Source organism: Pseudomonas sp. HMSC063H08, from assembly GCF_001813645.1.
Classification (GTDB): domain Bacteria; phylum Pseudomonadota; class Gammaproteobacteria; order Pseudomonadales; family Pseudomonadaceae; genus Pseudomonas; species Pseudomonas aeruginosa.
This window is the reverse complement of record NZ_KV813626.1, coordinates 99,267-154,168: the sequence shown is the minus strand read 5'-3', so window position 1 is coordinate 154,168 and position 54,902 is coordinate 99,267. Positions and strand designations below refer to the sequence as shown.

The window sequence follows — 54,902 nt, the reverse complement described above, 5'->3', positions numbered from 1 at the left end:
GCCGAGGGCTTTCGGCGCGGCCTGGCCGACGCGCCGCGCCAGCGCGTGGTGCAGATGGGCGCGGGCGGCGCCGGCGCGGCAGTGGCCCATGCCCTGCTCGCCGAGGGCGTCGAGCGGCTGGCCCTGTTCGACGTCGACCCGGCGCGGGCCCAGGCCCTCGCGGACAACCTCAACCAGCACTTCGGCGCGCCACGAGCGCTCGCCGGCAGCGACCTGGCCGGCGCCCTGGGCGACGCCCAGGGATTGGTCAACACCACCCCGGTGGGCATGGCCAAGCTCCCCGGCATGCCGGTGCCGGCGGAACTGTTGCGCGCCGACCTGTGGGTCGCCGAGGTGATCTACTTTCCGCTGGAAACCGAGCTGCTGCGCCAGGCCCGCGCCCTCGGCTGCCGCACACTGGACGGCGGCACCATGGCGGTGTTCCAGGCGGTGAAGGCATTCGAACTGTTCAGCGGGGTGGCGGCCGACGCCGCGCGCATGCAGGCGCACTTCGCCAGCCTGGGCGACTGAATGGCACCTCTCTCCCGCCAAGGGGAGAGGGGACGGCAGTCAGGCACGGATGTAGCGCAATACCGCCTTGCCGATCATCCGCCGATGCCGCTGGCGAACCTCGGCGTCGTGCAGGTCGGTGCGGAAGATCCGCGACACGGTGTAGCGATTGGACACCCGGTAGAAGCAGAACGAACTGATCAGCATGTGCACGTCGAGCGCCTCCAGCCCGGCGCGGAACACCCCTTCCGCTTCGCCGCGGCGGAGAATCTCGGCGATGCTCTGGACGATCGAGCTGTTGACGCTCTGCACCAGCTCGCTGCTGGCGATGTGCTCGCCCTTGTGGATGTTCTCGATGCTGATGATGCGCACGAAATCCACGTGCCGGTCGTGGTAGTCGAAGCTGAACTCCACCAGCTTCTCCATCGCCTTGGCCGGCGGCAGCGCGCCCAGCCGCAGGGTGCCCTCGATACCGCGGATGTCGCTGTAGAGCTTCTCCAGCACGGCCTGGTAAAGCTGCTCCTTGCTGCCGAAGTAGTAATAGATCATCCGCTTCGAGGTATGCGTGCGCTCGGCGATGGCGTCCACCCGCGCACCCGAGAGGCCCTGGGCGACGAACTCGTCGATGGCGGCGCGGAGGATGTCCTGGCGGGTCTTCTCGGGATTGTTCTTGCGTCCCTTGCCGCGCGGAGCGGATTCCTCCACGAGGGCGGGATCAGGCTTGGACATCGGTGACTCACTCGTGGCCGGCGGGAATTGCGGCCGATTATGCGGGGCCCGCCCGGCTGTAGGAAGAGCACCTGCCGGAGCCCCGACAATTCTCACAGCTTGACCCGGCGCACACCCCGCCGCGCTTGCGCCATCGCCGCCAGGCGCACCGGCACGTTGGCCGCGCCGTAGCCGGCGTAGCCGTGGCGGCGCTGGAGGATCTCGAAGAAGAAGCGTTCCTCGAACGGCTCGGTGAACACATGGAACAGCTCGCTGCCCTGGGCGTCGCGGTCGTAGAGAACGTTGTAGTAGGCCAGTTCGCTGAGGAACTCGTCGTCGAAGTCGAAGCGCGCGGCGAGGTCGTCGTAATAGTTCAGCGGGATTTCCAGCAGCGCGACCCCGGCCTCCTTGGCCTGGGCCACGGCGGCGAAGATGTCGGCGCAATCGAAGGCGATGTGGTGCACGCCGGAACCGCGATAGCTGGACAGCGATCGGGCGATGGCGGTGTTGCGGTCCTCGGAAATGTTCAGCGGCAGGCGCACGCTGCCGCAGGGGCTACGCACGGCACGGCTGGTGACCAGGCCATAGGGGTCGGGCAGCACCACCTCGTCATCGGCGCCGAAGTCGAACAGGCTCTTGTAGAACAGCACCCAGCTGTCCAGGCCTTCGGCGGGCAGCGCCAGGGCCACGTGGTCGACGCGTCGCAGGCCGAGGCCGGAGGTGTCGGCGTCGTTCGTCACGAAGTCGCTGTCGTAGATGCTGCGGCCCTCGGTGTGCCGCTCGACCAGATACAGCAGGCTGCCGTCGAGGGCGCGCACCGCCGGGATTTCCCGCTCGTTGGGGCCGAGCAGTCCGCGGTACGGCTGGCCTCCGTACGCACGAGCGCGCTCCAGCGCCTGGCCGGCGTCACGCACGCGCAGCGCGGTGGCGCACAAGGACGGTCCGTGGGCCTCGAAGAAACCGTGGGCGAAGGAATAGGGTTCGGCGTTCAGTACCAGGTTGATGCCGCCCTGGCGCAGCAGGCTGACGTTCTTCGAACGGTGCTCGCCGGCCCTGGCGAAGCCCAGTCGCTGCAACCACTGGCCAAGGCGCGCGCCGAGCGTCTCGTCGACGGCGAACTCGAGGAACTCGATGCCGTCGCAGAGGCTCGCCGGCGGAGGCGCGAACAGCTCGTCCACCGCCACGTGCGGCGTCTGGCGTTGCAGGCGCTCGCGGGTCTTCTCCTCGAGGTAGAGCAGCGAGCGCAGGCCGTCGACGGCGTTGGCGCGGGTCGGCGCGGCGCGGAAGCCGTCGTTGAAGACCTCCAGCGACAGCGGACCGCGATAGCCGGACGCGACGACCGGCGCGAGGAAGCCTGCCAGGTCGAAGCCGCCCTGACCCGGGAAGCAGCGGAAGTGCCGGCTCCATTCCAGCACGTCCATTGCCAGCAAGGGCGCGTCGGCCATCTGCACGAAGAAGATCTTTTCCCCCGGAAGATCGGCGATGCCGCGCGGATCGCCGTCCAGCGAAAGGGTATGGAAGCTGTCGAGGATCAGCCCGAGGTTAGCCTGGTCGGCCCGCCGCACCAGGTCCCAGGCCTGCTCCCAGGTGTTCACCTGGCGCCCCCAGGCCAGCGCCTCGTAGCCGATGCGCAGGCCGCGGACGGCGGCGCGCTCGGCCAGCTGCCGGAGGTCATCGGCCAGCAGCGCCGGTTCGCCGAGGGCATCGGCAGCGACGTTGCTGCACACCAGCATTAGGTCGGTGCCGAGTTCCTGCATCAGGTCGAACTTGCGTTCGGCGCGCTCCAGGTTTCGCCCCAGGCGTTCCCGGCGGCAGCCCTCGAAGTCGCGGAACGGCTGGAACAGCAGGATCTCCAGGCCCAGGTCGGCACACAGCCGGCGTACGTCGCGCGGGCTGCCGTCGTAATGAAGCAGGTCGTTCTCGAAGATTTCCACCCCGTCGAAACCGGCGGCGGCGATGGCCTCGAGCTTTTCCGGCAGGGTGCCGCTCAGGGATACGGTGGCGATCGAACGCTGCATGCTTCGACTCCTCAATGCGCCCTACGGCGCCTGGCGCCGCGCGAGGGCCGGCGGCGGAACGGCGGAGGCGCGGATAGCCCGCGCGGGATGCGCCGGGAAGCCACTTCGGGTCGCTGAGACCGCTCGCCCGGCAAGCCGATTATTGGTTTGCGCCAACTGACGGGCAACGCAAAATGTACGAACTAGTTAGTATTCCGTTCGAATATCGAACGGAAGCACGATTATCGAATTGACGCTTTTTCGACCAATCGCGCACCATCGCAGCCACCCGTGCAGGCCGTCCCGATCTGCCGGAAGCGCTCCGCGCTTCTTCCCCGGGCACCTGCGCAACCCACGCGACATAACAATTTCAAGAATCGGGTACCCGCTCATGTCCATCGCCGACCTCTCCGTCCGCCCTCCATCCCGTCCGCTCGCCGCTCGCCCGGCCCGACCGCCCCTGGCCCGCTGACACCGGCGCGGCCCCTGGCCCGCCTGCGTGCAACCCAGAACGACAAATCCAGGCCGGGCGCCCAGGCGCCGGCCGCCGAAAGGATGGCCCCGTCAATGATCCACTCTTCCAGCTCTCGACTGCTCGCCGCCGACGCCCCGCGGGAATCCCGCGGCGGCAGGATCCGCAACGCCTTCGCCGTCGGCCGGACGCGCTGGGGCATGCTCGCCCTGGTGTTCTTCGCCACCACCCTGAACTACATCGATCGCGCCGCCCTCGGCGTGATGCAGCCGATCCTGGCCGAGAAGATGAGCTGGACGGCGATGGACTACGCCAACATCAACTTCTGGTTCCAGGTCGGCTACGCCATCGGCTTCATCCTCCAGGGCCGCTTCATCGACAAGGTCGGGGTCAAGCGCGCGTTCTTCCTCGCCGTGCTGCTCTGGAGCCTGGCCACCGGCGCCCACGGCCTGGCGACCTCGGCGGCGGGCTTCATGGTCTGCCGCTTCATCCTCGGCCTGACCGAGGCGGCCAACTACCCGGCCTGCGTGAAGACCACCCGCCTGTGGTTCCCCGCCGGGGAACGGGCGGTGGCCACCGGCATCTTCAACGCCGGCACCAATGTCGGCGCGATGGTCACCCCGGCCCTGTTGCCGCTGATCCTCGGCGTCTGGGGCTGGCAGGCGGCGTTCCTCTGCATGTCGGCGCTGGGCCTGGTCTGGCTGGTGTTCTGGTGGCGCAACTACTACAACCCCGAGGAGCATCCGCGGGTGAAGCAGAGCGAACTGGAATACATCCAGCAGCAGGAGGAGCCGCCCGCCACCCGCGTGCCCTTCTCGCAGATTCTCCGCCGCCGCGGCACCTGGGCCTTCGCCCTGGCCTACTCGATCACCGCGCCGGTGTTCTGGTTCTACCTCTACTGGCTGCCGCCGTTCCTCAACCAGCAGTACGGCCTGGGCATCAGCGTGACGCAGATGGGCATCCCGCTGATCCTGATCTGGTTGACCGCCGACTTCGGCAGCGTCGGCGGCGGCATCCTTTCGTCCTGGCTGATCGGCCGCGGCATGCCGGCGATCCGCGCGCGCCTGCTGTCGATGCTGCTGTTCGCCTGCACCATCGTCGGCGTGGTGTTCGCCGCCAACGCCAGCGGCCTGTGGATCGCCGTGCTGGCCATCGCCCTGGCGGTCGGCGCACACCAGGCGTGGACGGCGAACATCTGGAGCCTGGTGATGGACTACACGCCCAAGCACCTGATGAGCACGGTGTTCGGCTTCGGCGGCATGTGCGCGGCGCTGGGCGGGATGTTCATGACCCAGATCGTCGGCGGCGTACTGACCGCGACGAACAACAACTACGCGGTGCTTTTCACCATGATCCCGGCGATGTACTTCATCGCCCTGACCTGGCTGTACTTCATGGCCCCGCGCCGGATCGAAGCCTGAGTCCAAGCGCCCGGCGCCCGCCGGGCGCCTCCCTGCCTAGAGAACAAGAACGAAGGGACACTCCCATGTCGCACCCGAGCCACGTCCGCGCGCTCTGCGCTTCCCTCTGCCTGGGCGCCGGCCTGCCAGTCCATGCCGGGCACGTCCATGCCGGGCAAGGTTTCCTCGAAGATGCCAAGGCCAGCCTCACCGCGCGCAATTTCCACCTGCACCGCAACTTCGTCGGCGATGCCAGCCAGGGCAAGGCCGAGGAGTGGACGCAGAGCTTCATCCTCGACGCCCGCTCCGGCTTCACCCAGGGCAGCGTCGGCTTCGGCCTCGATGTCCTCGGTCTCTACAGCCTGAAGCTGGATGGCGGCAAGGGAACGGCCGGCACCCAACTGCTGCCAACCCACGACGACGGCCGCCCGGCCGACGACTTCGGACGCCTGGCGGTGGCCGGCAAGCTGCGCGTGTCGAACAGCGAACTGAAGATCGGCGAATGGATGCCGGTGCTGCCGATCCTCCGCTCCGACGATGGCCGCTCGCTGCCGCAGACCTTCCGCGGCGGCCAGCTCAGCGCCAACGAGATCGCCGGCCTGACCCTCTACGCCGGCCAGTTCCGCGGCAACAGCCCGCGCAACGACGCAAGCATGCAGGACATGTCGCTGTTCGGCCGGCCAACCGCCACTTCCGACCGCTTCGATTTCGCCGGCGGCGAATATCGCTTCAATGGCGAACGCAGCCTGCTCGGCCTGTGGAACGCCGAGCTGAAGGACATCTACCGCCAACAGTACCTGCAACTGCAACACAGCCAGCCGCTCGGCGATTGGCTGCTGGGCGCCAACCTCGGCGGCTTCCGTGGCCGCGACGCTGGCAGCGCGCGCGCCGGCAAGCTCGATAACCGCACCGTTTCCGCGCTGTTCTCCGCGCGCTACGGGCTGCATACCCTCTATCTCGGCCTGCAGAAGGTCAGTGGCGACGATGGCTGGATGCGGGTCAACGGCACCAGCGGCGGAACCCTGGCCAACGACAGCTACAACGCCAGCTACGACAATCCCGGCGAGCGCTCCTGGCAACTGCGCTACGACTTCGACTTCGTTGGCCTCGGCCTACCCGGCCTGACCTTCATGACCCGCTACCTGCATGGCGACCATGTGCGCCTGGCCGGAGTCACCGACGACGGCAGCGAATGGGGACGCGAGAGCGAGCTGGGCTACACGCTGCAGAGCGGCGCCTTCAAGCGTCTCAACGTCCGCTGGCGCAACTCCAGCCAGCGCCGCGACTGGGGCAGCAATACCCGCTTCGACGAGAACCGGCTGATCGTCAGCTATCCGCTGAGCCTGTTGTGAAGCCTACGCGCCGACCCCGTTGCGTTCAGCGGCCACGGCGCCAGGCGACCACCAGGCCGCTGGCGCAGATGACGAGGATGCCGAGCAGCGCCCAGGCGTCCGGCACGTGGCCGAACACCAGCAGGCCGAGCAGGCCGGCGAAGATGATCTGGCCATAGCTGAACGGCGCCAGGGTCGCCGGCGGCGCATGGCGGAAGGCCTGGGTCAGCAGCAGGTGGCCGCCCATGCCGCAACCGCCCAGGGCGATCATCATCAGGCCGTGGAGAAGACTTGGGGTCTGCCAGAAGAACGGCACCAGCAGGCTCATGATGAGCGTGTTGAAGATGCCGGCGAGGAAGTTGCTGGTGGTCGGGCTGTCGCTGTTGGCGAGCATCCGCGTGAGCAGCTGGTAGAGCCCGAAGCACAGCGCCGAGCCGAGCGGGAACAACGCCGCCGGGGTGAACAGCGCGCCACCGGGACGCACGATGAAGAGCACGCCGATGAAGCCGGTGAGCACCGCCAGCCATTGACCGAGGCTGACCTTCTCCTTCAGCAACGGCACGGATAACGCGGTCACCAGCAGCGGCGCCAGGAAGTTCACCGCGGTCGCCTCGGCCAAGGGCAGGTAGCGCAGGCCGGTGGTGAAGAACAGGCTGGTGCCGATCAGGCACAGCGCCCGCGCCAACTGCATGAGCGGACGGCGGGTGCGGATCACCGCGAGGCCGTTGCGCGGCACGAACACGGCGACCATCAGCAGGGTGTGCACCAGGTAGCGGGCCCAGACCACCATGACGATCGGGTAGAAACCGGAAAGGAACTTGGACAACCCGTCGTGGCTGGCGAACAGGAACACCGCGGCACAGATCAGCAGGATGCCGCGCAGGGTCTGGTCGCTGGCGGGCAGCGGAGAGGTGGATGCGTTCATCGGAGGGTCCGGGCACCAGGGCAAATCGATAGCAGGCTATTTATTCTGACGGTACCCGCCATCGAGGAAAGAAACGATCGGCTTCAACGTTTGGAAACTATAGAACCCCGTTCCATTATGCAAACGGGCAACCTGCCTGCGCGGTGGCGCTACAGGCGGGCGAGCAGCGCCCGGGTCCGCTCGATCGCCAGCCGCGCCCGCGCCGTGCCATCCACGCCGCGCGCGAGCAAATCCAGCGCGGGCACCTCCAGGCTCAGCGGCAGGTTCTCCGGCAGGGCGCGCAGCAGCGCCAGCAGATCGAGCCCGCCATCGCCAGGGAAACGCCGTTCCTCGCGGGCCTGGCGAAGGATTTCGTCCATCGACGTCGGACGCGGCCCGACGACATCGCAGAGTTGCGCGTAGCCCAGGCGCGCAGGCGGGATCGCCCGCAGGTCTTCCAGGCTGCTGGCCGAGCGGTCGAAATGGAAGGCGTCCAGCAACAGGCCGGCGTTGTCCCGCGCCGCCGCCTCGACCACCCGCGCGGCCTGCCGCAGGTCGCGGATCCCGGTCCAGGGCATGAACTCCAGGTGCGGGTCGAGGCCGAGCGGCCGCGCCAGGTCGCACAACGCGGCGAAATTGTCCGCGCTGCGCCGCTCGTCGTCATCGTTGCCGGCCACCAGCACATAGCGCGCGCCGAACTCGGCGCCGACCTCCAGCACCGCGGCGAACTCGCCGACGCGGGTGTCCGGACGCAGGCGCAGGATCTCCACGTCCAGCGTGCGCACTCCGCTGTCGCGCAGCCGCGCCAGGGTCCGCCGGCGCAGGCCGGCATCGGCCAGCAGCGGATAGTGGTGCTCTTCCACGGTGGCCGGCACCAGGCGCAGGCCGACATGACTGTAGCCGGCGCGGGCGGCAGCCTCGACCATGTCCGGGGGCGACAGCTCGAGCACGGTGAGCGCCGCCAGGGAAAGAATCCTCGATTCCATGCACTACCTCATCGTCAGCGGTTCAGAAACTGGCCGGCGCGCAGGCCCGGCCACTGCGCGCGGCCTCGCGAACCGCCTCGACCAGCGCCAGGGTGCGAGCGGCGTCGGTGGCATCCATCAATGGCGCTTCCTCGCCCCGCGCGACCCGGACGAAGTGCTCTAGCTGGCGTTGCAGGGGGTCGCCTGCCGCCACGGCCTCCACGCTGACCGCCAGCGGGTCGTGCCAGCCCTGCCGGGCCTCGGCGTAGCGCCAGCGGCGGAGCTGGGGCAGGCTCAGGGCACCCTCGGTGCCGGCCAGCAGGTAGCAGGGTTGCTCGGCCTGGCGCGGATAGACCGGGTTCTCCCCGGCGGCCAGCTCCCAGCTCCAGGGCGCCGCCGCAGCGTCGCAACCGGTCAGGCTGCCCAGGGCGCCATTGGCGAAGCGCAGGAGCAGCGCGATGTTGTCTTCGTTGGGCAGGCCACGGATAGCGTTGCCGGCCAACGCATGCACCTCCCGTACTTCCCCGCACAGGTGGCGGAGCAGGTCGAGGTCATGGATCAGGTTGGTCAGCAACATTCCCGCGCCGGGCTCGCGGCGCCAGGCCACCTCGAAATAACTGTCGGGCTTCTTCAACTGCCAGAGCGCGGTGACCGACAGCAACCGACCGAGCGCGCCCTCGGCGATCAATTGGCGCGCCCGCACGACCAGCGGATTGTGCCGACGATGGTGACCGACCAGCAGCGGAACGCCAGATCGCCGGGCGACGGCCACCAACTCGCTCACTTCGTCGAGCTGCACGCCGACCGGTTTTTCCAGCAGCAGCGGCACCCCGGCGGCGAGGCAGTCGAGGGCGGTGGCGACATGCAGGTTGTTCGGATTGGCGACGATCGCCGCTTGCGGCCGGGCTTCTTCCAGCAACCTCCGATGATCGCCGAACCAGGGCACGCCGGCGTCCGCGGCGAACGCCTGGCCCTGAGGATCGGCCACCGCACACAGGCGCGCGCCGGCGATTCGCTGCAAGCGATGGTAATGCTGGCGGCCCATGTTGCCGGCGCCGATGAGGGCGATGCGAAGCGGTGCGTCCAAGGCGGTCCCCAATCGTTGTTTTCTTGTTCGTCTCAGGATTCCAGAACGTCGTTCCAGATTTAACGAAGGAGATTATTTGAACGAGGAGTTGGCCCCGCGCAAGAGCGCTTCGAGACGGCAGCGCCGCCAGGACCTCCATGGAAGTGCGGAAAGGCCCGCTGCATGCGGGCTCCGTGGCAGGCAAGAAAGCGTTCGCTATTCGAACGCCGATGTCGGGAAAGGACTGGGGCCGGGCCGGATGGCTCAGCGGAACAGCTCGGACGCCTGGCTGGCGTGGGAGAGGTCCTGCGCCGCGGCCAGGAGCAGGGGCGCCAGTTCGTGCATGCGCGCCTCGCCGAAGCGTGCGCTCGGCCCGGCCACGCTGAGCACGCCGAGAGCCCGTCCGTCCTCGGGGTGGCGCACCAGTGCGGCCATCGCCGCCATGCCCGGCGCCGAGCATTCGATCTGCCAGGCATAGCCGTGCTCGCGGGCGCGCTTCAGGTAACGCAGCAGCTCGCTCCTGGAGCGCGGCGCGTTGGGACCGAAGTCCCGCGCCGCCCCTACGCCCTGGCGCTCCACCAGCGCCAGCGCCGCCTTGTCGCTCAGGCTGGCCAGCCAGGCGTGCCCGGACGCGGTGTAGAACAGCGGCGCCTCGCGCCCCATGTCGGGGTCGTAGCGTAGCCCGGAGGTGGCGCCCTGGGACTTGGCGATCCAGGTCTGGCGATCGCCTTCGATCACCCCCAGGCGCACCAGTTCGCCGGTCTCCCGGGCGAGCCCGTCGAGCACCGGCTGGACCAGATCGACCACCCCGCTGGACGCGAGGAAGCGGAAGCCCAGCGCGGCCAGGCGGGTGCTGAGGCGGTAGCGGCTGGTGTCGTCGTCCTGGCGCACGTAGCCGAGCCGGATCAGCTCGGCGAGCATGCGGTGCGCGGCGCTCTTGGGGATATCCAGGCGGTCCGCCAGTTGTTGCAGGGGCAGGCCGCGGGCATCGCTGGCGAGGAGTTCGAGCAAGCCGAGGGCGCGTTCGATGAGGCTACCGGCCATGGAAGGACGTTCCTGAGTCGAGGGAAGGCAGGATTCTAGAATCTGGTTCCGGATTTTCACAGCCTGGCGAAGGTCGAGATTTCACAGGGTTCCGTTCGATCAGCGAACCGATAAACGATTATCGGATTGCCACTCCCCATGGCCCTCCGTAATGTGTCTGCACCCCGGCAGGCCGAGCGCCTCCGCTACAAAAACAACAGGGGAATCCCGACATGCCGCAGCACGCCTTGCCTTCCGCCGCCTGCACCTGAGCCACGCGTCCGACCCTCGTCCCACGCCCTCACTCTCGCCGCGGAATCCGTCCCATGAACAGCCCCAGCCTGCCCGCCGTCGAACGACTCGACGTGCAAGCCTTCATCAATGCCCAGCCGCTTTCGCCGTACCAATGGCGGATCGTCCTGCTGTGCTTCCTGATCGTCTTCCTCGATGGCCTCGACACCGCCGCGATGGGTTTCATCGCGCCGGCGCTGACCCAGGACTGGGGCATCGACCGCGCCAGCCTCGGTCCGGTAATGAGCGCCGCGCTGATCGGCATGGTCTTCGGCGCCCTCGGTTCCGGACCGCTGGCCGACCGCTACGGACGCAAGCTGGTATTGGTCGCGGCGGTCTTCCTCTTCGGCCTGTTCAGCCTGGCCTCGGCCTACAGCACCAACGTCGAGCAACTGCTGGCGCTGCGCTTCCTCACCGGCCTCGGCCTCGGCGCGGCGATGCCCAACGCCACCACCCTGCTTTCCGAATACACCCCCGAGCGCCTCAAGTCGCTGCTGGTGACCAGCATGTTCTGCGGCTTCAACCTGGGCATGGCCTGCGGCGGATTCGTCTCGGCGAAGCTGATCCCGCTGTTCGGCTGGCACAGCCTGCTGCTGCTCGGCGGCCTGCTGCCGCTGGTCCTGGCGGTAGTCCTGCTGTTCCGCCTGCCGGAATCGGCGCGCTACCTGGTGGTCCGCAACCGCGGCAGCGAGCGGGTACGCCAGGTGCTGGCCCCCATCGCCCCGGCGCAGGTGGCGCTGGCACGGAGTTTCCACGTCCCCGAGCAGCAGACGGTGCAGGCCCGCAACGTGTTCGCGGTGATCTTTTCCGGTACCTACAGCGCCGGCACCCTGCTGCTCTGGCTGACCTACTTCATGGGCCTGGTGATCGTCTACCTGCTCACCAGCTGGCTGCCGACCCTGATGCGCGATAGCGGGGCGAGCCTGGAGCAGGCGGCGTTCATCGGCGCGCTGTTCCAGTTCGGCGGGGTGCTCAGCGCCGTAGCGGTGGGCTGGGCGATGGATCGCTTCAACCCGCACAAGGTGATCGGCCTGTTCTACCTGCTGGCGGGGGTGTTCGCCTGGTGCGTCGGCCAGAGCCTCGGCCAGGTCACCCTGCTGGCGACCCTGGTGCTGCTGGCCGGCATGTGCATCAACGGCGCGCAGTCGGCGATGCCGTCGCTGGCGGCGCGCTTCTATCCGACCCAGGGGCGGGCCACGGGGGTCTCCTGGATGCTCGGTATCGGCCGCTTCGGCGCCATCCTCGGCGCCTGGATCGGCGCCACCCTGCTGGGCCTGGGCTGGAACTTCGAACAGGTGCTGACCGCCCTGGTGCTGCCGGCTGCACTGGCCACCGCCGCGGTGCTGCTGAAGGGGTTGGTCAGTCACGCGGATGCGGGGTGAAACTGCCCCATCGCGTAGGACGCATAACCGCTTGCGGTTATCCGCCGCCGGGCGTCGGTGTATCGGCGGATAACGCCGATGGCGTTATTCGCCCCACCCCAGGGGTCGGCATCGCGTAGGACGCATAACCGCTCGCGGTTATCCGCCGTCCGGTGTCGGTGTATCGGCGGATAACGCCGGTGGCGTTATTCGCCCCACCCCAGGGCTGCGACATCGCGTAGGGCGCATAACCGCTTGCGGTTATCCGCCGCCGGGCGTCGGTGTATCGGCGGATAACGCCGGTGGCGTTATCCGCCCCACCCCAGGGTTGGCGGCATTGCGTAGGGCGGCGGCGCATCGCCTCAGAAGGTGAATTCCATGTTCAACGTCGGCGTCGAGGTTCGGCTGCCGGTGCCGCCGTCGACGCCGAACTTGTTGTGCCAATACTCGTAGCCGACGCCGAGCCACAGGTTCGGCTGGCGCTTGTCGCCTGGCAGGGCGGCGACCATCAGGGCGGTGCGGACCAGGGTTTCCGCCGCGGTGTCCTTGTCGTTGTAGTCCTCGCCCTTCTCTCCCACGTAGTTGACGAAGCCCTGGAACTTCGCCGCACGGTTGCCGACCTTGAACGGCCGCATCCAGGTCAGGTTGAGCATGTAGGTGGTGTCGAAGGTGTGGTCGGGATGGCGCGCGCCGGGCACGCCGAAGTGGTTCTTCTCGCGGTAGTAGAGCAGGCTCAGGTCGAGCACGCCGGGACCGTTGAACTTGAGGGTCGGGCCGAACACCAGGGCGCGCTTCTTGGCCGAAGCCAGGTTGTTGTTGCGGCTGGCGTCGAAGCCCAGGGTGAAGGCGTAGTCCTTGACCAGGCCGGTGCCCAGCGGCCGGTCGAACACCCGCGAAGCGTAGAGCTGGTGGCGGTAGACCGCATAGACCTCGCTGCCACCGTGGTCGGTGCCCTTGCGCGGGTCGCGGCTGTCGGAAAGGAACACATCGAGATTGAAGAAATTGCTGCCGTAGCGATAGCCGTCGGCGTGGGTGAAGCTGTAGATGCGCTTGGCGAACTTGTCCGGGTTGTTCGGGTTGGTGAATTGCTGGCCGTAGCGGAAACCGACGCTGTTGCTCATCCATTCCAGCGCCATGCTCTCCCCGGCGCCGACGAGCGCGATCAGGGCGGCGGCGCCCTGCATCATCTTCTTCATGCTGTGTGTCCTGCTGGTTGCTTGTTGTTCTTGTGGCGACTCAGCCCCCGGTTTCGCGCCGGGGTCGCGGGGCAGTATCGGCACTTCGCCGCGCTGACCAAAGAACAGAATATCGAACATACCGATGCCGAAACGGCATCAGCGAACGAGCAAGCTCGGGCAAGCCGTCTGGCATCGGCGCGAGCGCCGCTCAGGCCTCGTTCAGGCGCGCTTCCTCGCGCTCGCGCAGGCGCACTTCCTCGGCGATCTGCCGGGCCAGGGCGTCCACCGCCACCGGCAGGTAGCGGCCGGTGCGCACGTAGAGGCCGAGGTCGCTGTGGATGCCGCCATTGTCTTTCAGCGGCAGGAAGCGCAGCTCGCCCTGGGCGATGTCGGCCTCGATCCCCAGGCGGGTCTGGAAGGCGACGCCGAGCCCGCGCCGCGCCAGTTGTCGCGACAGCTCCAGGGAGCTGCTCTCCAGCACCGCCCGGCGCGGTTCGCGCAAACGGCGCTGGAGCGGCGCCAGCAGGTGATGGATGGACAGCTCGCTCTTGGCCATGATCAGGCCATGTTCGACGCAATCGGCGAAGGCGATGGCCTGGTGTCGCGCCAACGGGTGCTGCGGGGAGACGATGGCACCGAGGCGGAAATGGCCGACGCTGACCTGTTGCAGGTCGGCGCTGCGCGGCAGGGCGAAGGCCAGGCCGAGGTCGACCGCGCCGCTGCTCACCGCCTCGGGTATCGCCTGGGAACCGAGCAGGGTGACGCCGACGGTGATGTCCGGGTAGCGTTCGCGCATCGCCTTGAGCACGCAGGGCAGCAGGTCGCTGGTCACCGCCTCGATGGTGGCGATCTCCACATGGCCGGTGCGCAGGCCTTGCAGCGCGTCCAGTTCGGAACGCACGCGCTCCATGTCCTGCAGGACCACGGTGACGTGGCGCGCGAAGATCTCCCCGGCTCCGGTCAGGCGCAGGCCGCCGGGCAGGCGGTCGAACAGCGGCGCGCCGATCTCGTCCTCCAGCTTGAGGATCTGCCGGTTCACCGCCGACGAGGCGACGTTCAGGCGTCGCGCGGCTTCGCGGATCGAATGGCAGCGGCGCACCATGTCGAAGTAGTGGATCGCGGGCGCGTGGATATGCAGCTTGCGGCTCATGGCGGACCGAAGGGATGACGGAGCTGTCGACCTTCCGGGAAACGCCGGCGAATGGCAAGGGGAAGCGCCGCCTCGGCGGATAACGCCTGCGACGCCATTCGCCCTACCGATAGCCCCGCCCGGCGGCCTACCGGGACGCCTGCTGCGACTCCACGCCAAGCTCGTCCCACACCGATTCGGCCAGGTGGAAGGTCGCGTTGGCCGCGGGAATGCCGCAGTAGATGGCGCTCTGCATGATCACTTCCTTGATCTCGTCGCGGCTCACCCCGTTGTTCTTCGCCGCGCGCAGATGCAGCTTGAGTTCCTCGTTGCGGTTCATGCCGATCAGCATGGCGATGGTGACCAGGCTGCGGGTGTGTCGCGGCAGCCCCGGACGGGTCCAGATGTCGCCCCAGGCGTGGCGGGTGATCATCTCCTGGAACTCTTCGTTGAACGGCGTCAGGTTGGCCAGGCTGCGCTCGACGTGGGCGTCGCCGAGCACCGCGCGGCGCACTTGCATGCCGGCTTCGTAGCGTTGTTTCTCGTCCATCGGCGGTTCCTCAGGCGGACAGCAGGAAATCGACCAGGCGGCAGCTGAAGGCGTCGCCCGCTTCGACGTTGGACAGGTGCGCGGCGACGAACTCGACCAACTGCGCGTCGGCGATGCGCGCCTGCATGAAGCGGGCGTTGTCCGGAGTGGTCACGGCATCGTGGCTGCCGGCGACGATCAGCGTCGGCGCCTGGACCAGCCCGAGCTGCTCGCGGAAATCGGCGTCGCGTACCGCAGCGCAGTTGGCCGCGTAGCCCTGCGGCGAGGTGGCCGCGAGCATCGCGACGATGCGCTCGACCTGCGCCGGTTCGCGCTCGGCGAAGCCCGCGGTGAACCAGCGCGCCACCGAGGCGTCGCGCAGGTCGCGCATGGCCTGCTCACCGCCTTTCAGGACGGTATCAATGCGGGTGTTCCAGACCTCGTCGCTGGCAATCTTCGCCGCGGTGTTGCACAGCACCAGCCGGCCGAGCCGCTCGCCGGCGTGGATGCCCAGCCACTGGCCGATCAGGCCGCCCATGGACAGCCCGCAGAAATGCACGCGCGGCAGCTCGAGGGCATCGAGCAGGGCAAGCACGTCGGCGCCGAGCTGGCCGATGGCGTACGGTCCGGGGGTGACCAGCGAGGCGCCGTGGCCGCGGGTGTCGTAGCGCAGCACGCGGAAGTGGGCGGTGAGTGCGGGGATCTGCGTGTCCCACATGCCCAGGTCGGTGCCCAGCGAGTTTGACAACAGCAGGACCGGCGCGCCGGCCGGTCCTTCCAGGGAGTAGTTCAGGTCGCCGTCGGCGAGGCGTACGGTTGGCACGAAGGGATCTCCAGTCAGGCGGGATGGGGTTCGAAGCCCAGGGCATGGTGTTCGGCGAGCGCGCGCTCGACCCAGGCGCGGGCCTGGCCGAGGTAATGGGCGGGATCGAGCAGGCGGTCCAGTTCGTCGCCGGACAGCTCGGCGCTCACCCGCGCCTCTTCGCCGAGCACCGCGCGCAACTCGCGGCGCTGCTCGACGGCGCGGCGGCAGCATTGCTCCACCAGGTGGTGCGCGGCTTCGCGGCCGATACGGCGGGCCAGGGCGATGCTCACCGCCTCGGCGAGCACCAGGCCGTGGGTCAGGCCAAGGTTGCGGCGCATCCGCTGGGCGTCCACCTCCAGGCCTTCGAGCAGGCCGATCGCCTGTTGCAGCGCGCCGGAAACCAGGCAACAGAGTTCCGGCAGGGTTTCCCACTCGGCGTGCCAGAGACCGAGACTGCGCTCGTGTTCCTGCGGCATCGCCGCGAACAGGGTCGAGACCAGCCCCGGCGCACGGGTGGCGGCGGCGATCAGCACCGCGCTGCTCACCGGGTTGCGCTTGTGCGGCATGGTCGAGGAACCGCCGCGCCCGGCGCCGGCCGGCTCGAAGACCTCGCCGGCCTCGGTCTGCATCAGCAGGCTGACATCGCGACCGAACTTGCCGAGGCTACCGGCCACCAGGCCGAGCACGCTGGCGAACTCCACCAGGCGGTCACGCTGGGTGTGCCAGGGTTGTTCGGGCAAAGCCAGGCCCAGCTCCTCGGCCAGCGCCGCGGCCACCGGCAGGGCCTGTTCGCCGAGCGCGGCGAGCGTCCCCGAGGCGCCGCCGAATTGCAGCACCAGCAGGCGCGGGCGCAACTCGCGCAGGCGCTGGCGGTGCCGGGTCAAGGCGCCGAGCAGGCCGGCGAGCTTCATGCCCAGGGTCACCGGGGTGGCGTGCTGCAACCAGGTGCGCCCGGCCAGCGGCGTGTCGGCATGCCGTTCGGCCTGGTCCGCCAGGACCTCGGCAAGACGTTGCAGATCCTGCTCGAGCAAGGCCAGCGCACGGCGCAGTTGCAGCACCAGGCCGCTGTCCATGGTGTCCTGGCTGGTGGCGCCGAGATGCACGTAGCGCTCGGCCTCGGCGTCGCCAGCCGCCACCTGGCGGCCCAGCGCCTTGACCAGCGGGATCGCCGAGTTGCCGGCAGTGGCGACCGCCTCGGCCAGCGCCAGCGGGTCGTACAGTTCGGCGCGGCAGGCCGCCTCGATCGGCGCCACCGCCGTCGCGGGAACCACCCCGGTGCGCGCCTCGGCGCGGGCCAGGGCGGCCTCGAAGTCGAGCATGCCTTGCAGGCGGCCGCGGTCGGAGAACACCGCGCGCATCGGCGCCGCCGTGAAATAGGCATCGAACAACTGGTTGGCGGGTACGTCGCTCATCGGTTTTCCTTTTCCCGGCCCGTCAGGGCTCGTCGTTCAGGTAGCTGACCTTGCGCAGGTCCGGCAGGCTCACGCAGACCAGCAGCGCCAGCAGGCACATGGCTGAAACATACCAGTAGAAGACGTTCTCCATCCCTACCGACTTCAGCCCCAGGGCGACGTACTCGGCCGAGCCGCCGAAGATCGCGTTGCCCACCGCATAGGACACTCCGACGCCGAGGGCGCGCACCTCCGGCGGGAACATCTCGGCCTTGATCAGGCCGCTGATGGAGGTGTACAGGCTGACGATGGCCAGCGCCAGGATGATCAGGAAGAAGGCCATGTAGGGACTGCTCACGGTCTTCAGCGCGAGCAGGATCGGCAAGGTGCAGAGTGTGCCCAGGGTGCCGAACCAGAGCATCGAGGTCTTGCGCCCGATGCGATCGGAAAGCATGCCGAACAGCGGTTGCATCAGCATGTACGCGAACAGGGCGAAGGTCATCACCGCGCTGGCGGTCTTGGCGCTCATCCCGGCGGTGTTGACCAGGTACTTCTGCATGTAGGTGGTGAAGGTGTAGAAGATCAGCGAGCCGCCGGCGGTGAAGCCGAGCACGGTGAAGAAGGCCCGCTTGTGCTTGAACAGCTCGGCGAAGGTGCCAGACTCCTTGCGCTCCAGGGTCGACTTCGAAGCGGTCTCGTTCAGCGAGCGCCGCAGCCAGAGGGCGATCACCGCGGTGATCGCGCCGATCACGAAGGGAATCCGCCAGCCCCAGGCGCGCAGTTCGTCTTCGCTCAGCAACTGCTGCAGGATCACCACCACCAGCACCGCCAGCAACTGTCCGCCGATCAGGGTGACGTACTGGAACGAGGCGAAGAAGCCGCGCTGGCCCTTGAGCGCCACCTCGCTCATGTAGGTCGCGCTGGTGCCGTACTCGCCGCCCACCGACAGGCCCTGGAACATCCGCGCCAGCAACAGCAGCGCCGGCGCCAGGGTGCCGATGCTGGCGTAGGTGGGCATGCAGGCGATCGCCAGGGAGCCGGCGCACATCATCACCACCGAGATCAGCATGGCGGTCTTGCGCCCGTGCTTGTCGGCGATGCGGCCGAACATCCAGCCGCCGATGGGGCGCATGAGGAAGCCGGCGGCGAAGACCCCGGCGGTGTTCAGCAACTGCACCGTGGGGTTGTCGGAGGGGAAGAAGGCCGGTGCGAAGTAGATCGCGCAGAAGGCGTAGACGTAGAAGTCGAACCATTCCACGAGGTTGCCGGAGGAGGCGCCGACGATGGCGAAGATGCGCTTGCGGCGTTCTTCGTTGCTGTACTGGTGAACAGGGGCAGTCATGCTGTTGTTCTCTCGACAGGGTCCGTTTCATCCTGACCGTGCGACGGAGCGTCCTGTTCCGCTGCACACGCGCCGCGCCGCCGCCGAACCATGGGCAGCGCCGCGCGGCGCGCGCTCTTGATACCGGGCGGGCGACCCGGTTGTGCCAGTCAGACCCGCTCGATGGCCAGCGCCAGGCCTTGGCCGACGCCTACGCACATGGTCGCCAGGCCGCGCCGGCCGCCGCTCTTCTCAAGTTGATGGAGCGCGGTGAGGACCAGCCGCGCACCGCTCATCCCCAGCGGGTGGCCGAGGGCGATGGCACCGCCGTTCGGGTTGACCTTCTCACTGTCGTCGGCCACGCCCAGTTCGCGCAGGCAGGCCAGGCCCTGGCTGGCGAAGGCTTCGTTGAGTTCGATCACGTCGAAGGCGTCGATCGCCAGGTCCAGGCGCCGCAGCAGCTTGCGCACCGCCGGCACCGGGCCGATGCCCATGATCCGTGGGGCGACGCCGGCGCTGGCCATGCCCAGCACCCGCGCGCGCGGAGTCAGGCCGTGCTTCTCCACTGCCTCGGCGGAGGCCAGGACCAGCGCGGCGGCGCCGTCGTTGACCCCGGACGCGTTGCCGGCGGTGACGGTCTTCTCCGGCCCGTTGACCGGCTTGAGCCGGGCCAGCGCCTCCAGGGTGGTGTCGGGACGCGGATGCTCGTCGTACTCGACCAGGGTGTCGCCCTTGCGCCCGCGAATCGTCACCGGGACGATTTCCTCGGCGAAGAAACCGGCCGCCTGCGCCCTGCCGGCGCGCTGCTGGCTGCGCAGGGCGAAGGCATCCTGGTCGGCACGCGACACGCGATAGTCGTCGGCGACGTTGTCGGCGGTCTGCGGCATCGGGTCGATGCCGTACTGCTCCTTCATCAGCGGATTGACGAAGCGCCAGCCGATGGTGGTGTCCTCGATCTTCTGGCCGCGCCCGAAGGCGCTATCGGCCTTGCCCATCACGTACGGCGCGCGCGACATCGACTCGACGCCGCCGGCGATGGCCAGCTCCATCTCGCCGCAGGCGATGGCGCGGAACGCCGTGCCGATGGCGTCCATCCCCGAGGCGCAGAGGCGGTTGAGGGTGACGCCGGGCACGCTCTCCGGCAAACCGGCCAGCAGCAGCGCCATGCGCGCCACGTTACGGTTGTCCTCGCCGGCCTGGTTGGCGCAGCCGAGGAACACCTCGTCCAGCGCCGACCAGTCGACCCCCGGGTTGCGCTCGACCAGGGCCTTCAGCGGCACCGCCGCGAGGTCGTCGGCGCGCACCGCGGAAAGACTGCCGCCGAAACGGCCGATCGGCGTGCGCACGGCATCGCAGATGAATACCTCGCGGCTCATTCGTCGCTCCCCTTCTGTCCATGGGCGGCCGCGGTGCGCGCCTCGAGGTCGCGCAGCGCGGCGAGTTCGACCTCGCTCGGCGCGGGCGTCTCGGCGACCCGCTCGGCGAAGCGGATCGCCCAGCCGGTGGCCTCGACCACCTGCTCGCGGGTCACGCCCGGATGCAGCGAAGTGACCACGAACTCGTTGCTGCCGGCTTCCGGCTCCATGATGCACAGGTCGGTGATGATCGCCACCGGCCCCTTGCCCGGCAGGCCCAGGCGCTGGCGCGAGTCGCCACCCTCGCCATGGCCGACCGAGGTGACGAAGGCCAGCTTGTCGACGAAGGTGCGGTGCGACTGCTTGAGGATGATCAGCACTTCCTTGGCGCTGCCGGCGATTTCCGGCGCGCCGCCGGCTCCCGGCAGGCGCACCTTGGGCTGGCGGTAGTCGCCGATCACGGTGGTGTTGATGTTGCCGAAGCGGTCGACCTGGGCCGCGCCGAGGAAGCCGACGTCGATCCGTCCGCCCTGCAGCCAGTAGCGGAAGATCTCGCCGGTGGGGACCACGGTATCGGCGGTCTCGGCCAACTCGCCGTCGCCGATGGACAGTGGCAGGACGCTGGGCTTGGCGCCGATCGGCCCGGACTCGTAGATCAGCACGACGTCCGGCGAGAAAGTCAGGCGCGCCAGGTTGGCGGCCTTCGACGGCAGGCCGATGCCGACGAAGCACACCGCGCCGTTGTGCAGGCGGCGGGCGGCGGCCACGGTCATCATCTCGTTGGTGCTGTAGCTGCTCATCGCTTGCCCTCCGCGAGCTTGGCCTGGAAGGCGCCGAAATCCTCGGTCCCCCGGATGTATTCGTCGATCCACGCGGTAAAGCTTTCGCGGTCGCGGGCGATCGGGTCCCAGTCCTGGTAGAAGCGGTTGTCGCGTTCGTAGTAGCCGTGGGCATAGGACGGATGCGCGCCGCCGGGCACCAGGCACACGGCGCTGAGCGCCCAGCTCGGCAGGACGCAGGCGTTCATCGGGGCGTCCAGTTCGTCGACGATCTCCTCGACGGTGACGATGCAGCGCTTCGCCGCCAGGGCCGCTTCCTTCTGCACGCCGAGGATGCCCCAGAGCAGCACGTTGCCCTTGCGGTCGGCCTTCTGCGCGTGGATCACGCTGACGTCCGGGCGCACCGAGGGCACCGCCGCCAGCACTTCGCCGGTGAACGGGCAGGTGACGCTGCGGATCAGCGGGTTGACCTTCGGCAGGTCGGAGCCGGCGTAGGCGCGCAGCACCGCGAAGGGCAGCCCGGAGGCGCCGGCGACATAGGCGTTGGCGAGGTCGGCGTGGCTGTGTTCCTCGATCTCCAGCGGGTGCGGCCAGCCCTTCTCCACCGCGTCGCGCAGGCGGTGCAGCGAACCGACGCCGGGGTTGCCGCCCCAGGAGAACACCAGCTTCTTCGCGCAGCCTGCACCGATCAGCAGGTCGTAGACCAGGTCGGGAGTCATGCGGATCAGCGTCAGGTCTTTCCTGCCCTGGCGGATCAGCTCGTGGCCGGCGGCCGTCGGGATCAGGTGAGTGAAGCCTTCGAGGGCGACGCTGTCGCCATCGTGGACGAAGCGTCGCACCGCTTCGCGCAGGGAGAGGATTTCAGCCATCGGTCGGGTCTCGTCTTGTTGTGCGCTGCCTGGACGGCACGTGACGAGAACCTTACGCCGGGGTCCGAGGGCTCACAATCCGATAATCGATTAATAGTTCGATAATCGAACAGAGCGTTAGCAAGCATCCGATCGGCCGAAGCCGTCGCCTCATTCGTCGCTGTGGATCACCACCAGCAACTCCGCCTGGGTCTCCCCCAGGGAGCGGATGCGGTGCGGCTTCTGTGCGTTGAAATGCAGGGCGTCGCCGCGCTCGAGGATGATCCGCTGGTTCATGAAGTCGACCTCGACCTGGCCCTCATGGACGAAGATGAACTCTTCGCCGAGGTGCTCCTTGAACGTCGAGTGACTGAAATCGCGCGGCGGGTGGACGATGAACGGCAACAGCGCGCGGGCGCCGATCTGCTGCGCGAGGGAGGCGTAGGCCGGGCCGTCGCCGCCGCTGGACAGCGACTTGCGCTGGTCGCGACGAACGATGCTGTAGCCGTCGACACCGTCGCTTTCCTCGGAGAACAGCTCCTCCACCTGCACGTTCAACGCCTTCGCCAGCTTCAGCGCGGCGGCAATGGACGGCGTGTTCAGCCCGCGCTCGACCTTGGACAGGTAGCTCTTGGTCAGGCCGGTCTTGTCGGCCAGGGTCTCCAGCGTGACCCCGAGTTTTTTTCTCAGCAATTTCAAGCGCATGGACATTGAGGACAGCCTTCTCCCGATGGCGATGAAACTTTTCTCTTGCTAATGACACTTTGTGTCATATAACTTGATCCGTGTCATTTACAGCCGGGTCGTTGCGTGGCGCGCAACTGCCTGGCGTTTCCCCCGACTCGCTCCGTCAAAGGAACCTCGCATGGCTACGACACTGGAATTACCCAAGGATCAACTGATCCAGCACGCGCTGAAGCAGATGAAAAGCAGCCTCGGCGATAATACGTGGACTGACCGGCAAAAGCTGGCCCTGACCTGCCGGATTCTCTTCGAGGCCGGCCACGACTCCGGGCTCGCCGGGCAGATCACCTCGCGCGGCCCGGAGGCGGGGACCTACTACACCCAGCAACTGGGCCTGGGCTTCGACGAGATCAGCGCCGGCAACCTGCTGCTGGTCGACGAAGACCTCAACGTCCTCCACGGGCACGGCATGGCGAATCCGGCCAATCGCTTCCACAGCTGGGTCTATCGCGCCCGCCCGGACGTCAACTGCATCATCCACACCCACCCGCTGCACATCGCCGCGCTGTCGACCCTGGAAGTACCGCTGCAGGTCTCGCACATGGACCTTTGCCCGCTATACGACGACTGCGCCTTCCTCAAGGACTGGCCGGGCGTGCCGGTAGGCAACGAGGAAGGCGAGATCATCTCCGCCGCCCTCGGCGACAAGCGCGCCATCCTGCTCTCCCACCACGGCCTGCTGGCCACCGGTGCGAGCATCGAGGAGGCCTGCGTGATCGCGGTGCTGCTCGAGCGCGCGGCGAAGATGCAGTTGCTGGCGATGGCCGCCGGGGAGATCAAGCCGATCCCGCCGGCCCTGGCGCGCGAGGCCCACGACTGGATCTCCACCCCGAAGCGCCACGGCGCCGCATTCAACTACTACGCCCGGCGCTGCCTGCCGCGCAACAGCGACTGCCTGAGCTGAACGACCTTTCCCACCAGGTCCGTCCTGGCATTTCCCACTCAATGTCACGGGTACATCCAATGTCCGCATCCATCCACGGCATCATCGGCTACACCATCACCCCCTTCGCCGCCGACGGCGGTCTCGACCTGCCGGCCCTCGGCCGCTCCATCGAGCGTCTGATCGACGGCGGCGTGCACGCCATCGCCCCGCTCGGCAGCACCGGCGAAGGCGCCTACCTGAGCGACCCGGAATGGGACGAGGTGGTCGACTTCACCCTGAAGACCGTCGCCCATCGCGTGCCGACCATCGTCAGCGTCTCCGACCTGACCACCGCCAAGACCGTGCGCCGCGCGCAGTTCGCCGAATCCCTCGGCGCCGAGGCGGTGATGGTCCTGCCGATCTCCTACTGGAAGCTCAACGAGGCGGAGGTGTTCCAGCACTACCGCGCGGTGGGCGAAGCCATCGGCGTGCCGGTGATGCTCTACAACAACCCGGGCACCAGCGGCATCGACATGTCGGTGGAACTGATCCTGCGCATCGTCCGCGAAGTGGACAACGTGACCATGGTCAAGGAGAGCACCGGCGACATCCAGCGCATGCACAAGCTGCGCCTGCTCGGCGAAGGCCGGGTGCCCTTCTACAACGGCTGCAACCCGCTGGCGCTGGAGGCCTTCGTGGCCGGCGCGAAAGGCTGGTGCAGCGCCGCGCCGAACCTGATCCCGACGCTCAACGGCCAGCTCTACCAGGCGGTGCTCGACGGCGACCTGGAGAAGGCCCGCACGCTGTTCTACCGGCAGTTGCCGCTGCTCGACTTCATCCTCCGCCGGGGCCTGCCGACCACCATCAAGGCCGGCCTGGGCCTCTCCGGCCTGGAGGTGGGGGCGCCGCGCCTTCCGGTGCAGGCGCTGGATACCGAGGGCTGTCGGTATCTGCAGGGGTTGTTGGAAGAGCTGCGCTGATCACCCCGTCAGCGCTTTGACCCGACGGGCCCGGACGACTTGGGGCCCGTCGTTTTTTTTGCCGACGCGCAGCGCGTTCAGCGCGCCGCCCAGGCATTGAAACGCTGTTCCAGCTCCTCGCCGTGGTCCACCCAGAACTCGGCATCCACCGCCCGCGCGCCTTCGAGGTTGGCCGGCGCGGTCGGCAGCGCCTCCTGCACCGTCTTCGGCAGCAACGCCAGGGTGCCCTTGTGTACCGGCCCGTAGGGGATCTGCTCGGAGAACACCTTCTGCGTCTGCGGCTGGCTGGCGAAGGCGATGAATTTCTCCGCCAGCGCCTTGTTCGGCGTGCCCTTCACCACCGCCCAGTACTCCGGATCGTAGAGACTGCCGGGCCAGACGATGGCCAGTTTCACCCCCTCCTTCTGCGCAGCGGCGATGCGCCCGTTGTAGGCCGCGCTCATCACCACGTCGCCGGCCGCCAGCCATTGCGGCGGCTGGGCGCCGGCCTCCCACCACTGGATGTTCGGCTTGAGCTGGTCGAGCTTGGCGAAGGCGCGGCTGACCCCCTCCGGGGTGGCGAGTACCTTGTAGAGGTCCTCCGCCTTCACCCCGTCGGCCAGCAACGCCACTTCCAGGGTGTACTTGGCGCCCTTGCGCAGGCCACGCTTGCCGGGGAACTCGCGGACGTTCCAGAAATCCGCCCAGGACTGCGGCGCCCTGGCCAGCTTCGTCGAGTCGTAGGCCATCACCATCGACCAGACGTAGGTGGCCACCCCGCACTCGCTGAAAGTGCCGGGGACGAACTGCGCGGGGTCGCCGAAACGCGCCGGGTCGAGGCGTTCGAACAGCCCCTCGTCGCAGCCGCGGAGCAGTTCGGGGCTCTCCACCTCGACCACGTCCCAGCTGACCTTGCCGACGTCGACCATGGCCTTCACCTTGGCCATTTCGCCGTTGTATTCGCCGGCGACCACCTGCCCGCCGCCGCTTCGCTCGAAGGGTTTGAAATAGGCCTGTTCCTGGGCGGCCTTGGTCGCGCCGCCGAAGGAGATCACCGTCAGGCTCTGGCTCTGCGCCTGGGCCGCCGCGGCGAACGCCAGGCCGAACAGGGACAACCGGGAAAACACGTGTGCGTACTGGTGCAAGGACTTGTACATGGAACACTCCCACAGCCGATTGGCATTGTTGTGATGTTGCTGAGGCAGTTGCCGGCCAGAGGCCGAAACGGTTCCGCGCGCGGTCGCCAGGCGCCGCATCGTCGTTATGGGGGGACGCTCCGTGTCGCCGGCGACCCGGCCGAGGCCGGGCCGCCGGGGCGCGTCAGAGCACGCCGATCTCGCGCGCGGTGCGATCCACCGCGATACGGGTCTTGTCGATCAGTTCGTCGATCTCGGCACGCCCGGCCACCAGCGCCGGGGCCATGATCATGCGGCCGAGGGTGGAGCGGATGATCACGCCCTCCTCGAAGCCGATGGTGCGGCAGCGCCAGGCCAGGTCGTTCTCGTTGGCGAAGCGCTTGCGGGTCGCCTTGTCCTCGGCGAACTGCAGCGCGGCGACGAAGCCGGCGCCCTGGACCTCGCCGACCAGCGGATGGTCGCCGAAGACCTCGCGCAGGCAGCGTTGCAGGTAGGGACCGGTCTCCTCCCTGACCCGCGTGACCACGCCCTCGTCGCGCAGCGCCTTGAGGTTGGCGATGGCCACCGCCGCCGCCACCGGGTGGCCGGAATAGGTCAGGCCGTGGGCGAACACCCCGCCCTGCTCCACCAGCACCTCGGCGATGCGCTTGCCGAGAACCAGGCCGCCCATGGGGATGTAGCCGGACGTCAGGCCCTTGGCGATGGACAGGGTGTCCGGCTGGAAGCCGAAGTGTTCGTGGGCGAACCATTCGCCGGTGCGGCCGAAGCCGCCGATCACTTCGTCGGCGCACAGCAGCACGTCGTACTGCCGGCAGATGCGCTGGATCTCCGGCCAATAGCTTTGCGGCGGGAAGATCATGCCGCCGGCGCCCTGGAAGGGCTCGGCGACGAAGGCGGCGACGTTCTCCGCGCCCAGTTCGAGGATCTTCTCCTCCAGTTGCAGCGCCGCGCGGCGACCGAACTCGGCCGGGCTCAGCTCGCCGCCGTTGGCGTACCAGTAGGGTTCGTCGATGTGGGCGAAGTCCGGCAGCATGCCGCCCATCTCGTGCATGAACTTCATCCCGCCGAGCGCGGTGCTGCCCAGGGTCGAGCCGTGGTAGCCGTTCCAGCGGCCGATCATGATCTTCTTCTGCGGCTTGCCGAGGATCTGCCAGTAGCGCCGTACGGTACGGATCAGCACCTCGTTGGCCTCGGAGCCGGAGTTGGTGTAGATCGCGTGGCTGTAGTGGTCCGGCAGCAGGCTGAAGAGCATCTCGGAAAGCTCCACCACCGCCGGGTGGGTGGTGTGGAAGAACATGTTGTAGTACGGCAGTTGTTCCAGCTGGCGGCTGGCGGCGGCGGCGAGGTCCTGGCGGCCGTAGCCGAGGTTGGTGCACCAGAGGCCGGACATGCCGTCCAGGTAGCGCTTGCCGTCGTTGTCCCAGAGCTGCAGGCCATCGCCGCGGACCATCACCCGCGGGCCTTCGCGGTTCAGCGCCTTCTGGTCGAGGAAGGCGTGGATGTGGTGCGCGGCGTCCAGTTGCTGGTAGTCGCGGGTGTCGCGCTGCGGGTTGAGCTGAGCGGTCATCGTCTGTGTTCTCCTTGTTCCCTTGGCGCGTCAGGCCGAAGGGGATTGCAGGGGATCGAGGGCGACGGACTTGCCCTGGGCAGTCTCACCGGCCGTCTCGAGCGGTTCGGGTACGAAGAGAGGCTTGCGCATCACGCCCTTGATCCACACCACCGCCACCAGCGAGACCACGCCCAGCACCACGCCGGCGCTGGCGAAGATCCGTCCGGTCATTTCCGGGGTCGGCGAGACGTGGACCACCGCGTAGATCATCCCGGCGATGCCGAACAGTTGCGGCAGCGGGTAGAACGGCGTGCGGAACGGACGGGCGATGTGCGGATAGCGACGGCGCAGGGCCAGCACGTCGACGTGGGCGATGATGTAGGCCAGCAGCCAGGCCAGCGCGGCGGCGAGCAGCAGCAGGTTGATCGAGTCCGGGTCCTGGCCGAGGATCAGGATCGGCAGGCCGGTGATCGCGGCGACGAACAGCACCGCCACCCAGGGCGTGCGCGCCCGCCGGCTGAGCTGCTTGAATTGCGGGAAGGCCTGGCCGTTCTGCGCCATCCCGTAGAGCATCCGCGGGATCGCCGCCAGCGACGAGTTGAGGGTGCTGCAGGTGGCGGTGATCGCGGCGATCACCAGGAACATCTGGCCGTACTCGCCGAACACGCGGTTGGCGAAGAGGAAGTGTGGCAGCGGGTCGCCGGCCAGTTCCGCCTGCGGGATGCACAGCAGCGCACCGAAGCAGTAGAGGGCGATGGTCAGGAAGATGATGCTCAGGCCGAGGATCATCGAACGCGGGATGTTGCGCTCCGGACGCCGCGTCTCCTCCACCAGCGGGCAGACGAACTCGGCGCCGACGAAGCCCCACACGGCCATCGCGGTGAGCGCCAGGGCGCTTACCCCGAGCGGGTTCCAGCCGCTCGCCAGGGCGGTCTGCACGGAGGCGTGCTCGCTGCTCACCGCACCCAGGCCGAGTACCAGCAGGACGATCATCATCAGCAGCGCCAGGGCGCTCTGCAGGCGCGCGAAGATGTCGATGCCGAGCAGGTTGAGCAGGGTGAACAGGCCGAGCACGCCGTAGGCCACCAGCATCGGCGGCAGCGCGCCGGGGTAGACCTTGCCGATGATCAGGTCGAGCAGCAGCAGTTCCGCCGAGAGGGCGAACATCGCCACCACCACGTAGCCGGAAAAGGTCGCCAGGATCGCCGGGAAATGCCCGATGGCCACCTCGGTGTAGCTGCTCAGGCTACCGGCGCGGGGAATCATCAGTGCCAGCTCGGAAAAGGAAAAGGCGTAGCTCAGCGCCAGCAGGTAGGCCACTCCCAGCGGCACGATGAAGCCCAGGCCGGCCGTCCCGGCGCCTTGCAGCATCAGCACCATCACGCCCTGGGAAACCACCAGGCCGATGGCCACCGCCAGCAGCGGTCCCAGCCCGAGCACGCGGCGCAGGGCCGGCTCACGCACGTTCGGCGTGTCGTTCATTCGATCGTCCTCTTGTTGTCGTTATCGGCATCGAGTCGTGTCGCGTCCGTCGCGTCTTCAGCGCAACTGGAACCAGGTCGTCTTCAACTGGGTGTACTTGTCGAAGGAATGCAGCGACAGGTCGCGACCGAAGCCGGACTGCTTGCCGCCGCCGAAAGGCACCGCGACGTCCAGCGCGTCCACGGTATTCACCGACACCGTTCCGGCATTCAAGCGCCGCGCCACCCGGTGCGCACGGTGCAGGTCGTCGCTCCACAGCGAGGCGGCGAGGCCGTAGCGGCTGTCGTTGGCCAGGCGGATGGCCTCGTCCTCGGAGTCGAAGGCGCTGATCGCCAGCACCGGACCGAAGATTTCCTCGCGGGCCAGCTGCATATCCGGGCGTACGTCGCCGAACAGGGTCGGTTCGATGAAGTTGTCCGAACCGTTGATCGTCAACTGGCGACCACCGCCGAGCAGGGTCGCGCCCTCGCCTTGCGCCCGCTCGATGGCGGCAAGGATCCCGGCGGTCTGCCGGCGGTCGACGATGGCGCCGGCGCGGCTGGCCGGGTCCAGCGGATCGCCCGGCTGCCAGTCGCGGGCCTTGGCCAGCAGGCGCTCGACGAACTCGTCGTGGATCGAACGCTCCACCAGCAAGCGCGAGTTCGCCGAACAGACCTCGCCCTGGTTGAAGAAGATGCCGAAGGCGGCCTTCTCCGCCGCCAGGTCGAGATCGCGGCAATCGGCGAACACCAGGTTCGGACTCTTGCCGCCGCACTCCAGCCAGACCTGCTTGAGGTTGGATTGCGCGGAATACCGCATGAAGTACTTACCGACCTCGGTGGAGCCGGTGAACACCAGTGCGTCCACCTCCGGGTGCAGGCCGAGGGCCTTGCCGGCCTGCTCGCCGAGGCCCGGCACCACGTTCAGCACGCCTTCCGGCACCCCCGCCTCCAGGGCCAGCTCGGCCAGGCGCAGGGCGGAGAACGGCGACTGCTCGGCCGGCTTGAGCACCACCGAGTTGCCGGCGGCCAGGGCCGGGGCGAGCTTCCAGGCGGCCATGTCGAGCGGGAAGTTCCACGGCACCACCGCGCCGATCACCCCCAGCGGCACGCGGGTAATGGTGGCCAGGGCCTGCTGGGCGGTCGGCGCGACCTGGTCGTAGAGCTTGTCGAGGCTTTCCGCATACCAGGCGAAGACGTGGGCGGCGCCGGGCACATCGATGTTCCAGGCGTCCATCACCGGCTTGCCCATGTTCAGCGAGTCGAGCAGCGCCAGCTCTTCGCGATGGGCCAGCATCAGCTCGGCCAGGCGCAGCAGCACGCGCTTGCGCTCGACCGGGGCGAGACGCGTCCAGGGGCCTTCGTCGAAGGCGCGGCGGGCGGCGGCCACTGCCGCGTCGACGTCGGCCGCATCGCAGGCCGCGACCCGCGCCAGCAGGCGATTGCTCGCCGGATCGATGGCGTCGAAGGTAGCGCCGCTGGCGGCCGGACGCTGGCGGCCGCCGATCAGGGCCTGGTCGATGAAGCGCTGTGTCGCGGCGCGCCGTTGCCAATCGCTGAGTTCGAACACCCCACCTTCTCCTTGTTATCTCGCCGGTCTGCGCCGGTCGTGGTTCTGCACGCATGGCCCGGACCGCCGGGAGGCGGACCGCTGTCCATGGGGTCGATGGGGAAGGATGGTCGCGCAAGCCGCGGCGAAGGAAAATTATTAAAAATGTCCTCGGGACATAAGAAAAAGCTGGCCAGGCGTGCCCCGGCAAAGTGCGTCGTGCTGGGTTATCGTGCAGGCGGGCAATCGTCGTCGCGGCCAGCGCCGCGACGCTCGGCAGCGGCCTGCAACTTGCTTGCAGCGCGGCGGACACAACAATCGAGGCGCGCACGCCCGGCCCGGGGAGGATGATGCGCCGATGAGGTCTTGCAGTGGCGTCCTATACCTTGCGGCAACTCAAGTATTTCGTGACCACCGTGGAATGCGGCAGCGTGGCCGAGGCCTCGCGCAAGCTGTACATCGCCCAGCCGTCGATCTCCACGGCGGTGAAGGGTCTGGAGGAAAGCTTCGGCGTGCAGCTGTTCATCCGCCACCACGCCCAGGGCGTGTCGCTGACCCCCGCCGGCGCGCGCTTCTACCGCAAGGCCCAGGAACTGCTGCGGATGGCCCACGAGTTCGAGCAGAACGCCCTGGCCGACAACGACGTGATCGCCGGGCAGATCGACATCGGCTGCTTCGAGACGGTCGCCCCGCTCTACCTGCCGGGCCTGATCGCCGGCTTTCGCCAGGCCTATCCGGGGGTGGAGATCCGCATACGCGACGGCGAGCAGCAGGAACTGGTGCAAGGCCTCACCTCCGGGCGCTTCGACCTGGCCTTCCTCTACGAGCACGACCTCGACTCGACCATCGAGACCGAGCCGCTGATGCCGCCGCAACGACCCCACGCGCTGCTCCCCGAAGGGCACCGCTTCGCCGGGCAGGCGCAAGTGTCGCTGCGCGACCTGTGCCTGGAACCGATGATCCTGCTCGACGTGCAGCCCAGCCGCACCTATTTCGTCAGCCTGTTCGAGGAACTCGGCCTGACGCCGAACATCGCCTTCACCTCGCCGTCCATCGAGATGGTGCGCGGCATGGTCGGCCAGGGCTTCGGCTTCTCCCTGCTGGTCACCCGCCCGCATTCGGAATGCACCTACGACGGCAAGAAGGTGGTCATGGTCGACCTCGCCGAGCCGGTGTCCACCTCCGGGCTCGCCGCCGCCTGGCTGAAGCGCGCGCAACTGACCAAGCCGGCACGATTGTTCGTCGACTACTGCCGGGAGCAACTGGGCAAGCTCGCCGAGCGCCGGCACTGATCCTCAGCTTTCCGACATTCCAAGAGGAATTTTCTTCCTGACAAAGACGAATCCGATGACTGTGGCAAAAAGCCTCCGTTGCTAGGGTGGCCGGCGCTCCGGACCACCCCGGTCCGGCAGGTCACCGGCAGCAAGGGCACCATCCGCTGAGTTCCGTTAGCCTATCGGCGGCTCAGGCTGCCGAAGCGGGATTCCATCCGGTCAGTGCAACTCCGCCTTCCCCAAGGCGTTTCCAGGCCGTCATGCTCCGCCACGCGCTAGGACATGACGGCCCTTTTTACCCCTCCCGCGCCGCCTCAGGCACAATCCCCCGACGCCACCGGCCAGGGGAACGCGGATGCTGATCGACGAAGAAATCACCCTCAAGAAGCTGGAAACCTTCCTCGCCTTCATGCGCACCGGCAACCTGGCGCGCGCGGCGGCGGAACTGGGCACCAGCAACGTCAGCGTGCACCGCGCCATCCACTCGCTGGAAAGCGCCCTGCGCTGCCCGCTGTTCAAGCACGAGGGACGCAACCTGACCCCGCTGGAAAGCGCCTACGTGCTCGAGGAGCGCGCGCAGAAGCTGGTCCAGGAGGTACTCGACACGGTGCGCCTGACCCGCGAGGCGGCCGGCTTCTCCGCCGAGCGCTTCAAGCTCGGCGCGCTCTATTCGCTGACGGTGAAGACCGTGCCGCAACTGATCATGGGCCTCAAGCTGCGACGCAGCGCGCTGAACATCGACCTGATCCTCGGCTCCAACGTCGACCTGTTCTACCAGCTGAAGAACATGGAGCTGGACGCCATCCTGGTGTCGCTCAACGATAGCGTCAGCGATCCCGACTGCGAGCACCTGCCGCTGTTCTCCGATGACATCTTCCTCGCCGTGCCGGTGGACTCGCCCTACGCCAGGCTCGCCGAGATCGATCTCAGCACCCTGCGCGACACGCCCTTCGTCACGCTCACCCAGGGCTTCGCCACCCATCAGGACGGCACCCGGGTGTTCCAGCAGGCCGGCTTCGAACCGCAGATCGCCATGCAGGTGAACGACATCTTCACCCTCCTCAGCATGGTCAGCTCGGGGGTCGGCCATGCGCTGCTGCCCAAACGCATCGAGGCGGTCTACGAGAACCGCGTGCGGCTGATCCCGCTGCAACCGCGCTATCGCCTGCAGCAGCACATCGGCGTGGTGTTCCTCAAGGCCAAGGAGCGCGACCCGAACCTGCTGGCGTTGCTCGCGGAGTGCCGGATGTACAGCCTGCGCCTGGAGCAGGAGGCGGCGGGATAGTGGACGGAAGTCCACATTACCGCTGGCCCGCTGACCTCTGACCAACCCTCGCCCTTCAGGGAGAGGGAGCCCGGACCAGCCCGCTCACCCAACCAGGCCGCGCACGCTGAAATACAGCAGCGACGGCCCCAGCAGGCAACCGATGGCGGTATAGAACGCCGCGGTCAGGCAACCGTAGGGCACCAGCTTTGGGTCGGTGGCGGCGAGGCCGCCGGCAACGCCGCTGGAGGTGCCCATGAGACCACCGAAGATCACCGCCGTACGTGGATTGTTCAGGCCGATGTAGGGCGCGACGAAAGGCGTCAGGACCATCACCAGGATCGCCTTCACCAACCCGGCGGCGATGCTCAGCGCCATCACCTCGGAACTGGCCCCCAGGGCGGCGCCGGTCACCGGTCCGACGATGTAGGTGACCGCGCCGGCGCCGATGGTGGTCAGGCTGACCGCATCGGTGTAGCCGAACGCCATGGCCACCGCGACCCCGGCGACGAACGACGAACCGACCCCGAGGAACAGCGACACCACCCCGGAAACCCCTGCCCGACGCAGTTCCTCGACATTCACCCCGAAGGCCGTGGCGACGATGGCGAAGTCGCGCAGCATGGCGCCGCCCAGCAGGCCGATACCGGACATCAGGGGCACGTCCACCAATCCTTTCTGCCCGCCGGTGGCGACGCCGCCGACGTAGGACAGCACCAGGCCGAGGAAGATCGCGATCGCCGAGCCGTGCAGGCGCCCGCGGGTGAGGCGCGCCGACAACCAATAGGACACCGCCATGGTCACGCCGATGATGGCGAAGCCGCTGATCAGGCCGTAGCCATTGATGACTTTGTTCAGGGACTCGAACATGGCGCTCACCCCTGCACGCTGGTGCGCGGTTTCAACGGCGGGGCGCCTTCGGCTTTCTTCCGGCCGAAGCGGTCGAGCAGCGGGACCAGGGCGAAGGCCACGGCGACCGCGGCGATGCCGGCGAGGATAGCGGCCGGCCCGCCGCTCAGCGCGCCGAGGACATTCTGCTGGGCGGCCATGGCGACCACGATGGGAATGTAGACCGCGCTCCAGAACTCCACGCCCTGCTCGGTCTTCGCCGAGAGCAGGCCACGCTTGCCCAGGTAGCTGCCGACGAAGATCAGCAGCAGCATGGCGATGCCGACGCCACCGACGTTGGCCGGCACGCCGAGCAGCACGCCAAGGATCTCGCCGATGAACAGCCCGGCGAGGGTACACAGAGACAGCAGTGCGACACCGTAGATAATCATTATTGTTGTCCTCGGTTGCGGATCGATGTTGTTGTTTTTATGCCTCGAACGAACGCTTATCGGGTTCTCTTTTCCTCCTCGCGCAACAGCGCGTCCAGGGTATCCGCCCGGGAGCCTTCGAAGGCCGGCGTGGCGCAGCCGAACAGAGGCCGCGCCAGCCCGCTGAGGATCCGTCCCGGCGGCAGCTCGAGATGCAGGCGGGCACCGCGCTCGTAGGCGCTGCGCAATGTCGCCAGCCACTCGACGCGGCGCGCCATGTTGCCGGCGAGATCGTCGGCCAGCGCGGCCGGTTCGGCGACCAGGCGCGCCCGGCTGCTGCTCAGGTAGGGCACGCGCGGCCGACGCAGGCGGATACCGGCGAAGGCTTCGGCCAGGCGCGCGGCCGGTTCGTCGAGCAGCGCACAGTGCGACGGTACGCTCACCGCCAGGCGCTTCGCCGCGCTGGCGCCGGCGGCACGGGCGCGTTCGGCGAGGGCGGCCAGCGCCGCTTCGCTGCCGGCCACCACCAGTTGCCGCTCGGCGTTGACGTTGGCCAGGTAGAGCGGCGGGTGCTCGCGCCGCACCATCAGGATCAGCGCATCCAGTTGCGCCTGGTCGAGACCGAGGATGGCGCTCATCCCGTAGCCCTCGGGCCAGGCGGCCTGCATCAGTTCGCCGCGCAGCGCCACCAGACGCAGCGCGTCGTCGAAGTCCAGCGCGCCGGCCACCACCGCCGCCGGATAGGCGCCGATGGACAGCCCGGCGACCAGCCCCGGCCGATGCCCGCGCGTCTCCAGCAGGCGGCTGGCGGCGACCCCGGCGATCAGCAGGCACAACTGCACCGCGCGGGTGCCGCGCAAGGCCTCGGCGCTCTCCAGTTCGGCCGGCGCCTGGCCGAGACAGTCCGCCGCCTGCTCCAGGCAGGCGCGCACCGGCGGTTCGTCGGGCAAGGCCGCGAGCATGCCGGGACGTTGGGCGCCCTGGCCGGGATAGGCGAACAGCACGCTCATGCCTCGACCTCCGCGACCCGCCAGGGGTCTTCCAGCAACAGCGGCGCCTCGCTGCCTTTCGCCAGCACCCTGGGCCGACCCTCGGCCCATTCGCGCAGGGCCACGCCACCCGCCGGGGTCTGCAGTTGCAGGTCGATCCGGCAGGGACACTGCTCGAAGCGTTGCAGCAGGCGCAGCGCGTCATCGCGCGGGAACGGGCGCGGGGTGCGCAGCAGCAGGTCGAGGTCGCTGTCCGGATGCAGCACGGCGACCCCGCTGGCCAGCTCGAAACCGGCGCCGCCGGTCACGCCCCAGGCCAGTCCCAGCGCGTTCAGCGGCGCACGCAGGTCGCGCAAGGCACGCCAGGCCGGCAGATCGCGCAGCATCGCCGGCTCGCGCTGGCCCAGCGCTTCCGGGCGCAAGCGCCGGGTGATTGCCGCCAACGGCATCCAGCCGGCCCAGCGCTGCTCCCGCGCCAGGCCGCGCACGCCGATGGCCACCCGCGCAGGATCTGCCGGCGCACGGCGCACCACCACCGGCCAGCCGGCCTTCAGTGCCGCGCAGACCCAGGCCGGAGCATTCTCCGGCAGATGCGCCGGCGCCATGCCCAGGAGCAGGTCATGGGGTTCCGGCCCTGCCCTGCGGCGCATCGGATCAGGAGCGAGCCGTCGCCGGCTGGAGCCCCGCTGTGAGCTGTTCGCGATGACCACGGCTCGCTCCTGAATTCACCACTGCTCGCGCAGCAGCCGGCGCACCCGCGCCGATGCCTCGCGGTTGGCCGCGCCGAGGCGGCCGCCGAGGTCGCGCGGGCCGCCGAGGATATCGGCCAGGGCCTCGCCCAGGCAGGTGCGGACCCGCACCAGGTCCGCCGTCGACGGCACCTCGACGGTCTCCACCGGAAGGGTCCTCCAGAGCAGGCCGAGCGACGCGTAGCTGTCGATGTCGTAGGCCATCGGCGGCACCTTCGCCGCCAACGCCTCCAGTTCCTCGACGCTGCGCAGGGTGATCCGCGCGGCGGCGGCCTTGCCCATGGCGTGGACCATCACCCCCGGATCGTGCAAGGCGATCAGGCGGTTGGCCTGGTAGCCGTGGGCGAGGAACGCACCGGACATCGCCTTGCCCACCAGCAGGCCGATCAGCGGATGCCCGGCGAGTCGGGCGCGGGCGTAGGCATCCACCGCCCCGGCCAGCGCCTGGTGGATACCCAGGGCCTCCTCGCGGCGGCCGTAGGCCTGGCTCGGCACGTCGACGATGGCCAGCAGCGCGCGCTTGCGTGGCGCCTCGCGGTCGGCCTCCAGCGCCTCGTCGACGGCGGCGGCCAGGCCCCAGCCCTCGAGCAGCCCGACCTCGCCCTGGCGAGCGCGCGGGAACGGATTGTCGGGATCGGGCACGACGGCCAGGAAACGCACCGGGTAGCCGTCCAGCTCGGCATCGGCGACGCGCAACGAAGCAGGATCGCCGGGACGCGGCGCGAGGCTACCGGCCAGCGCCTGGAACCAGGCCAGGCCACGGGAAGTGAACGGTTGGCTCATGTTGCATCTCCTTGGCCCAGCCCCTGGTACAGCCGGCGCACGCCGGCGGCATCCGGTTGCTCGGCGGTATCGAGGTCGCCCAGCCGCCGCAGGTAATCCTCGGCGCGGCGGCAGCGCGGCCGTGCCGGCAGGCCCTTGGCGAAATACGCGAGTACCGAGGTGCGTACCTCATCGAGGTCGTCGGCCAGGTAGGCGTCGGCGAGACCGCTGGCGAAGCGCTGCTCGCCGCCGGTGAGGCTCCAGATGAACGGCCGGTCGCGCGAGTCGTATTCAGCGATGCCGGCCTCCTGTTCGATCACCTGCGGACCGTTCAATCCGAGGCGCGCCTCGCGGGTCACCAGCACGTAGCTGCACAGCCCGGCGGCGATGGACATGCCGCCGAAGCAGCCGACCGGCCCGGCGATCACCGCCACCACCGGCTGGTAGCGCTGCAGATCGACGATGGCCGCCTGGATCTCGGCGATCGCCGCCAGTCCGAGGTTGGCTTCCTGCAGGCGCACGCCACCGGTTTCCAGCAACAGCAGGGCCCGGGTCGGAACGCCGTTGCGGTTGTCCTCGGCGGCCAGCTCCAGCGCGCCGGCGATCTTCGCTCCGCTGACTTCGCCAAGGCTGCCGCCCTGGAAGGCACCTTCGATGGCGGCGAGCACCGCCGGCTGGCCGTCGAGCAGGCCACGGGCGACCACTACCCCATCGTCGGCCTGGGGCACGATGCCCTGTCGTTCCAGCCAGGGTGACTGCACGCCGGCGAAGGGATCGAGCAACTCGCGGAAGCTGCCCGCGTCGAGCAGGGCACGGGCGCGTTGGCGCGCTCCCAGTTCGGTGAAGCTGCGCAGCGCCAGCAGGCGGGCGACGTCAGTCATGGCCAGCCTCCTCCAGTGCCTGCTCCAGGCGCAGGCGGACCACCCCGGGAGTGGCGCCGAAATCGTGGATGCGGATCGACGCGGCCGGCGCCGTGGACGCCGCGAAGACCCGCGCGAAGAGTTGTTGCCAGCGCGGGCCGCTGCCGTTTACCGAGGTCACCACCTGGATGCTCAGCGCGCCTCCGGCGGCCGGCTCGAGCAGCACCTCCAGGTCGCCGGAGCCGACGCAGCCGGCCAGGGCGCGACCGCGCGCCGGAGCGCCGGCGGGAAATTCGAAGGTCAGGGTTTCCATCTCAGAGACTCCCAGCCCACCCACCGGACACGGCGGGCAGGCGATCGAGGAAAAGACAGGCGGCCAGCAGGTCGGCGGCGCCGCCGGGCGAAGCGTTCAGCGCCAGCAGGCGGCGGTCCAGCTCGCACAGGCGGCGACGCCCGGCGAGACTGGCGCTGCCGCCGGCGGCGAGCACCGCGCGTGCGCCATCCTGCATCGCGGCGAGGCCGACGCGGCCGGCGCGGTGCAGCACGCAGGTATCGTCGAGGACGCTCATGATCGCCAGCAGCGCATCGAGCCTGGCGTTCTGCTCGCCAGCGCCGCCTTCGCGGCTGCGCCATAGCTGCGGCAGGCCGTGGCGCACTGCGCGGGGGAAGCCGAGACGCGCCTCCTCGCGGGCGCCGCCGACGCCGTAGCGCCGACGGACGCGCTCGCCGTGGCTGTCGCCGATGGCGGCCGCCGGATCGTCGAGCAGGGCGATGCGTCCTGCGCGCGCGGCCACTTCGCCGGCCTGCGTGCGGCACGGTTCGAGAGCGGCGGCCGCGACCAGCAGGCCGAGCGCCCAGATCGCTCCGCGATGGGTGTTCACGCCTTCGGTGGTACGCAGCATCGCCGCCTCGCCGTCGCGCCCCAGTTGGCCAAGGACGCCGCGCAGGCGCGCATCGATGCGCCCATGCCGCTGGGCGGCGTCGGCCATTTCCTTGAAACACGGCCACAGGCTCAGCGCCGAGGCCTGCATCAGGCCCAGGTGCAGGTCGGCATGCGCGCCATTGCCGCGACGGTCCACCAGGGCCGGTTTGGGCGACAGTTCGGCTTCGTCGATGAGGGCGTCCACCGCCAGGTCGGCCAGGCATTCGCCGAGGTCGGCGCGCAGCGTCGCCGCGAGGTTCGCGATGGCGTTCATCACCAGTTCCTGAAACGCGCCGGCGGCTGGTACAGGCCGCCGGACCACTCGACCAGCTCGGCGATGCTCTTCGCCGCCAGCAGCTCGCGCGAGGCGTCGGTGCGGCGGATGCCGAGGTCCTCGGGCAGCGCGATCAGCCCTTCGCGGCGCATCCGCAGGGTCTCGCGCGGATCGTGGCGCAGGCCGATCGGACTGATCCCCGCCACCGCCGCGATCATCGCCTGACGTTCCTCCAGCGAGCGCGCCTTGTACAGGTAGGCGATGCCTTCCTCGGTGAGCACATGGGTAACGTCGTCGCCATAGATCATCACCGGCGCCAGCGGCATGCCGGTCTGGCGCGCCACCTCCAGCGCGTCGAGACGCTCGACGAAGGTCGGTTTGCCGCCGTCCTGGAAGGTCTCGACCATCTGCACCACCAGCTTCCTGCCGCGCTCCAGCAAGGCCTCGGGTTCGCCCCGCATGTCCAGCCAGGCCGGCGTCGAGTGGCGCCGGCCGCGCGGGTCGTGGCCCATGTTCGGGGCGCCGCCGAAACCGGCCAGGCGTCCGCGGGTGACGGTGGAGGAATGGCCGTCGCCGTCGACCTGGAGGGTGGCGCCGATGAACAGGTCTACCGCGTACTGCCCGGCCAGTTGGCAGAACATCCGGTTGGAACGCAGCGAGCCGTCGCGACCGGTGAAGAACACGTCGGGACGCTGGGCGATGTAGCCCTCCATGCCCAGCTCGGTGCCGAAGCAGTGCACGCTCTCGACCCAGCCGCTCTCGATGGCGGGGATCAGGGTCGGGTGCGGGTTGAGGGTCCAGTGTCGGCAGATCTTGCCCTTCAGGCCGAGGGACTCGCCGTAGGTCGGCAGGATCAGCTCGATGGCCGCGGTGTTGAAACCGATGCCGTGGTTCAGCGACTGCACGTTGTGCCGCTGGTAGATGCCGCGGATCGCCATCATCGCCATCAGCACGTGGACCGGCTTGATGTGGCGCGGGTCGCGGGTGAACAGCGGCTCGATGTAGAACGGCTGGTCGGCCTCGACCACGAAGTCCACCCAGGACGCCGGGATATCCACTCGCGGCAGGTCGCGCGGGTCGTCGACGATACGGTTGACCTGGACGATGACGATGCCGTCGCTGAACGCGGTGGGCTCCACCAGCGCCGGGGTGTCTTCGGTGCTCGGCCCGGTGTACACGTTGCCTTCGCGGTCGGCGACGAAACCGGCGACCAGCGCCACGTTGGGGATCAGGTCGACCACCAGCCGCGCGTACAGCTCGATGTAGGTGTGGATCGCGCCGATCTCCAGCAGGCCGTCTTCGAGCAACTGGCCGATGCGCAAGCTCTGCGGGCCGGAGAAGGAGAAGTCGAGCTTGCGCGCGATGCCCAGTTCGAACAGGTCGAGATGCTCCGGGCGGCCGACGCTGGGCATGATCATGTGCAGGTCGTGCAGCTTGCCGGGATCGACCCGCGCCAGCGAACGGGAGAGGAAATCCGCCTGCTTCTGGTTGTTGCCTTCCAGCACCACCCGATCGCCCGGCGCGATCAGCGCCTCCAGCGCGGCGACCAGGCGTTCGCGCGGCAGCACCGCGCCGTCGGCCAGGCCGCGCACGCGCTCGAGGCGCCGCTGCTTTTCCTGGCGGCGCCGCGACCACTGCGGCGGGGGAGAGATCGGTGTCGTCATGTCGGCTCCAGGTTTCACGCTGTCGTGAGGAGCCACGTTAGGCAGGCCGCCAGGCCTGTTCAATCAAGCCGGGCGACGAACCGTTACGCCAAGGTTAACGATCTGGAGGATCAGGCGCGGCGACGAGCCTGGCTGTCGATCAGGTACTGCAAGCGGAACAGGTGACGGTAGCCGGCCTCCCAGGCGCCGTGGCCGGACTTCACGTTGATGTGCCCGGCCTCGGGCAGGATCACCGTCTCCGCGCCCCAGGCGCGGGCCAGGTGCATGGCGCGCTGCGGGCTGCAGGCCTGGTCGTTGTCGGAACCCACCAGCACGCTGGGGAACGGCAACGGCTCGCGGCTGATCGGCGCGAAGTTGCGCAGCGCCTCGGCGCAGCTCTCGCGCTCGACGTCGGCCGGCGCCACCAGCAGGGCGCCGCGTACCTGGTCGCGCACCCGGCGCTCGGCCTGGGCCGCCCACAGCGCCACTGTCACACAACCCAGGCTGTGCGCGATCAGCACCACCGGCCCGGGCTGGCGGCGGATCTCGGCATCCAGCTCGGCGATCCAGTCGGCGCGCAGCGGGGTGATCCAGTCCTGTTGCTCGACCCGTGAGGCATTGGGCAGCGCTCGCTGCCAGTGACTTTGCCAATGGGCGTCTTCCGAGCCGTACCAACCGGGCACCAACACATAACGGACGCGTTCGCTGTGCATGGAGATCCCTCCAGAAAAATTCATCACCAGGGAAGTGTAAGGGCGCAGTCTTTTTTCTCTAAGGAATAAAAAGCAATTTTAATATTCTATTAATTCATATGAGCCAATCGAGTTGATCCAGCGCAAGCCGAAGCCACTTTTCCGCGGCAACGCCTGGGCGACGCATGCCATCGGCGGTATACCTGAGCGCAGGCATCAGGTATCGGGACAGGATCATGGCCAAGAAATTTCCCCTCCATCCCAGCCACCCGGAGCGCATCTGCTGGGGTTGCGACCGCTATTGCTCGGCGGAATCTATGGGCTGCGGCAACGGCGCCAGCCGCACCCAGCATCCCAGCGAACTGTTCGGCGAGGACTGGGCCGGTGAATGGGAAGTCGAAGGAACGGAGGACGCCAAGGAGCAGGAGGCGCCGGCACGCCAGGCCTGAGCGCCCAGGCGTGGGACGTGCACGCGATGGACAGGGTGCGCGACGCATTCGCGAGCCCGGCCTCGGCGGACACGCCCGAGGAGCGTCCATCCGGAATAAAAAAGACCGCTCTCCCCTGCCCGGATCGGAGCGGTCGAAACCGTTGCCCGCCCGGCCTGCGCCGGACGGCGTGGATTCGCTTCAGCGTGCGGTGATCACCGCCAGCCTGGTGATCCCGGCGCGCTCGATGGAAGCCATGGCCTTCGCCACCTGGCCGTAGTTCACCCCTTCGTCGGCCTGCAACTGCACGCGGATCTCGGCGTCCTTCGCCTTGGCCGCGGCCAGGTTGCTCTCCAGCAGCTCCGGCTGAATCTCGTCCTTGTTGACGAACAGCTTGCCGGCGCCATCGATGCTCACCACCAGGGGATCCTTCTGCTCCGGCGGGGCCACCGATTCGGTCTTCGGCAGGTTGATCGGGATCGAGTTGGTCAGCAGCGGCGCGGTGACGATGAACACCACCAGCAGCACCAGCATCACGTCGACCAGCGGGGTGACGTTGATTTCGGAAAGGACTTCGTCGCTGTCCTGGGTCGAGAAGGCCATGTCAGGACGCCTCCTTCACGTTGCGCGAGGGGTTGCCGGCCTGGCGCGCGGCGGAGGGATGGACGATGACGCGGAACGCGCTCTTCTGCGCCAGGCTGTAGAAGTCGTGGGCGAAGTCGTCGAGGTCGGCGGCGGTCAGCTTCAGGCGCCGCAGGAAGTAGTTGTAGACCAGCACCGCCGGCACCGCGACGGCGATTCCCACGCCGGTGGCGATCAGCGCGCTGCCGATCGGCCCGGCCACGGTCTCCAGGCTCGCCGAGCCGGCCGCGCTGATCCCCTTGAGCGCCTCCATGATGCCCCAGACGGTGCCGAACAGACCGATGAAGGGCGAGGTCGAGCCGATCGAGGCGAGCACCGCCAGGCCCGACTCCAGGGAACGCCGCTCGCGCTGGATCTGCTGGCGCAGGGCGCGTTCGAGACGGTCCTGGTGGTTGATCGACTGGGCCAGGTCGGGCTGGCCGTTGTCCTGCACCTGGATCGCGGCGAAGCCGGCCTGGGCCACGCGGGCGCCGGCGCCCTGCTTGTCCTGCGCCTGCTCGCCGGCGGAGTCGAGGCTGGTGGCGCTCCAGAACTGCTTCTGGAACTGGCGGTCCTGGCGCTTCTGCCGGGCGAACTGCACGCCCTTGACCAGGGCCAGGCCCCAGGTGACCACGGAAAAGCCGACCAGCAGCCAGATGACGGCGCCTTCGACGGATTCGAGCGGGGTGGTTAACAGACTCATGACGGATGCTCCTCGTGACGCTGCAGATTCAGTTCAACTTGAAATCGATCGGTACGCTGACCCAGCCGTCCTCGGCCTTGTCGCCGCGCTTGGCGGGAACGAAGGACCAGCGCTTGACCGCTTTCACCGCGGCCTGGTCGAGGGCTTCGCGTCCGCTCGACTTCTGCACCTGGATCTCGCTCGGACTGCCGCTGGCGAGGACATGCACCCGCAACAGCACGGTGCCCTCCCAGCCGCGGCGCATGGCCAGGGCGGGGTATTCCGGCGCCGGGTTGTGCAGGTAGCCGGCGTTCGCCGACGGCGGCGTCAACGGCGCCGGAGCAGCGACCGGCGCCGGCGGGGCGGGTGGCGCGGCGGGTTGCGGCGGCGCGGGCGGAGCCGGCTCGACGGCCTTCGGCGCCGGCTTGGGCCGGGGTTGCGGCTTGGGCTTGGGTTTCGGCTTTGGCACCGGCTTCGGCGGCGGCGGCGGCTTCACCGCGTTCTCGTCGACCACCGGCGGTGGCGGTTCCTCGACCACCGGCGGCAACGGCTCGGGCGGCGGCGGTTCCACCACCGGCGGCTCCGGGGCGGTGAACTCGATGGTCATCGGCGGCACCTGTGGCGGCACCTCGGGCAGCGCCGGGGTTCTCTGCTGGCTCAGCCAATGGATCACCGCTCCGTGCAGGGTCAGGGCGAACAGGACCAGCAGGATCGTCTCGCGCCGGCTGAGCACGCGACCCTGTGTCGGGTTGTGGCGAACCAGGTGCAACGCCTGGCGAACCGGCCGACCGAGCGCCACCAGGTCGCCGCCGGGCGTCTCGCGCCAGGGCTGCGTGCGGGCATCGACGGGCTGGGGGGTTGCCATGGAAAAGCTCCTTGCACTGACGAACTCGATGGCCGCTCAGGTCCGTGCTGGAGTCCTAGCGGCGCAGGGAGTTGCATGATTGGCAAGGAGGCTTAGCGCCTGAAGTAATTATTTTTGTTATGGAAATAACTTCTGGAGCTATGGGTTTCGCCCATGTCGCCACAGGCCGCGTGGTTGGCGGGCTACAGCGATCCGACGAAAAACCCATGCCTTGCGGGCATGAAAAATATTCCTGAAAGGCTGGTGTTTTCGCCGTTGGAAGCGGCGGAGAACGCTGCGCGGGCAACCCGCGAAAACGAAAAACCCCGGCCTGGGCCGGGGTTCTGGTGGACTCAGCGGGGAGTCACTCCACCGCCTTGACCATGTCTTCGATGACTTTCTTGGCGTCGCCGAACACCATCATGGTCTTGTCCAGGTAGAACAGCTCGTTGTCCAGGCCGGCGTAGCCGCTGGCCATGGAGCGCTTGTTGACGATCACGGTCTTGGCCTTGTAGGCCTCGAGGATCGGCATGCCGGCGATGGGCGACTTCGGATCGTTCTTCGCCGCCGGGTTGACCACGTCGTTGGCGCCGAGCACCAGGACCACGTCGGTCTGGCCGAACTCGGAGTTGATGTCCTCCATCTCGAACACCTGCTCGTAGGGCACCTCGGCCTCGGCCAGCAGCACGTTCATGTGCCCCGGCATGCGCCCGGCGACCGGGTGGATGGCGAACTTCACGGTGACCCCACGATGGGTCAGCTTCTCCGCCAGTTCCATCAGCGCGTGCTGGGCGCGGGCCACCGCCAGGCCGTAGCCGGGGACGATGATCACGCTGTCGGCGTTGGTCAGCAGGAACGAGGCATCGTCGGCCGAACCGGACTTCACCGGACGCTGCTCCTTGGAGCCCGCCGGGCCGCCGGCGTCGGCTTCGGCGCCGAAGCCGCCGAGGATGACGTTGAAGAACGAGCGGTTCATCGCCTTGCACATGATGTAGGAGAGGATCGCACCCGAGGAGCCGACCAGCGAGCCGGCGATGATCAGCATCGAGTTGTTCAGCGAGAAGCCGATCCCCGCCGCGGCCCAGCCGGAATAGGAGTTGAGCATCGACACCACCACCGGCATGTCGGCGCCGCCGATGGGGATGATGATCAGCACGCCGAGGACGAAGGCCAGCGCCAGCATCACGGCGAAGGCGGTGAGGTTGCCGGTGAACATGAACACCAGGCCCAGGCCGAGGGTCGCCAGGCCGAGCACCAGGTTCAGCAGGTGCTGCCCGGAGAACTGCACCGGGGTGCCCTGGAACAGGCGGAACTTGTACTTGCCGGAGAGCTTGCCGAAGGCGATCACCGAACCGGAGAAGGTGATGGCGCCGATGGCCGCGCCGAGGAACAGCTCCAGGCGGTTGCCGGTGGGAATGGTGTCGCCCAGGTGCGCGACGATCCCCAGCGACTGCGGCTCGACCACCGCGGCGATGGCGATGAACACCGCGGCCAGGCCGATCATGCTGTGCATGAAGGCGACCAGCTCGGGCATCTTGGTCATCTCGACGCGCTTGGCCATGATCGAGCCGGCGGTACCGCCGACCAGCAGGCCGACGACGATGTAGCCGACGCCGGTGGTGGCGATCTCCGCGCCCAGCTTGAACACCAGGCCGACGGTGGTGGCCACGGCGATGGCCATGCCGACCATGCCGAAGAGGTTGCCGCGGCGCGAGGTGGTCGGGTGCGACAGGCCTTTCAGGGCCTGGATGAAGCAGACCGAGGCGATGAGGTACAGGAGGGTGACCAGGTTCATGCTCATCAGTGGCCCCCCGCCTTCGGCGCTTTCTTCTTGAACATTTCCAGCATGCGCCGGGTGACCAGGAAGCCACCGAACACATTGACCGCGGCCAGGGCCACGGCGAGGGTGCCCATGGCCTTGCCCAGCGGGGTCACGGTCAGGGCGGCGGCGAGCATGGCGCCGACGATGACGATCGCGGAAATCGCGTTGGTCACCGCCATCAGCGGGGTGTGCAAGGCAGGGGTGACGTTCCATACCACGTGGTAGCCGACGTACACGGCCAGCACGAAGATGATCAGGTTGTAGATCCCGTCAGAAATGATATCCATCGTTTTCACCGGTCTTCAGGGCGCAGGCGCGAGGCGTGCGCATTTATCGTTATCGAAGCTTCCCGACGCAGCGGCTCAGCCGTTCTTGCGCACCGCCTGGCCGTCGCGGCACATCAGGCAGGCGGCGACGATGTCGTCCTCGAGGTTCACGCTGAAGCCTTCGGCGTTCAGGGTGAGCTTGAGGAAGTCGAGGATGTTGCGCGCGTATAGCGCCGAGGCGTCCGCCGGTACCAGCGCGGCCAGGTTGCTGTGGCCGACGATGGTCACGCCGTGCCGGACCACGACCTGGTCGGCCTCGGTCAGCGGGCAGTTGCCGCCCTGGGCGGCGGCCAGGTCGATGACCACCGAGCCCGGCTTCATCTCCGCCACGGTCGCCTCGTGCAGCAGCGTCGGCGCCTTGCGGCCGGGGATCAACGCGGTAGTGATGACGATGTCCGACTGCTTGGCGCGCTCGTGTACGGCCTTGGCCTGGCGCTCCATCCACGAGGCCGGCATCGGCCGCGCGTAGCCGCCGACGCCTTCGGCGCACTCGCGCTCTTCGTCGGTCTCGTAGGGCACGTCGACGAACTTGGCGCCGAGCGACTCGATCTGCTCCTTCACCGCCGGACGCACGTCGGAAGCCTCGATCACCGCACCCAGGCGCTTGGCCGTGGCGATCGCCTGCAGGCCGGCGACGCCGGCGCCGAGGATCAGCACGCGGGCGGCCTTCACGGTGCCGGCGGCGGTCATCAGCATCGGCATGAAGCGCGGATAGTGGTTGGCGGCGAGCATCACCGCCTTGTAGCCGGCTATGTTGGCCTGCGAGGAGAGCACGTCCAGGCTCTGCGCCCGCGAGGTACGCGGCGCGGCCTCGAGGGCGAAGGCGGTGATGCCGCGCTCGGCCATGCGGGCGATATTCTCGTTGTCGAAGGGGTTGAGCATGCCGACCAGCACGGCGCCGCTTTTCATCTGGGCCAGCTCGGCGGCGCTGGGCGCGACCACCTTCAGCACCAGGTCGGCGCCGAAGGCCTCGGCGGCGCTGCCGATCGTCGCGCCGGCGGCTTCATAGGCACTGTCCGGCTGGCTGGCGTTGACGCCGGCGCCGCTCTGGACGATCACCTGGTGGCCTTGGCCGATCAGCTTCTTGACGGTTTCCGGGGTGGCGGAAACCCGCGTCTCACCGGCATGGGTCTCGAGGGGGACACCGATCTGCACTCACGAATCTCCTGCGTGATTGTCGAGTAGTCCGGGGCACTGCGGATGGCGCACCGGCTGCGGAGGTCTAGCTCACATACCGCGATTCGCGAACGAACCTTGGCGCGGCATTGTGCAATCGAGCCGAAAAGCCTTCAACAAGTTCTGAAGGCATACGACATAGAAACTACAAGTCATAAACCGACCAACAATTCCCGCCCATCGCCGCCGGGCGCGTCCTGACTGGCGTGCAGCCTATCCGGGGAAGCCCGCGCGAGAATATGACATCCCTGCCGTGAATGACCGGCTATCAGGTCAAGCCGCTACGGCTTCGACGGGAAAATATCCTGCCAGCGCCGCGGAATGCCGGGGTAATTAATGTTTTTAATACGCTGTATCAGCAATCCCTGATGCCTGGCCAAAGTAGCAAAGCAAAACTTTGACTACAAAGTCAGGATCGCCTTTCCATGGGCGCTGCAGGCCAGCTCGTTAGACCAAAGGCGAATTGCCCTATGGGCAGGATAGACGCGGAGAAATGGCAGAACTGCGACAGCATGTCGCAGTTCTGCTAGCTATTCGCCGGAACGGAAGGGGCTCGCCAGAGCGGTGCGCAGCGACCGGCGTCGGTCGGCAACGGAGGAGCCGGCGCACGCTGGGGGATGCCGGTTCAGAACGGACGGCTGCCCGCCAGGCTGATGCGCTTCAGGCGCCGCCGCTCGCTGGCCGGGAAGGCGTTGCGCGCATGCAGCACGGCCTGGTTGTCCCACCAGACGATGTCGCCCACCGACCAGGCGTGGCTGTAGCTCAGTTCCGGGTGCGCCAGATGTTCGCGCAGGCGACCGATCAGCGCCTGGCCCCGCGCGGGGTCGTAGCCGGGAATCTCCACCTCGGTGTGGGCGCTGAGGAACAGTACGCGCCGGCCGCTTTCCGGGTGGGTGCGTACCAGCGGGTGCTCGCTGCCCTGGATCGGTTCGATGTCCGGCGTGCGGTAGGTGGCGAAACCGCCGCCGTAGCCGCCCTCGCGCAGGCGGATGAAGGGGTTGTAGTTGATCAGGCGCAGGCCATCGATCTCGCGCCGGGTCGCCTCGTCGAGGCTCTCGTAGGCGCGCGCCAGGTTGGTGAAGCGCGTCTCGCCGCCACTGGACGGCACCTCCAGCGCGTAGAGCAACGAGCCGGAGGACGGCACCGGCGTCCATTGGTGGTCGATGTGTGCCGGCAGGGCGAAGTTGCCCAGTTCGCCGTCGCCGGTGTTGGCCACCTTGACGATCTCCGGCACCTTGCCGTCGCCACCCGAGGACAGCACCGGGATGTCCGCCGGCGGCTGGAACACCGAGCCGAACAGGGTGGCGAAGCGCAAGTACTGCTCATCGTCGAGGTGCTGCTGGCGGAACACCAGGACGTGGTGCTCGCGCAGCGCCTGCTTGAGCGCCAGGACCTGCTCCGGCGCCAGCGGCCGGCGCGCGTCGAGGCCACGGACTTCGGCGCCCAGCGGCGCCTCCAGGGGGGTGATGCGGAATGCCTCGGCGACCTCGGGTTCGGGTTGCCGGGCGGTGGCGGATTGGCTCATGTAAGGGGTCCTCGCGGGTTCGTTCTGCCTGTGGTCGCCCTCCCCGGCGAGGAGAGGGCCGGGTCCGTCATGCCTTCCGGATCGTCCGGCTGCGTTGCCCGTCGATGCCTACCGGCACGTCGCCGCCGAGGGTCACCCGGCGCACTACGCGCGGCTGGTCGCCGTAGTCGTCGATCGCGTAGTGCTGGGTCGCGCGGTTGTCCCAGATCGCCACGTCGCCGGCCTGCCAGCGCCAGCGCACGGTGTTCTCCAGGCGCGTGACGTGCCCCTGCAGCACCGCGAAGAGGTGCGCCGAGTCATGCTGCGAAAGACCCTTCAGGCGTTTCACGAAGTGGCCAAGGAGCAGCGTCCGCTCGCCGCTTTGCGGATGCACGCGGACCACCGGGTGCTCGGTCTCGTAGACGGTCGAGGTGAACACCTTGCGGTAGTTCTCCAACTGCTCCAGCGAGGCGCTGGGCTTGACCCCGGCGTAGTCGTACTCGTTGCTGTGCACCGCCCAGAGCCGGTCGGCCAGCTCGCGCAGCTCCGCCGGCAGGTCGGCGTAGGCGCTCGCCGTGTTGGCCCAGACGGTGTCGCCGCCGGACTCCGGGGCCACCACGCTGCGCAGGATCGAGGCCTTCGGGTAGGCCTCGACGAAGGTCACGTCGGTATGCCAGGAATTGGCCCGGCGGCCTTCGGCGCCATCCAGCTCGAGGAGGAAGCGGGTGCCTTCGCGGGACGGCACGGTTGGGTGGGCGACCGGTTCGCCGAGCAAGTGGGCGAAGGCCTCCTGGGTCTGGTCGTCGAGATGGCTCTGGTCCCGGAAGAAGATCACCTTGTGGCGTACCAGGGCGGCCTGGATCGCCTCGACGGTGGCGGCGTCCAGTTCGCCGGACAGGGTCACGCCGCGAATCTCCGCGCCGATCCGTCCGGCGACCGGCCGGACGTCGAGCCGTACCGGCGTGGCGAGGGCTTGTGCTGCATTGCTCATGTCATGTTCCTCATGCGTGGGGTACTGCGTGGGTGAAGGCTCAGAAGTCGTAGCGCAGCGATACGCCGAGCGTGCGCGGCTGCCCCACCGATGCGGTGTAGGAGCCGTTGATGCTGGCGAAGGCGCTCAGGTAGTAGTCCTTGTCGAAGGCGTTCTTCAGCCATACCGAGGTGTCCAGTTGGCCGTCGCCGAGATCGCTGCGCAGACCGGCGGCGAGGTTCACCAGGGCGTAGCCGTCGATCTTCGAAAGGTCGGAGTTGTCCAGCGTGCCCTCGGCGGCGGAACGGTAGGCGTAGCTGGCGCTGACGTAGGGTTGGAAGCGGTCGTCGAGGCGCCACTGGTATTCGCCATTGAGATTGGCGATCCATTTCGAGGCGCCGACCACGCGCTGCCCGCTGAGGTCGCAACTGCTCGGCGCGCCGGGCCGGGTGCTGACTTCCGCAGGGCACGGGGCATCCTTGAACGACAGGTAGGTGACGTCGTTGTAGGAGCCGTTGAAGTTCAGGGTCAGGCCGCGCAACGGCAGCGCGGTGGCCTCGAACTCCAGGCCGCGCGAGCGCACGCTGCCGGCGTTGGCCAGCACCTGCACCAACTGGGTCGAGCCCGGCGCCTGGTACAGGGTGGTGGCCTGGTAGCCGTGGATGCCGGTCCAGAACAGGTTGGCGTTGAGCAGCAGGCGCCGGTCGAAGAGCGTGCTCTTCAGGCCCAGCTCGGCGTCGTTGGCGCGCTCCGGTCCGACCAGCAGCGAATCGGCGCCGGCGCTCGGTGCGCTGCCCACCGCCAGGTTGACCCCGCCGGACTTCTCGCCGTGGGACAGGCTGGCGTAGCCGAGCAGGTCGTCGCTGAACTGGTAGCTGAGGCTGAGCAACGCCGAAGGGGCGAAGTTGTACTGGCTGAGATCGCCGGAATCGTAGGCGCCGAGCTGGCCGTTTCGCACCGCCGCGCCGACCCCGCCGACCGCCGCGCCGCCCAGCGGAGCGAAGCGCTCGACCTTGGCGTTCTTCTCCTCGTAGGTACCGCGCAGGCCGGCGGTGAAGTCCAGGCGTTCGCTGAGGTGCCAGGTGCCCTGGGCGAACAGCGCGAAGCTGTCGGTCTCGATCTTGCCGTTGGCCTTCGAGTAGGTGTCGTTCAGCGCGCCGAGATTGGCGCCGAGCAGGTACAGGTCGGCCAACGGTCCGTAGGAGGTGAAGGTCTTGTTGCCGAGGTTCTGCCTGAACGCGTAGGCGCCCACCACGTAGTCGAAGGCACCGCCGGTGGGCGAGGCCAGGCGGATCTCCTGGGAGAACTGCCGGTCGTGCACTTCCACCCCGGTGTCGTTGATCGCCGAGACGTTCAGTTGCTCGTCGTTGGCCGGGGTGAAGTGCCAGTAGCGGTAGGCGCTGATGGAGGTCAGGCGGTAGCCGCCGGCGAGGTTCCAGTTGGCCTCCAGCGAGCTGCCGCCCTGGTGCACGCTGACGTGCTGGCGGCCGTTGATGTTGACCTTCCTGCGCTGCGGATCGCGCAACGGCGAAGCGCCGACCAGCGCGGCGCGCTGCCAGAAACGCTCGGCGGCGCCGTAGACCACCATGCTGCCGTTGCTCGAATCCTCCTCGTTGTAATCGGCGATCCAGCGCAGGCTGAAGTCCTCGTTCGGCTCGAACAGCAATTGCCCACGCGCGCCCTGGCGCTCGCCGCCGTTGAGATAGTTGTCGTCGTGGATGTTCTTGATGTAGCCGTCGTCGCGGGTGCGATAGGCCGAGAGGCGTCCGGCGAGGGTTTCGCCGAGCGGCCCGGAAACCGTGCCGCGGCCCTGGAAGTAGCCGTCCTGCCCGCCGGAGACCTCGACGGTACGCTCGGCAGTGAAGGTCGGCGCGCGGGTGCTGATGTTCAGCACCCCGGCGGTGGTGTTCTTGCCGAACAGGGTGCCCTGCGGACCGCGCAGCAGCTCCAGTTGCTCGATGTCCAGCAGGTCGAACACGGCCATTCCCGGACGTCCCAGGTAGACGTTGTCGAGGTAGATCCCGGCGCTGCCTTCCAGGCCGTCGCTGGCGGGGTTGTTGCCGATGCCGCGCACGGCGACGCTCGACTGCCGCGCATGGATGTAGGCGACATTGACGCTGGGCAGCACCTGCTGCAGGTCCTGCACCCGGGAGATGCGCTGGGCCTCGAGAGTCTCGCCGCCGAGCACGGTGATCGGCGTCGGTACCTTCTGCGAATCCTCCTCGCGGCGACGCGCGGTGACAGTGACCTTGCCCAGGGCCGTATCGGCCTTGACCGGTGCGCTGCCGGCCAGCGGCGGCGCTTCCTCGGCGGGCGCGGGAGCATCGGCGGCACTGGCCGGCAACGCACCGCCGAGGGCGAGCAGCAGGGCCAGGGCGTAGTCGGAGCCGCCGGGCGGCGTTCGGCGGAGCGGCAGGCGGTAGTGATACTTCATCGTGAATGTCCTCGGTTCCGGCACAGCCGGACGCAGGCAGCAGGCGGCCATGCCGCGCAAGGCAGCGATCTGGCGAAAGGTTCGAAGGGGGGCCGGCGGACGGCTCAGCCCCGGGCGACTGTCAGGGACGACAGCCGCCGGCGACGCGGAAGGGCATTCGGAACGGCGGAGGTGGCGCGGCAAAGGCACGGTGGACCATGTTCAGCTCCTGGGGTCTATCTATGCTTATTACTAAATCGCATATTTTTCTAATTTGTTCTTTGTTGACGGAATAAGAGCTTGCATTTAAAACCAGCACATCCCGAACGGCAAATGCCTTTGTCCAATATTTCCAATGCCGGTAAAGCATCATGGATCTACGCCAACTGCGTTACTTCATCGCCCTCGCCGAACACCGCAGTTTCGTCCGCGCGGCGGACGCCATGGGCATCACCCAGCCGGCCTTCAGCCGCAGCATCCAGGGCCTGGAGCAGGAGCTTGGCTGCCAGTTGGTGGACCGTGGCAGCAAGGACCTGCGCCCGACGCCGGAAGGCCAGGTGGTGCTGCAACACGCGCTGAGCCTGGTGCAGGGGTCGGCCAACCTGATCCACGAGATCGCCCAGTTGAACAAGCTGGATGCCGGCGAGCTGCGCTTCGGCAGCGGGCCGGCGCCGGCCCAGCAACTGGTGCCGGACGCGGTGGCCGACTTCATCAACCGCCACCCGCGGGTGCAGATCAGCCTGGACGTGGACAACTGGGAAAAGCTCAGCCGCGCCCTGCTCCGCGAAGAGATCGAATTCTTCGTCGCCGACATCCGCGACTTCGAGGCCGACCCGAACTTCCAGACGCGCCCGCTGACCCCGCGCCGCGGCCAGTTCTTCTGCCGTCCGCAACATCCGCTGCTGGGCAAGGACAGCCTGTCCACCAACGACCTGTTCAACTACCCGCTGGCCTCGACCCTGATTCCCCCGGGCATCCGCAAGCTGCTGGCGAACCTCAGCGGCAAGATCGACTTCGCCGCCAACATCCGCTGCGAGAACATGCACGCGCTGATCCGCATCGTCCGCCAGACCGACGCCATCGGCATCGCCAGCGACGAGACCCTGCGCCCCTACCTGCAGCGCGGCGAACTGCAACCGCTACAGTGGCGCAACCTGCCGCAGAACCTGGATAGCCTCAGCGCCCGCTGCGGCATCATCAGCCGCAGCGGCTACCGGCTTTCGGCGGCGGCCAAGGCGATGATCGAGACGCTGGTGGAACTGGACCAGGCGCAACACGCGGCGGCCTGAGCCGCCGCGCGGTTTCCCTTCCTCTACTGGAGTTTCGGCAACCCCAGCGCGCCGCGCAGCTCCTCGCGCACCGCGGCAAAGTCGGCGGCCACCGCCGGATCGGCCAGCAGGCTCGCCACCAGCGCCGCGGCGGCGGTCTGCCCGCCTTCCAGGTCGCTGGGGAAGTGCACGCCGGCCAGCACCCGGCTCTGCGCATGCTCCTCGGCGCGGGCGAAGAACGCATCGTGATGCTCCGGCACCAGCATGCTCAGCAGCGAGGCCTTGAAGTAGCTGTCCATGGTGTGGCCGCTGGGATAGGACTCCCCCTCCGGCGGCGGCAGCACCGGCTTCACCTTCGGTGTCACTTCGTAGGGACGCGGGCGGGCGAAGTGCTTCTTCGCCGGCATCAGCACCTCGACCAGGTTTTCCTGGGCGCGGTTGAAGAAGCTCCGGGTCAGCGGCAGGCGTTCCTTGTCGAACGAGGCGCCCAGCAGGTCGCCGGCGAAGGGGAAGACGTTGTCCTCCCACTGGTCGTGGGCGCGTACCCGGCGTACCTGTTCGGGCGTGCGCAGGCGTTGCGCCTCCAGCACCGCGCCGAGATCGGCGACGGCCGCAGCCGAGTCCGCCGCCGGCGGCGGCGGAAGGTAGTCGGCCAGGCGCGGTGGGTGGGCCAGCGGATAGGGCGCGGCGGCGGTCTCCCCGAGACAAGACAGCGGCGCGAGCAGCGAAAGGCAGAGCAAGAGCGAAGGGCATAGGGTCTTGTTGTTCATGAAGCGTACTCCCTGAGGCGAGGTTGCATCGGGAGCCGAGGCTCCCACCCACGGCCGTTGCGGATGACGGCCGACGCCACACTCTCCGTCGGTGACTTCCGAAATGCTTGACCCGGCCTGCCGTTGCACATGCCTGCCCCTGCCAATGGCAGGCCCCGGCAAAAGCCGAGGCAGGGAAACACAAGCGGCCTGCGGAGCGACTTCCGAGACTGCGCCCACCTGGCACTCAGGTGGGAGAAAACAATAAATGCAAAACCTCAGACGCGCTGTATTCGCCGGCCTGGTCGCCGGCACGCTTTCCGAAGGGGCGGCCGCGACGGCCGGGGATGGGGGCTTCGTCGAGGACAGCGAACTGCAGTTCCTCGCTCGCACCTACTACTTCAACCGCGACTACCGCGACAGCCCGAACAACGCCGGGCGCAACCGCTTCAAGCCCAGGAGCGAGCGCAACGGCTACCGCGAGGAAGCCACCCAGGGCCTGCGCCTCCAGTTCGCCTCCGGCTACACGCCGGGCAGCCTCGGCTTCGGCCTCGACGCCCATGCCATGCTCGGCCTGCAACTGGACAGCGGCGGCGGCCGCACCGGCACCGGCAACCTGCCGGTCGGCGCCGACGGCCATCCCGACCATCGCTACGGCAAGGTCGGTGGCGCCCTCAGGCTACGCCACGGCGAAACCCGCCTGAAGTACGGCCAGACCACCACCAGCGCGCCGGTGTTCGCCGCCAGCAGCAACCGCACGCTGTCCGGCATGGCCTACGGCCTGCTGCTGGAGGATCGCTCGTTCGACGGGCTGCTGCTCGAGGGCGGGCGCTTCACCGCCGCCTCCGGCCCCGGCGAATCCAAGGTCCGTGGCGACATCAGCACCGTCTACGGACGCCTCGGCGCCTATCCGGTGCGCCTCGACGCGGTCGGCTTCCTCGGCGGTCAATGGCAGGCCACGGAGCGGCTGCAACTGTCGCTCTACGCCTCGCGCTTCGACGACATCTGGCAGCAGGCCTATTTCGGCGCCAGCCATCGCCAGCCGCTGGGCGGGGAGCGCGCGCTGCGGGTCGACCTCGACGCCTACCGCACCCGCGACAGCGGCCAGAGCCGCTTCGGCCGCATCGACACCCTGGCCAGCTCCCTGGCCCTGGGCTACGAACAGGGACCGCAGCGCATCACCCTGGCCTACCAGCGTGTCCATGGCGAGCAGCCGTTCGACTACATGGCCTTCGGCGACGGGCGCTCCAGCGCGTCCATGGTACTGGCCAACTCGGTGGGCTACTCCGACTTCAACGGACCGGGCGAGCGTTCCTGGCAATTACGCTATGACCTGGACCTCGGCGCGCTCGGCCTGCCTGGGCTCAGCCTGCATGCGCTGCATGCCCGCGGCCGTGCCGGGGCCAGCGCCAGCAGTGCCGCCGAGAGCATCTACGCCGGACTCTACGGGCGTGACGGGCGGCACCGGGAAAGCGACCTCGGCTTCGCCTATCGGGTCAAGGCGGGCCCCCTCGCCGGCCTCGCGCTGCGCGCCTCGCAGGCCTGGCACCGGGGCAACGCGAGCTATCTCGACGGCGACATCGACGAAACCCGGCTGGTCGTCGATTACTCCCGCTCGATCTGGTGACACCCCGGGCCGCCCCGCGAGGCGGCCCGGATCGTCCTCACGCGCGCGGCAGCAACTGGATGAACAAAGGCGTGGAGAGCAGCACCAGCAGCGTGGTGATCAGCACCATGCCTGCCACTTCGTTCACCGGGCCGTCGTAACGCTTGGCCAACAGGTAGGTGAGCACCGCGGTCGGCATCC

The 54,902-nt window shown here is 68.4% G+C and carries 52 protein-coding genes (2 of these 52 cut by a window edge); 11 read left to right on the top strand and 41 right to left on the bottom strand.

Features of this window, described 5'->3' with window-relative positions:
- Nucleotides 1–510, top strand: partial view of a shikimate dehydrogenase gene (locus HMPREF2924_RS32660; protein WP_003133060.1) — the 3' portion only. The gene continues 345 nt to the left of window position 1, outside the view; the window shows 510 of its 855 coding nt (coding positions 346–855); the start codon falls outside the window, past its left edge; its stop codon occupies nucleotides 508–510.
- Nucleotides 511–549: 39 nt separating this feature from the next.
- Here HMPREF2924_RS32660 and HMPREF2924_RS32655 read toward each other — a convergent pair whose 3' ends face one another.
- The gene (locus tag HMPREF2924_RS32655; protein ID WP_070700870.1) at nucleotides 550–1,218 is read right to left on the bottom strand and encodes a TetR/AcrR family transcriptional regulator; all 669 of its coding nucleotides are present in this window, start codon (nucleotides 1,216–1,218) and stop codon (nucleotides 550–552) included.
- Between the two features lie 92 nt (nucleotides 1,219–1,310).
- Nucleotides 1,311–3,215 (bottom strand): 3-dehydroshikimate dehydratase QuiC, encoded by a 1,905-nt coding sequence (gene quiC / locus HMPREF2924_RS32650; RefSeq protein ID WP_003133064.1) that lies wholly within the window; start codon nucleotides 3,213–3,215, stop codon nucleotides 1,311–1,313.
- Nucleotides 3,216–3,761: 546 nt separating this feature from the next.
- Here quiC and HMPREF2924_RS32645 point away from each other — a divergent pair.
- Complete coding sequence (locus HMPREF2924_RS32645) at nucleotides 3,762–5,087, top strand: MFS transporter (protein WP_003101861.1); 1,326 nt, start codon at nucleotides 3,762–3,764, stop codon at nucleotides 5,085–5,087.
- Nucleotides 5,088–5,152: 65 nt separating this feature from the next.
- Entirely contained in the window at nucleotides 5,153–6,418 is a 1,266-nt protein-coding gene (locus HMPREF2924_RS32640; protein ID WP_003133066.1) for an OprD family porin, read from the top strand.
- A gap of 25 nt (nucleotides 6,419–6,443) precedes the next feature.
- On the opposite strand, the gene HMPREF2924_RS32635 is transcribed toward HMPREF2924_RS32640, so the two are convergent.
- The 4 genes from HMPREF2924_RS32635 to HMPREF2924_RS32620 form a co-directional block, all read right to left on the bottom strand.
- Nucleotides 6,444–7,322, bottom strand: a complete 879-nt coding sequence (locus tag HMPREF2924_RS32635; RefSeq protein ID WP_003121656.1) for a DMT family transporter — start codon at nucleotides 7,320–7,322, stop codon at nucleotides 6,444–6,446.
- A 149-nt stretch (nucleotides 7,323–7,471) separates the two neighbouring features.
- Nucleotides 7,472–8,287 carry a sugar phosphate isomerase/epimerase family protein gene (locus tag HMPREF2924_RS32630; RefSeq protein ID WP_003133072.1) on the bottom strand — a complete coding sequence of 272 codons (816 nt, stop codon included), beginning with the start codon at nucleotides 8,285–8,287 and terminating at the stop codon, nucleotides 7,472–7,474.
- 22 nt (nucleotides 8,288–8,309) lie between these two features.
- Entirely contained in the window at nucleotides 8,310–9,353 is a 1,044-nt protein-coding gene (locus HMPREF2924_RS32625; protein ID WP_003133073.1) for a Gfo/Idh/MocA family protein, read from the bottom strand.
- Between the two features lie 243 nt (nucleotides 9,354–9,596).
- A complete protein-coding gene (locus HMPREF2924_RS32620; RefSeq protein ID WP_003101874.1) occupies nucleotides 9,597–10,376 on the bottom strand; it encodes an IclR family transcriptional regulator in 780 nt (259 codons plus the stop codon).
- Between the two features lie 305 nt (nucleotides 10,377–10,681).
- Between HMPREF2924_RS32620 and HMPREF2924_RS32615 the strand changes: the two genes are divergently transcribed.
- A complete protein-coding gene (locus tag HMPREF2924_RS32615; RefSeq protein WP_003101875.1) occupies nucleotides 10,682–12,028 on the top strand; it encodes a 4-hydroxybenzoate transporter PcaK in 1,347 nt (448 codons plus the stop codon).
- A gap of 341 nt (nucleotides 12,029–12,369) precedes the next feature.
- On the opposite strand, the gene HMPREF2924_RS32610 is transcribed toward HMPREF2924_RS32615, so the two are convergent.
- The 10 genes from HMPREF2924_RS32610 to HMPREF2924_RS32565 form a co-directional block, all read right to left on the bottom strand.
- Nucleotides 12,370–13,203 (bottom strand): hypothetical protein, encoded by an 834-nt coding sequence (locus tag HMPREF2924_RS32610; protein WP_003137110.1) that lies wholly within the window; start codon nucleotides 13,201–13,203, stop codon nucleotides 12,370–12,372.
- Between the two features lie 190 nt (nucleotides 13,204–13,393).
- Nucleotides 13,394–14,335 (bottom strand): LysR family transcriptional regulator, encoded by a 942-nt coding sequence (locus HMPREF2924_RS32605; RefSeq protein ID WP_003084073.1) that lies wholly within the window; start codon nucleotides 14,333–14,335, stop codon nucleotides 13,394–13,396.
- A gap of 127 nt (nucleotides 14,336–14,462) precedes the next feature.
- Nucleotides 14,463–14,864, bottom strand: a complete 402-nt coding sequence (gene pcaC / locus HMPREF2924_RS32600; protein ID WP_003084072.1) for a 4-carboxymuconolactone decarboxylase — start codon at nucleotides 14,862–14,864, stop codon at nucleotides 14,463–14,465.
- 10 nt (nucleotides 14,865–14,874) lie between these two features.
- Nucleotides 14,875–15,666: a 3-oxoadipate enol-lactonase gene (pcaD, locus tag HMPREF2924_RS32595; protein ID WP_003133084.1), complete on the bottom strand. Its 792-nt coding sequence runs from the start codon at nucleotides 15,664–15,666 to the stop codon at nucleotides 14,875–14,877.
- A 14-nt stretch (nucleotides 15,667–15,680) separates the two neighbouring features.
- Nucleotides 15,681–17,060, bottom strand: coding sequence for a 3-carboxy-cis,cis-muconate cycloisomerase (locus HMPREF2924_RS32590; RefSeq protein ID WP_003133086.1), 1,380 nt, complete (start codon nucleotides 17,058–17,060; stop codon nucleotides 15,681–15,683).
- Between the two features lie 22 nt (nucleotides 17,061–17,082).
- Nucleotides 17,083–18,381 carry an MFS family transporter gene (locus HMPREF2924_RS32585; RefSeq protein ID WP_003133088.1) on the bottom strand — a complete coding sequence of 433 codons (1,299 nt, stop codon included), beginning with the start codon at nucleotides 18,379–18,381 and terminating at the stop codon, nucleotides 17,083–17,085.
- A 149-nt stretch (nucleotides 18,382–18,530) separates the two neighbouring features.
- A complete protein-coding gene (pcaF, locus tag HMPREF2924_RS32580; RefSeq protein WP_003110233.1) occupies nucleotides 18,531–19,736 on the bottom strand; it encodes a 3-oxoadipyl-CoA thiolase in 1,206 nt (401 codons plus the stop codon).
- The gene (locus HMPREF2924_RS32575; protein WP_003133090.1) at nucleotides 19,733–20,515 is read right to left on the bottom strand and encodes a CoA-transferase subunit beta; all 783 of its coding nucleotides are present in this window, start codon (nucleotides 20,513–20,515) and stop codon (nucleotides 19,733–19,735) included. The genes pcaF and HMPREF2924_RS32575 overlap by 4 nt, the downstream gene beginning before the upstream one ends.
- Complete coding sequence (locus tag HMPREF2924_RS32570) at nucleotides 20,512–21,363, bottom strand: CoA transferase subunit A (protein WP_003118609.1); 852 nt, start codon at nucleotides 21,361–21,363, stop codon at nucleotides 20,512–20,514. The genes HMPREF2924_RS32575 and HMPREF2924_RS32570 overlap by 4 nt, the downstream gene beginning before the upstream one ends.
- A 150-nt stretch (nucleotides 21,364–21,513) precedes the next feature.
- Entirely contained in the window at nucleotides 21,514–22,053 is a 540-nt protein-coding gene (locus HMPREF2924_RS32565) for a helix-turn-helix domain-containing protein (RefSeq protein WP_003133092.1), read from the bottom strand.
- Nucleotides 22,054–22,207: 154 nt separating this feature from the next.
- On the opposite strand from HMPREF2924_RS32565, the gene HMPREF2924_RS32560 reads away from it, so the two are divergent.
- Together HMPREF2924_RS32560 and HMPREF2924_RS32555 are read left to right on the top strand one after the other, a co-directional pair.
- The gene (locus HMPREF2924_RS32560) at nucleotides 22,208–22,990 is read left to right on the top strand and encodes an aldolase (protein ID WP_003084054.1); all 783 of its coding nucleotides are present in this window, start codon (nucleotides 22,208–22,210) and stop codon (nucleotides 22,988–22,990) included.
- A gap of 59 nt (nucleotides 22,991–23,049) precedes the next feature.
- Nucleotides 23,050–23,931 carry a dihydrodipicolinate synthase family protein gene (locus tag HMPREF2924_RS32555; RefSeq protein WP_003110235.1) on the top strand — a complete coding sequence of 294 codons (882 nt, stop codon included), beginning with the start codon at nucleotides 23,050–23,052 and terminating at the stop codon, nucleotides 23,929–23,931.
- Nucleotides 23,932–24,008: 77 nt separating this feature from the next.
- Here HMPREF2924_RS32555 and HMPREF2924_RS32550 read toward each other — a convergent pair whose 3' ends face one another.
- The 4 genes from HMPREF2924_RS32550 to HMPREF2924_RS32535 all read right to left on the bottom strand — a co-directional run bounded on the left by HMPREF2924_RS32550 (nucleotide 24,009) and on the right by HMPREF2924_RS32535 (nucleotide 29,625).
- Nucleotides 24,009–25,067: an ABC transporter substrate-binding protein gene (locus HMPREF2924_RS32550; RefSeq protein ID WP_003133095.1), complete on the bottom strand. Its 1,059-nt coding sequence runs from the start codon at nucleotides 25,065–25,067 to the stop codon at nucleotides 24,009–24,011.
- 163 nt (nucleotides 25,068–25,230) lie between these two features.
- Entirely contained in the window at nucleotides 25,231–26,613 is a 1,383-nt protein-coding gene (locus HMPREF2924_RS32545) for an aspartate aminotransferase family protein (protein ID WP_003101901.1), read from the bottom strand.
- A 30-nt stretch (nucleotides 26,614–26,643) separates the two neighbouring features.
- Complete coding sequence (locus tag HMPREF2924_RS32540; protein WP_003133097.1) at nucleotides 26,644–28,077, bottom strand: APC family permease; 1,434 nt, start codon at nucleotides 28,075–28,077, stop codon at nucleotides 26,644–26,646.
- Between the two features lie 57 nt (nucleotides 28,078–28,134).
- The gene (locus tag HMPREF2924_RS32535) at nucleotides 28,135–29,625 is read right to left on the bottom strand and encodes an aldehyde dehydrogenase (protein WP_003133098.1); all 1,491 of its coding nucleotides are present in this window, start codon (nucleotides 29,623–29,625) and stop codon (nucleotides 28,135–28,137) included.
- Nucleotides 29,626–29,975: 350 nt separating this feature from the next.
- On the opposite strand from HMPREF2924_RS32535, the gene HMPREF2924_RS32530 reads away from it, so the two are divergent.
- Together HMPREF2924_RS32530 and HMPREF2924_RS32525 are read left to right on the top strand one after the other, a co-directional pair.
- Entirely contained in the window at nucleotides 29,976–30,896 is a 921-nt protein-coding gene (locus HMPREF2924_RS32530; RefSeq protein ID WP_070700867.1) for a LysR substrate-binding domain-containing protein, read from the top strand.
- A 337-nt stretch (nucleotides 30,897–31,233) separates the two neighbouring features.
- Nucleotides 31,234–32,163, top strand: a complete 930-nt coding sequence (locus HMPREF2924_RS32525) for a LysR family transcriptional regulator (protein WP_003084019.1) — start codon at nucleotides 31,234–31,236, stop codon at nucleotides 32,161–32,163.
- Between the two features lie 84 nt (nucleotides 32,164–32,247).
- On the opposite strand, the gene madM is transcribed toward HMPREF2924_RS32525, so the two are convergent.
- The 10 genes from madM to HMPREF2924_RS32475 all read right to left on the bottom strand — a co-directional run bounded on the left by madM (nucleotide 32,248) and on the right by HMPREF2924_RS32475 (nucleotide 40,313).
- The gene (gene madM, locus HMPREF2924_RS32520) at nucleotides 32,248–33,012 is read right to left on the bottom strand and encodes a malonate transporter subunit MadM (protein ID WP_003084016.1); all 765 of its coding nucleotides are present in this window, start codon (nucleotides 33,010–33,012) and stop codon (nucleotides 32,248–32,250) included.
- Nucleotides 33,013–33,017: 5 nt separating this feature from the next.
- The gene (gene madL / locus HMPREF2924_RS32515; RefSeq protein ID WP_003084010.1) at nucleotides 33,018–33,422 is read right to left on the bottom strand and encodes a malonate transporter subunit MadL; all 405 of its coding nucleotides are present in this window, start codon (nucleotides 33,420–33,422) and stop codon (nucleotides 33,018–33,020) included.
- A gap of 56 nt (nucleotides 33,423–33,478) precedes the next feature.
- On the bottom strand, nucleotides 33,479–34,411 hold the full coding sequence (mdcH, locus tag HMPREF2924_RS32510) for a malonate decarboxylase subunit epsilon (RefSeq protein WP_003133101.1): 933 nt from the start codon (nucleotides 34,409–34,411) through the stop codon (nucleotides 33,479–33,481).
- The gene (locus HMPREF2924_RS32505; RefSeq protein ID WP_023094303.1) at nucleotides 34,408–35,100 is read right to left on the bottom strand and encodes a malonate decarboxylase holo-ACP synthase; all 693 of its coding nucleotides are present in this window, start codon (nucleotides 35,098–35,100) and stop codon (nucleotides 34,408–34,410) included. Before HMPREF2924_RS32505 ends, mdcH begins: the two co-directional genes overlap by 4 nt.
- A 15-nt stretch (nucleotides 35,101–35,115) precedes the next feature.
- Nucleotides 35,116–35,922, bottom strand: a complete 807-nt coding sequence (mdcE, locus tag HMPREF2924_RS32500) for a biotin-independent malonate decarboxylase subunit gamma (RefSeq protein ID WP_003133103.1) — start codon at nucleotides 35,920–35,922, stop codon at nucleotides 35,116–35,118.
- Complete coding sequence (locus HMPREF2924_RS32495; RefSeq protein ID WP_003084003.1) at nucleotides 35,919–36,782, bottom strand: biotin-independent malonate decarboxylase subunit beta; 864 nt, start codon at nucleotides 36,780–36,782, stop codon at nucleotides 35,919–35,921. The genes mdcE and HMPREF2924_RS32495 overlap by 4 nt, the downstream gene beginning before the upstream one ends.
- Nucleotides 36,775–37,074, bottom strand: a complete 300-nt coding sequence (locus HMPREF2924_RS32490) for a malonate decarboxylase subunit delta (RefSeq protein WP_003084001.1) — start codon at nucleotides 37,072–37,074, stop codon at nucleotides 36,775–36,777. The genes HMPREF2924_RS32495 and HMPREF2924_RS32490 overlap by 8 nt, the downstream gene beginning before the upstream one ends.
- Nucleotide 37,075: 1 nt before the next feature.
- Nucleotides 37,076–37,957 carry a triphosphoribosyl-dephospho-CoA synthase gene (locus HMPREF2924_RS32485; RefSeq protein WP_023094477.1) on the bottom strand — a complete coding sequence of 294 codons (882 nt, stop codon included), beginning with the start codon at nucleotides 37,955–37,957 and terminating at the stop codon, nucleotides 37,076–37,078.
- A complete protein-coding gene (mdcA, locus tag HMPREF2924_RS32480) occupies nucleotides 37,957–39,621 on the bottom strand; it encodes a malonate decarboxylase subunit alpha (protein WP_023094476.1) in 1,665 nt (554 codons plus the stop codon). Before mdcA ends, HMPREF2924_RS32485 begins: the two co-directional genes overlap by 1 nt.
- Nucleotides 39,622–39,731: 110 nt before the next feature.
- Nucleotides 39,732–40,313: an alpha/beta hydrolase gene (locus HMPREF2924_RS32475; RefSeq protein WP_003106176.1), complete on the bottom strand. Its 582-nt coding sequence runs from the start codon at nucleotides 40,311–40,313 to the stop codon at nucleotides 39,732–39,734.
- A gap of 215 nt (nucleotides 40,314–40,528) precedes the next feature.
- On the opposite strand from HMPREF2924_RS32475, the gene HMPREF2924_RS32470 reads away from it, so the two are divergent.
- Nucleotides 40,529–40,741 (top strand): DUF3079 domain-containing protein, encoded by a 213-nt coding sequence (locus tag HMPREF2924_RS32470; RefSeq protein ID WP_003111981.1) that lies wholly within the window; start codon nucleotides 40,529–40,531, stop codon nucleotides 40,739–40,741.
- 180 nt (nucleotides 40,742–40,921) lie between these two features.
- On the opposite strand, the gene HMPREF2924_RS32465 is transcribed toward HMPREF2924_RS32470, so the two are convergent.
- The 9 genes from HMPREF2924_RS32465 to HMPREF2924_RS32425 all read right to left on the bottom strand — a co-directional run bounded on the left by HMPREF2924_RS32465 (nucleotide 40,922) and on the right by HMPREF2924_RS32425 (nucleotide 51,099).
- Entirely contained in the window at nucleotides 40,922–41,323 is a 402-nt protein-coding gene (locus tag HMPREF2924_RS32465; RefSeq protein WP_003083981.1) for an ExbD/TolR family protein, read from the bottom strand.
- 1 nt (nucleotide 41,324) lies between these two features.
- A complete protein-coding gene (locus HMPREF2924_RS32460) occupies nucleotides 41,325–42,044 on the bottom strand; it encodes a MotA/TolQ/ExbB proton channel family protein (protein WP_003083979.1) in 720 nt (239 codons plus the stop codon).
- 28 nt (nucleotides 42,045–42,072) lie between these two features.
- Complete coding sequence (locus HMPREF2924_RS32455) at nucleotides 42,073–42,888, bottom strand: energy transducer TonB (protein ID WP_023094475.1); 816 nt, start codon at nucleotides 42,886–42,888, stop codon at nucleotides 42,073–42,075.
- Between the two features lie 343 nt (nucleotides 42,889–43,231).
- Complete coding sequence (locus HMPREF2924_RS32450) at nucleotides 43,232–44,668, bottom strand: NAD(P)(+) transhydrogenase (Re/Si-specific) subunit beta (protein ID WP_003083975.1); 1,437 nt, start codon at nucleotides 44,666–44,668, stop codon at nucleotides 43,232–43,234.
- Nucleotides 44,668–44,976 (bottom strand): NAD(P) transhydrogenase subunit alpha part 2, encoded by a 309-nt coding sequence (locus HMPREF2924_RS32445; protein ID WP_003083974.1) that lies wholly within the window; start codon nucleotides 44,974–44,976, stop codon nucleotides 44,668–44,670. Before HMPREF2924_RS32445 ends, HMPREF2924_RS32450 begins: the two co-directional genes overlap by 1 nt.
- 75 nt (nucleotides 44,977–45,051) lie before the next feature.
- Nucleotides 45,052–46,170: a Re/Si-specific NAD(P)(+) transhydrogenase subunit alpha gene (locus HMPREF2924_RS32440; protein ID WP_003083972.1), complete on the bottom strand. Its 1,119-nt coding sequence runs from the start codon at nucleotides 46,168–46,170 to the stop codon at nucleotides 45,052–45,054.
- Nucleotides 46,171–46,816: 646 nt separating this feature from the next.
- Complete coding sequence (locus HMPREF2924_RS32435; protein ID WP_003128400.1) at nucleotides 46,817–47,716, bottom strand: TauD/TfdA dioxygenase family protein; 900 nt, start codon at nucleotides 47,714–47,716, stop codon at nucleotides 46,817–46,819.
- Nucleotides 47,717–47,783: 67 nt separating this feature from the next.
- Nucleotides 47,784–48,686 carry a TauD/TfdA dioxygenase family protein gene (locus HMPREF2924_RS32430; protein ID WP_003110976.1) on the bottom strand — a complete coding sequence of 301 codons (903 nt, stop codon included), beginning with the start codon at nucleotides 48,684–48,686 and terminating at the stop codon, nucleotides 47,784–47,786.
- 40 nt (nucleotides 48,687–48,726) lie between these two features.
- Nucleotides 48,727–51,099 (bottom strand): TonB-dependent receptor, encoded by a 2,373-nt coding sequence (locus tag HMPREF2924_RS32425; protein WP_003128399.1) that lies wholly within the window; start codon nucleotides 51,097–51,099, stop codon nucleotides 48,727–48,729.
- 350 nt (nucleotides 51,100–51,449) lie between these two features.
- Between HMPREF2924_RS32425 and HMPREF2924_RS32420 the strand changes: the two genes are divergently transcribed.
- The gene (locus tag HMPREF2924_RS32420; RefSeq protein WP_003083964.1) at nucleotides 51,450–52,367 is read left to right on the top strand and encodes a LysR family transcriptional regulator; all 918 of its coding nucleotides are present in this window, start codon (nucleotides 51,450–51,452) and stop codon (nucleotides 52,365–52,367) included.
- Between the two features lie 23 nt (nucleotides 52,368–52,390).
- Here the strand turns inward: HMPREF2924_RS32420 and HMPREF2924_RS32415 are convergent, their stop codons facing one another.
- Complete coding sequence (locus HMPREF2924_RS32415) at nucleotides 52,391–53,116, bottom strand: acid phosphatase (protein ID WP_003083962.1); 726 nt, start codon at nucleotides 53,114–53,116, stop codon at nucleotides 52,391–52,393.
- Between the two features lie 247 nt (nucleotides 53,117–53,363).
- Here HMPREF2924_RS32415 and HMPREF2924_RS32410 point away from each other — a divergent pair, with 247 nt between their 5' ends.
- Entirely contained in the window at nucleotides 53,364–54,722 is a 1,359-nt protein-coding gene (locus tag HMPREF2924_RS32410) for an OprD family porin (RefSeq protein ID WP_003128397.1), read from the top strand.
- Between the two features lie 37 nt (nucleotides 54,723–54,759).
- On the opposite strand, the gene HMPREF2924_RS32405 is transcribed toward HMPREF2924_RS32410, so the two are convergent.
- A protein-coding gene (locus HMPREF2924_RS32405) for an AEC family transporter (protein ID WP_003128396.1) crosses the window boundary here: on the bottom strand, nucleotides 54,760–54,902 show its 3' portion. 739 nt of this gene lie beyond the right edge of the window; only the last 143 of its 882 coding nucleotides appear in the window; the start codon falls outside the window, past its right edge; its stop codon occupies nucleotides 54,760–54,762.

Excerpts from the sequence above, each read along its gene's own strand:
- HMPREF2924_RS32655 (WP_070700870.1), bottom strand. The coding sequence starts at position 1,218 with ATGTCCAAGCCTGATCCCGCCCTCGTGGAGGAATCCGCTCCGCGCGGC.
- quiC (WP_003133064.1), bottom strand. The coding sequence starts at position 3,215 with ATGCAGCGTTCGATCGCCACCGTATCCCTGAGCGGCACCCTGCCGGAA.
- HMPREF2924_RS32645 (WP_003101861.1), top strand. The coding sequence starts at position 3,762 with ATGATCCACTCTTCCAGCTCTCGACTGCTCGCCGCCGACGCCCCGCGG.
- HMPREF2924_RS32640 (WP_003133066.1), top strand. The coding sequence starts at position 5,153 with ATGTCGCACCCGAGCCACGTCCGCGCGCTCTGCGCTTCCCTCTGCCTG.
- HMPREF2924_RS32635 (WP_003121656.1), bottom strand. The coding sequence starts at position 7,322 with ATGAACGCATCCACCTCTCCGCTGCCCGCCAGCGACCAGACCCTGCGC.
- HMPREF2924_RS32630 (WP_003133072.1), bottom strand. The coding sequence starts at position 8,287 with ATGGAATCGAGGATTCTTTCCCTGGCGGCGCTCACCGTGCTCGAGCTG.
- HMPREF2924_RS32620 (WP_003101874.1), bottom strand. The coding sequence starts at position 10,376 with ATGGCCGGTAGCCTCATCGAACGCGCCCTCGGCTTGCTCGAACTCCTC.
- HMPREF2924_RS32615 (WP_003101875.1), top strand. The coding sequence starts at position 10,682 with ATGAACAGCCCCAGCCTGCCCGCCGTCGAACGACTCGACGTGCAAGCC.
- HMPREF2924_RS32610 (WP_003137110.1), bottom strand. The coding sequence starts at position 13,203 with ATGAAGAAGATGATGCAGGGCGCCGCCGCCCTGATCGCGCTCGTCGGC.
- HMPREF2924_RS32605 (WP_003084073.1), bottom strand. The coding sequence starts at position 14,335 with ATGAGCCGCAAGCTGCATATCCACGCGCCCGCGATCCACTACTTCGAC.
- pcaC (WP_003084072.1), bottom strand. The coding sequence starts at position 14,864 with ATGGACGAGAAACAACGCTACGAAGCCGGCATGCAAGTGCGCCGCGCG.
- HMPREF2924_RS32590 (WP_003133086.1), bottom strand. The coding sequence starts at position 17,060 with ATGAGCGACGTACCCGCCAACCAGTTGTTCGATGCCTATTTCACGGCG.
- HMPREF2924_RS32585 (WP_003133088.1), bottom strand. The coding sequence starts at position 18,381 with ATGACTGCCCCTGTTCACCAGTACAGCAACGAAGAACGCCGCAAGCGC.
- pcaF (WP_003110233.1), bottom strand. The coding sequence starts at position 19,736 with ATGAGCCGCGAGGTATTCATCTGCGATGCCGTGCGCACGCCGATCGGC.
- HMPREF2924_RS32575 (WP_003133090.1), bottom strand. The coding sequence starts at position 20,515 with ATGAGCAGCTACAGCACCAACGAGATGATGACCGTGGCCGCCGCCCGC.
- HMPREF2924_RS32570 (WP_003118609.1), bottom strand. The coding sequence starts at position 21,363 with ATGGCTGAAATCCTCTCCCTGCGCGAAGCGGTGCGACGCTTCGTCCAC.
- HMPREF2924_RS32565 (WP_003133092.1), bottom strand. The coding sequence starts at position 22,053 with ATGTCCATGCGCTTGAAATTGCTGAGAAAAAAACTCGGGGTCACGCTG.
- HMPREF2924_RS32560 (WP_003084054.1), top strand. The coding sequence starts at position 22,208 with ATGGCTACGACACTGGAATTACCCAAGGATCAACTGATCCAGCACGCG.
- HMPREF2924_RS32555 (WP_003110235.1), top strand. The coding sequence starts at position 23,050 with ATGTCCGCATCCATCCACGGCATCATCGGCTACACCATCACCCCCTTC.
- HMPREF2924_RS32550 (WP_003133095.1), bottom strand. The coding sequence starts at position 25,067 with ATGTACAAGTCCTTGCACCAGTACGCACACGTGTTTTCCCGGTTGTCC.
- HMPREF2924_RS32545 (WP_003101901.1), bottom strand. The coding sequence starts at position 26,613 with ATGACCGCTCAGCTCAACCCGCAGCGCGACACCCGCGACTACCAGCAA.
- HMPREF2924_RS32540 (WP_003133097.1), bottom strand. The coding sequence starts at position 28,077 with ATGAACGACACGCCGAACGTGCGTGAGCCGGCCCTGCGCCGCGTGCTC.
- HMPREF2924_RS32525 (WP_003084019.1), top strand. The coding sequence starts at position 31,234 with ATGCTGATCGACGAAGAAATCACCCTCAAGAAGCTGGAAACCTTCCTC.
- madM (WP_003084016.1), bottom strand. The coding sequence starts at position 33,012 with ATGTTCGAGTCCCTGAACAAAGTCATCAATGGCTACGGCCTGATCAGC.
- madL (WP_003084010.1), bottom strand. The coding sequence starts at position 33,422 with ATGATTATCTACGGTGTCGCACTGCTGTCTCTGTGTACCCTCGCCGGG.
- mdcH (WP_003133101.1), bottom strand. The coding sequence starts at position 34,411 with ATGAGCGTGCTGTTCGCCTATCCCGGCCAGGGCGCCCAACGTCCCGGC.
- mdcE (WP_003133103.1), bottom strand. The coding sequence starts at position 35,922 with ATGAGCCAACCGTTCACTTCCCGTGGCCTGGCCTGGTTCCAGGCGCTG.
- HMPREF2924_RS32495 (WP_003084003.1), bottom strand. The coding sequence starts at position 36,782 with ATGACTGACGTCGCCCGCCTGCTGGCGCTGCGCAGCTTCACCGAACTG.
- HMPREF2924_RS32490 (WP_003084001.1), bottom strand. The coding sequence starts at position 37,074 with ATGGAAACCCTGACCTTCGAATTTCCCGCCGGCGCTCCGGCGCGCGGT.
- HMPREF2924_RS32485 (WP_023094477.1), bottom strand. The coding sequence starts at position 37,957 with ATGAACGCCATCGCGAACCTCGCGGCGACGCTGCGCGCCGACCTCGGC.
- mdcA (WP_023094476.1), bottom strand. The coding sequence starts at position 39,621 with ATGACGACACCGATCTCTCCCCCGCCGCAGTGGTCGCGGCGCCGCCAG.
- HMPREF2924_RS32475 (WP_003106176.1), bottom strand. The coding sequence starts at position 40,313 with ATGCACAGCGAACGCGTCCGTTATGTGTTGGTGCCCGGTTGGTACGGC.
- HMPREF2924_RS32470 (WP_003111981.1), top strand. The coding sequence starts at position 40,529 with ATGGCCAAGAAATTTCCCCTCCATCCCAGCCACCCGGAGCGCATCTGC.
- HMPREF2924_RS32465 (WP_003083981.1), bottom strand. The coding sequence starts at position 41,323 with ATGGCCTTCTCGACCCAGGACAGCGACGAAGTCCTTTCCGAAATCAAC.
- HMPREF2924_RS32460 (WP_003083979.1), bottom strand. The coding sequence starts at position 42,044 with ATGAGTCTGTTAACCACCCCGCTCGAATCCGTCGAAGGCGCCGTCATC.
- HMPREF2924_RS32455 (WP_023094475.1), bottom strand. The coding sequence starts at position 42,888 with ATGGCAACCCCCCAGCCCGTCGATGCCCGCACGCAGCCCTGGCGCGAG.
- HMPREF2924_RS32450 (WP_003083975.1), bottom strand. The coding sequence starts at position 44,668 with ATGAGCATGAACCTGGTCACCCTCCTGTACCTCATCGCCTCGGTCTGC.
- HMPREF2924_RS32445 (WP_003083974.1), bottom strand. The coding sequence starts at position 44,976 with ATGGATATCATTTCTGACGGGATCTACAACCTGATCATCTTCGTGCTG.
- HMPREF2924_RS32435 (WP_003128400.1), bottom strand. The coding sequence starts at position 47,716 with ATGAGCCAATCCGCCACCGCCCGGCAACCCGAACCCGAGGTCGCCGAG.
- HMPREF2924_RS32430 (WP_003110976.1), bottom strand. The coding sequence starts at position 48,686 with ATGAGCAATGCAGCACAAGCCCTCGCCACGCCGGTACGGCTCGACGTC.
- HMPREF2924_RS32425 (WP_003128399.1), bottom strand. The coding sequence starts at position 51,099 with ATGAAGTATCACTACCGCCTGCCGCTCCGCCGAACGCCGCCCGGCGGC.
- HMPREF2924_RS32420 (WP_003083964.1), top strand. The coding sequence starts at position 51,450 with ATGGATCTACGCCAACTGCGTTACTTCATCGCCCTCGCCGAACACCGC.
- HMPREF2924_RS32415 (WP_003083962.1), bottom strand. The coding sequence starts at position 53,116 with ATGAACAACAAGACCCTATGCCCTTCGCTCTTGCTCTGCCTTTCGCTG.
- HMPREF2924_RS32410 (WP_003128397.1), top strand. The coding sequence starts at position 53,364 with ATGCAAAACCTCAGACGCGCTGTATTCGCCGGCCTGGTCGCCGGCACG.